Raw genomic sequence first — 54970 nt, 5'->3', positions numbered from 1 at the left:
GCATCACGTGGCGGCACATGCTGCAGATGAACAGCGAATGGCGCGGTGAGATTTTTGGCAAGGACGATCAGGTCGACCACTATCGCCAAATTGGCGTTGGCGCAGACAACAGCCGCAAGGGGCAGTTGCGCGACGTCGGCGCGCCGGGGAGCTATTACGAATACAACGACGTGCGGGTGAACGCGCTGGCCTATGCACTGCTGTGCCGTTTTGGCCGCCCCTTGCCTGAGGTGCTGCGCGAACGGATCATGGATCCGATTGGCGCGTCCGGCGACTGGCGGTGGGAGGGGTACTCGACCTCTTGGGTCGAGATTGACGGCACGCGGATGCAGTCGGTCACCGGCGGCGGGCACTGGGGTGGCGGGCTTTTCATCGGTGCGGATGATCATGCGAAGTTCGGCCAGTTCATCAGTCAGAATGGCAGATGGGGCGACGAACAGATTCTGCCCCAAGATTGGATGCAGCAGTCCCTGACGCCCACGCCGACCCTCGACAACTACGGCTTTCTATGGTGGCTGAACCGGGGGCAGGATGCCAACCCGGCGCTGCCTGCGACTGCCTTTAGCGCACAGGGCGCGGGCGGGCATACGATCTGGATCGCACCGGAGCAAGAGATCGTGGCCGTCATGCGCTGGCTCGCTCCGCCGCAGGCGCCCAAGTTTCTGGAGCTGCTGATGGCGGCATTAAGCGGCCCGGCCCGCAGCTGATAATCGAGAGGACTACACGATGGACATCAAAACCTTCGGCGTTGAAATGTGGATGAACGAATTAGAGAACCACTGCCGCTACAACCTTGCCGAAACCTGCGTGGAGTCGATCACGCTGGGCGACTTGATCGACATCGCGGGCGTCGACAATAGCGTTTTGGGCGAGCTGCGCGAGATGCGGATGGGATACGGCGCGATTGAGGGGTCCGACCGGCTGCGCGACGCGGTGGCGGGGCTTTACGAGGCTCAGGCCCGCGACAATGTGCTGACGACCCATGGTACCATCGGGGCGAATTCGCTGGTGCATCAGACGCTTGTTGGCCGTGGCGACCATATCATCGCCATCGTGCCGACCTATCAGCAGCATTACTCCATCCCCGAAAGCATTGGCGCCGAGGTTGAGCTGTTGCACCTGCGCGAAGAGAACGGCTTCCTCCCCGATCTTAACGAATTGCGCGCCATGATGCGCCCCGATACGCGGATGATCGCGACCAACAACCCCAATAACCCAACCGGCGCGTTGATGAACCGCGAGATGCTCTCTGAGATCGCGGAGATTGCGCGCGGCAGTGATGCTTGGGTGCTGTGCGATGAGGTTTATCGCGGGACGGATCAGGCGGGCGACGGCTATACCGCGTCGATCTGCGACCTCTACGATAAGGGCATCAGCACGGCAGGCATGTCCAAAGCCTATTCACTTGCCGGGCTGCGGGTCGGCTGGGTTGTCGGGCCGCGCGACTTGCTGGAGCGCATCATGATCCACCGCGATTATAACACCATTTCGGTGGGCCGGATTGATGAGTATTTCTCGGCCCTCGCGCTGGAGAACCGCGGGCAAATCCTTGAGCGTGCACATCGCATCACCCGCGAGAACCTCGCGATCCTGTCTGACTGGGTCGAGGCTGAGCCGCTGATTTCTTGGGTCAGGCCCAAGTCCGGCACGACCGCGCTGGTAAAATACGACCTGCCGCTGCCCTCGCGCGATTTCTGCACCCGGTTGCTGGAGGAGGAGGGCGTGCTCTTTACCCCCGGCAGCGCGATGGACATGGAGGGCTGGCTGCGCATCGGCTATGCCAACCCCACGGCGGATCTGTGCGCCGGATTGGAACGCGTCTCGGCCTTCCTTGCGCGGCAAGGCGTCAGCTTAGCAGAGACTGTCGATCAGCTTTGACAGAAAATCGGCCCCACGGCGCAGCTCATCGGCGGTGATATATTCATCCGCTTGATGGGCCTGCGTGATGCTGCCCGGTCCGCAGACCACAGTGGCATAGCCCGCGCCCTGAAAATGCCCGGCCTCGGTCTGATAGGCGACGAGGGTGTCGGAGTTGTCGCCGGTCAGCCGCCGTGCCAATTGTTCGGCGGCATTGCCGGGTTCGGGGGCCAGTGCGGGGGCGATGTCGATATCGCTCAGCGTTACGCTGGCCTCAGGGTGGCGGGCCTGCATCGCAGCTTCGACCTTGGCAGCCTCGGCCCGGTAGGCAGCGATCCAATCGTCAGCGGTCTGGGGCGGCACATAGCGGATGTCGCTCTCAAAGACGCACGCGTCGGGCACTGTATTTAGTGCCGTTCCGCCGTGCAGAGTGCCCACCTGAAGCGTTGTAAAGGCGGGGTCGAAACCGCTCGGCCTCGCGCTCGCCGCCTGCTGCATCATCTGCCGTTCATGCCAGTCGATCAGCGGCAGCGCATGAGCAATGGCCGAGACCCCTTGCCCGGGGTTCGAGCTATGCGCCGCCAACCCGCGCAGGGTGGTTTTGATGCCGATCCCGCCCTTATGACCGGTCACCACTTTCATCTGCGTCGGCTCGCCCACGATCACGCTTTCAGCGCGCGGGAACTGCCGTGCCAACGCGTCGATCAAGGGTAGGGTGCCGAGGCAGCCGGGTTCCTCATCATAGGAAAACGCCAATTGGATGGGGCGGACCAAGGGCTGCGCCAGCATTTGTGGGACGGCAGCCAGAACCAACGCGACGAAGCCTTTCATGTCACAGGTGCCGCGCCCGTAAAAACGCCCGTCCTCCAGCGTCAGCGTCCACGGATCGTGCCGCCAAGATTGACCCTCGGTCGGCACGACATCGGTATGGCCCGATAGGATCACCGCGCCTTCCACCTGCGGCCCAATATGTGCGATCAGCCCCTCTTTCTCACCCGTCTCGTCGGGAAAAATATGATGCGCCACCCCCAGCCTGCTTAGGTAGTCTGAGACGAAAGCAACCAGTGAACGGTTAGAGCGGTGCGACACCGTGGGGAAGGCGATCAACTTCTCCAATAGTACAAGCGCCTGTGAGATATTGGTCATTCCGCGTCTCCGTCTTGGCGCGCCTTCAGGTCGTTATAGATCGTCGCCCGGCTCACCCCCACCATCCGCGCCACATAGGCGGCGGCATGGCGTTCGGCCAAGGCGCCGGAGGCCGACAGATCACCGATCAACGCGCGCCGATCATCACGCCCGAGGGCGTCAATCCGCACCCCCCGGTCGCGGCACCATGCGCTGGCATAACTGTTGAGCCGATCGTGCCAGTCATTGCGCAGCAGCACCTGCGGCTCAACGTTTTCCAGAGGCGCGGGGCCAAGTGCATCAGCCACTCGGCGCAGCGCCAGCAGATCGGCCTGATCGTGGTTGATGCAGATCACATAGGCCGCCGTGCCATCCGCGCGCCGTTGCAGAATGCTGATCGAGCGTAAGGTAGAGCCGTCCCAGTTCACCTTCTCATAGGGGCCGATCACCGGGGCTTCGCCAAGGTCAATCTCATGCATGTTCGACGGATCGCCAATACTGCGTTGCGACATCGGATTGGCGATATGTGCAATACGCTCGGCCGTCAGGTCATGGACCACAACCTCAACCCGCGGGCCGAAGAGACAGGCGATGGCATCTGCCGTGGCACAGGCATTGTCGAAGGTCGGCTCGGGCATCGGCGGGGCGTTCCAATGATTGACAGGAAATTATAAATTAGATAATTCGATCCAGAAATCGGGTCAACCGATATTGGCAGAGATCCAAAGGGAGCCGCGTATGATCGACCTCAACAAAAGCCAAATCAAAGCGCGTTTCGATCTGACGGCGGCGGCGCAGGCCATTGAAATCGCCTATATCGCCTCTGCTGAGGGCCGGGTGCAGGCGCCGCCAGTGACCTATCTGGGCTTTGACGCGGCCAATGGGGATTGCCACGTAAAAACGGGCCATGTGCTCGGGACCGAAGGGTTTGTCATCAAGGTCGCCACCGGCTTTTACGACAATCCCGCTAAGGGGCTGCCTAGTTCAAACGGCCTTAACCTGATGTTCTCAGCCACCACTGGCGCGCCGCTGGCGATCCTGCGGGATGAAGGCTGGCTGACCGATATGCGCACTGGGCTGGGCGGGGCGCTTGCCAGTCGTGCGCTTGGCGTTGACGGGTTTGAGCGGGTGCTGATCGTCGGCACCGGGCTGCAATGCCGTTTCCAAGCGCGGTGCCTGCAGGCGCTGCTGCCCGAGCGGAAGCTGACCTTTACCACCTGGGGGCGCGATGCGGCCAAGGCAGAGGCGGCCGCAGGAGACCTCGGAGCCGAGGGTCTAAACGCCACCGTCGCCCCCGACCTCGAAACCGCCTGCCGCGCGGCGCAGGTTATCATCACCACAACACCTGCGAAGACCCCGCTCATCGCACGCAACTGGATCGCGCCCGGCACCCATATCACTGCCGTCGGAGCGGACAGTCCCGGCAAGCAAGAACTGGCGACGGACCTTGTGACTTCGGCTGACCTGTTGGTTTGTGACCTGGCTGCGCAGTCGCTGCATCATGGTGAATTCGCCACGGCGGAGGCTGAAGCCGGGATCGCGGAGGATGTGGCGGCGCTAGGATCAGTCCTATCTGGCGCGCATCCAGGCCGGGCCGATGAGGCGCAGATCACCATCGCCGACCTCACGGGCCTTGCGGTTCAGGATGCCGCGATTTCGCTCGCTGTGCTTCACGCCGCCCACCCCGATCTCACTTAATCTGATGGAAACTGCCATGTCCCCTGTCTCTGACCTGATCTCCCAATCCGCCGCGCGTTCCTGCGCGGTTCACCGCAAGATCGCAGGCGCAATCTACCGCACGCCGGTCATCGCCTCGCGCTTGCCGCTGGCAGAGGGGGCGCGGCTTTTCTACAAAACTGAGAACTTCCAGCACACCGGATCCTTCAAACTGCGCGGGGCCAGTGCCAAGCTGACCACTGTGCCGTTCGACCGTCCGGTCATCACCGCATCGTCGGGCAACCACGGTATCGCCTGCTCGCTTGCCGCGCAGACAACGGGGCATGAGTTGATCGTCGTGCTGCCTGAAACGGTGGTCGCCAAGAAACGCAAAACCATCGAAGGTTTTGGCACTAAGGTCGTGATCCACGGTGCTGATGCGTCTATCTCGGAACTGCACGCACAGCAGTTGGCCGAGGCCGAAGGCTATACCTACATCTCGCCATATAACGACGCCGAAGTGATTGCCGGACAAGGCACTGCCGCGCTGGAACTGCTTGATCAGATTGATGGGGTCGACAACGTCTTTATCTCGATGGGCGGTGGCGGTCTGATCTCGGGCATGGGGTCGGTAATCAAAGAATTTTCGCCCCAGACCCGCGTCATCGGTGTCAGTGCGACGAACAGCTGCGCATTAGCGGCCTCAATCAAAGCGGGCAAAATTGTCGAGACAGAGCATCTTGATACATTGGCCGATGGCGTGGCAGGCGGGGTCGACGCAGACTCGCTTACCCTGCCGATGGCGAGCGAGGTGATCGACGAGATCGTGCATTGCGACGAAGATCAAATCGCCGCTGCGCTAAAAGTACTGGCTTGGGATGAAAATATGCTGGTCGAAGGCGCCGCTGCCTTAGCACTGGCCGCCTATTTGGCGGACCCCGAGAAATACGCGGGCCAGACCTCTGCCGTTTTGCTTTGCGGGGGAAACTATGAGGTCAATCAGTTGCGTGGGATTATCTAAACGTTTCCCGGCCCGCTGAGCTTGCAGCGGGCCGGGGGCACGCGATCAGCGCGTGGGCATGCCAAAGCGCAAATCGACCCAGCGGCCTTCGGGGATGTCACAAGGCTCACCGGCGGCCCAACTGTCCTGCCAAATCACCTTGCTGGTCCGAACATGCAGCGCGCCGTTCGCCGCGTCATAGGTGCAGTCGACATAGACCAACCGATTGCCATTCGCATCCTGCGGCACCTCAATCTGCCACCCCTTCGAGGCGAGGGGCGGCACATTCGTTAGGGTATATTGCCCAAGCGCTTGTCGCTCAAACTGCGCGTTTAGGGGCACCGCTGGCTCCTCGCAGGTACCGCAAAACAGCCGCACGATCGGACTCGCTTCTTTGACGAAGCCGTTGGCATCGACGGTCGTGTTTGCCCCGGACCACAGCCTTTGCCAACTGCCCCATGCCCCACTTGCCCGCACGCGAAACGCCAACCCCGGCGTGTCGAGGCCAATCGCAATCTGCCAAATATACGCGTTTTGGTCCCCCAGGGTGCTGTTACCGCAGAGAAGGCCAAAGACCCCATCCAGCGTGGAAAAGGGATTGGCGCCCGCGGGTGCCTGCGCATGGGCGCCGCCATAGCTTGAATAGCTGCCCGACAGCAGATGCGCGTCGAGGTCGGTCACGACCGGCCCCGCATCCGCCCCGATGCCGAAATCGCCCACGCGAAGCAATCGGCCCACCGTCGTATCTTCGGTGCTTTGGGTAAGCGCCATGCCCGAGGCCATCCCCGTCGCCGCATCAAAGGCAAGCGCCGTGGTCCATGTGCTGCCATCTGCACTTACTTTGATTGAGAAATCATCCGCCCCCGCTGTGCCCATTTCGGCCCGGCCTGACCAATCGGTCTGGAACAGCAGACTTGCGGTATCGCCCGTGCCAGCCTTGTTAAGCTTTAGCTGATGCCCCGCCCCCTCATGGTTCAGCAATGTTGCCGGAGAGGAGACTGTCAGGCGGTTGCCGCTGTTGTGGCCCGCGTTGATCCCCACGCCGGGCAGGTCAGTCAGATCGGGGACTGAAACCTCAACCCAGGCATCTGCCGCACGCCGCCGCAAAGCGCCGCTAGATTTATCGAGCGCCTGCCATCCCTCCTGTGGCACGACGAAGTGCCAGTTCCCCTCAATCCAAGCGGCGAGTTCGTCTGCATGGCCTGCCCAAGCCGCCGTCGGCGAACTGCCAAGCGCATGGACCTCCCCCGCCTGTGGCAATGACGGCGGGGTGTTGGCGTCAAAGCTCTCAACCGCAAGCTGCACCAAAAGGTCGAGCCGTTGCAGTGCCTCGTTATGGGTTACGTGTTTCTGCGCCTGTGCTGGCATCAAATAGGGAAGAGACAAGCGTTCAGAGGTGTCAGCCATGGGGGTTCTCCGCGTTATGGGTGCCTGTGACTGTGGAAAGTAAGTCTTGCCAGTCTCACAACAGGGCGCACGGACAGCGGGCAACGGGTGCCCCCGAAACCGGCGATCTTCTGTCGGGAGGATACCCAAACTGTTGCAACGACACGGTGCACCGGATCGAGGTATAAATCCCAATGGTGGATATCTATCGAAGTTAGTCAGCCACAGCGGAGTAACGCAGGCCAAGTTCCAACCCGCCGACCTGTGCCAGATGCCCCAGCACATCGTCGATCCCCTCACCGGATTTCAACGCGCAGAAAACCGTTGGCAAGTTTGGCCGCATCCGCGCGCTATCACGCTGCATAACGTCAAGCGACGCGCCAACGTGAGGGGCGAGGTCGGTCTTGTTAATCACTAGGATATCGGACTTCGTTATTGCTGGCCCCCCCTTGCGAGGTATCTCCTCGCCTGCGGCGACATCGATCACATACAGGGTCACATCTGCCAGTTCGGGACTAAAGGTGGCTGACAAATTGTCGCCGCCGCTTTCGATAAGCACGATTTCAACCTCCGGGTGCCGTGCCACCATTTCAGCCACAGCGGCAAGGTTGATCGACGCATCCTCGCGGATTGCCGTATGGGGGCAACCGCCGGTTTCGACGCCGATAATCCGGTCTTGCGGCAGCACCTGCATCCGCATCAGGGCTTCGGCGTCTTCTTGGGTGTAGATGTCATTGGTGATGACGCCCACCGAAAGCCTGTCCCGCAGAGCGCGGCAAAGCGCGGCGGTCAGGGTGGTTTTACCCGCGCCCACGGGGCCACCGATGCCGACGCGTAGGGGGCCGTTGTTGCGTTTCATGTGCGGAAAATCCTCGAATACTGGGTTTCGTGCTTCATGGCGGCGATGTCGCTTAAAAAGGCGGTAGAGGTGAGATCGTCGAGCGTGCCATTTTCTGCGGTCTCGGCAATCTCAAGGCAAAGCGGTGCAAGGGTGCGAATGATGATCTGCCCCTCGGTCTGCCCCAATGGAATAAGCCGCATTCCGGCTGTGGCGAGGTTGGCCGCGAAAGCGTGGAGAAACATCTCGAGCGTTTGACGCAGGGGGAGCCCTTGCAGCGCGGCGGCCCGACCAACCGCGACAGGATAGCATAGCGAAGGCAGGTCGATCTGCCAAATTTCCGCACTGGCACGGGCAAAGGCTTCGCCTTGCAACACGGTTTCCTTGAGCCGTTCGGCCGAGGCCGCAAAGGCGCGGGCCTCGGCGTCAATCTCCGACGGGGCATCTGCACGGTAGGCGGCCGCGAGAAACAGGGCGTCGGCCAATCCAGCCCCGTGCCGCAACACCGTACCTAGCCAATCGTTAAGACTATCCCGGTCAGTCACGGCCCCGTCCTGCACGGCCCATTCCAGCCCGTGGCTATAGGCAAATGCCCCTACCGGATAGGAGGGGGAGAACATCTGCACCAGCGTCAGGAGCTGCTCAGCCTGGTTGGTGTTAGGCATGAGTGTGGTCGTGATCTTGGGGGGCGTGGTGGGCATGGCTGTGGTCATGCCCGTGGGTGCGCCCGTGTCCATAAGCACCGCCTTCGGGGCGGAAGGGGCCGGTGATCTCGCGGGTTTCTGCGCCGATCTGGGCCAGCATTTTGACCATCACATGATCGCGTTGGATGACAAGGCGGTCGGCCTCTATCTGGCAAGGGCTGTGTCGATTGCCAATATGCCACGCAATGCGCGGCAGGTCAGAACCGGTTACTTCCAACAGGACTTCGTCGGCCGCCACGACCTCAACCACACGCCCATCGGACAAGACAAAAGCATCGCCATGATCAAGCGAGGCAGTCTGCGCGAGATCGACCAAGAACGACAGTCCGCCCGTGGTCGTGAGCACGCGACGGCGCAGAAAACGCCCATCATAGGTCAGCTCCACTTGATCACTCGCATCGGTCCAATCGGGTGCGCGGCGGATATCTTGGCAAAGGATTGGGGTCATAATAGATCCTTCAAAACAGAAAATAGCGTTGCGCCATCGGCAGCACAGAGGCGGGCTCACAGGTCAGCAATTCTCCGTCGGCGCGGACCTCATAGGTTTCGGGGTTCACCTCAACCTTGGGCAACGCGTCGTTCAGTTTCAGATCGCGCTTGCCGATGTCACGGGTGTTGCGCACGGGAATGGTTTGCTTTGCAAGTCCAAGCTCTTTGCCAACCCCCGCAGCCTGTGCCGCTTCGCTGACAAACACCACGGCGGAATTTTCCACCGCGCGGCCATACGCCCCGAACATGGGTCGCGAATAGACCGGCTGTGGCGTGGGGATGGACGCATTGGGGTCGCCCATCTGCGCGCAGACGATACTGCCGCCTAATAGCACCATCTCAGGTTTGACACCGAAAAACGCAGGATTCCACAGCACCAGATCCGCGCGTTTGCCCTCTTCAATACTGCCGATATGCGTTGAGACTCCATGCGCGATGGCCGGGTTAATCGTGTATTTGGCGATGTAGCGACGCACGCGAAAATTGTCGTTCTCGCCGGTTTCTTCGGCCAAGCGTCCGCGCTGCTTTTTCATTTTGTCTGCAGTTTGCCACGTGCGGATCAACACTTCCCCAACGCGGCCCATGGCCTGACTATCGCTCGCGATGATCGAAAACGCGCCCATGTCGTGCAGGATATCTTCGGCGGCGATGGTCTCGCGCCGAATGCGGCTTTCGGCAAAGGCGACATCTTCGGGGATGGATTTATCTAGGTGGTGGCAGACCATGAGCATGTCGAGATGCTCTTCCAGCGTGTTCACGGTAAAGGGCCGCGTCGGGTTGGTCGACGACGGCAGCACATGTTCTTCGCCACAGATTTTGATGATGTCGGGCGCATGGCCCCCACCTGCGCCTTCGGTATGAAAGGCGTGGATCGTGCGGCCCTTCATGGCCCTGACGGTATGCTCGACGAAGCCGCTTTCGTTCAGCGTGTCGGTGTGGATCATCACCTGTACATCCATCGCATCGGCCACGCTGAGGCAGCAGTCGATGGCGGCGGGGGTGGTGCCCCAATCTTCGTGCAGTTTTAGCGCACAGGCGCCTGCATTGATCTGTTCCTCAAGGGCGGCGGGCTGGGATGCGTTGCCTTTGCCCGCGAAAGCAAGGTTCATCGGAAAGGCGTCGGCAGATTGCATCATGCGCCCAATATGCCAGCCACCCGGCGTGCAGGTGGTGGCCAGCGTCCCATGCGCGGGGCCGGTGCCGCCGCCGAGCATGGTGGTCAGCCCCGAGTGCAACGCGTCTTCGATCTGTTGCGGGCAGATGAAGTGGATATGGCTGTCAAACCCGCCTGCGGTCAGAATGCGCCCTTCGCCCGCGATCACTTCGGTTCCCGGCCCGATAATGATGGTCACGCCCGGTTGCGTGTCAGGGTTGCCGGCCTTGCCGATCTTGGCGATGCGCCCGTCTTTCAGCCCGACATCGGCTTTGAAGATGCCAGTATAGTCGACGATCAGCGCATTGGTGATGACCGTATCAACGGCTCCGCCTGCGCGGGTCACCTGGGACTGGCCCATGCCGTCGCGGATCACCTTGCCACCACCGAATTTGACTTCTTCGCCATAAGCGGCGGCGTTTTGACCGCTGCGTTCGGTGGTCAGGTCGCGCTCGACCTCGATGATAAGGTCGGTATCCGCCAACCGCACCCGGTCGCCTACCGTGGGGCCGAACATAGCTGCGTAGTCACCACGTTTGATCAGTGCAGGCATCACAGGTCTCCCATCACCGCGCTATTGAAACCAAAGATGCGCCGATCGCCGCTGAACGGGATAAGGGGTACCTCGCGACGCTGGCCGGGCTCAAACCGCACGGCGGTGCCCGCAGCGATGTCGAGGCGATACCCCCGCGCCGTCGTGCGATCAAACGCCAGCGCCGGATTGCTTTCGGCGAAATGGTAATGACTGCCGACCTGCACCGGGCGGTCTCCGGTATTGGCCACCATCAGCGTGATCGCTTTGCTGTCAGCGTTAAGGGTAAGCGTGTCCTCTGCCGGAATGATCTCGCCGGGGATCATGCTTTGGCAGATTTCAAACGGCGCTTAACGGCAATCAGTCCTGACAGCGCAAAAGCCAAACCCGCGACGATATACATCGTCAATGAGCCTCCCGCTTCGCCACCATGACCGTGTGGGATTGGCGCTGTATGGGCAAAGGCGGTCGTGGCAAGCGACGTGAGCGGGAGGGCAAGAAGAGGGGCAAAGCGTGGCATGGAATATCCTTATCTAATAGGGTTGTGAACGGTGACGAGCTTGGTCCCGTCGGGGAAAGTCGCTTCGACCTGCACCTCGGGGATCATCTCTGAGACCCCCTCCATACAGTCGTCGCGGGTGATCACATGGGCACCCGCCTGCATCATATCGGCCACGCTGCGCCCATCCCGCGCGCCTTCGACCACCATGTCGGTGATCAAGGCAATCGCTTCCGGATGGTTCAGCTTGACCCCCCGCGCAAGGCGTTTGCGCGCCACCTCGGCGGCCATTGAGATCAGCAGTTTGTCTTTTTCTCGCGGGGTTAATTGCACGTCAGGTCATCCATGATCGGGGAAGGGTGTCACCACTCAATTCGCGCAGGATCGGCACGAGCGATTGGCGAAGATCGAAACTATCCGGCGCAAGAATGCGCGCGGCAAGAAGGTCAGGGCCGATCAGACTGGCGCCACCGCTTTTGGGCAACTGCGCACGCAGGGGCGCAAGCCGCGCTTCGGCGTCGGGGGCGACATAGATCAGCGTCGCCAAAGCACCGGCGCCTGCGGCGACATGCGGCGCGGCCAGATGGGCAGTCACATCGCCGCGCAGCGTCATGGCGTCTAAATAAAGCGGTCGGCCTGCACGGCTGACCCTATTCGTGTCGCGGAAATTCACGTGGCGTAGCGCTTCGCCCATGGCCGCGCGGCCAAAGACCAGCGGCTCTACCAGTAGAAGTGACGCGTCGTCGGCAAGGTCCACCGAAAGGCTCCGCCGCAGCGCGCATCCCTCATAAAGGATCGTTTCCTGTGGCAGCCAATGCAGCGTTGCCCCGGGTTTCGCAGTGATTGTATTTCGCACCGAGGCCACTTCCCCCGGCTGCGCCCGATAGGCCCGCTCGGCGGCCTGTGTGGTGAGACTGAGTGCCGCGCCCTCTTCGGCGCAAGCGGTGAGGGTGAAAGCATCACCACCCGTGAGACCACCAGCGGTATTGATAGCAATCACTTGCAGCGCGGCTCCGTCGGGACGGGGGAAAAGCAGTTTCATTGCACCAGATTGGCGCAGGTCACCGAGCGTCGAGCGACCCCGCGCCGCTTTGGCCGAAACCATTGCAGCGCCGATAGCGCGCGGCTGCACCGGGATCGCGCTCGGGCTGCTTATGCTAGTCTCAAGGAGAATGGTGACGGCTCCACCCACAAAATTCCGATGATTTTTTAATCACCATAGAGATGGGTAAGAGTCATCTCTGAGGCATCAAATGGGCGCCTGACAGCGGGTGTTGCCCAAATATCGGGCGGAAATTTCTGGACGCGTCTTGTTTTTAGGCGCCGCGAGAATTCAGGATTGCTTGACTGCAGCGGCCCCATTCTAAGGCCGCTGCAGAATTTAGATGTCGATCAGGGGCGCAGCATAACCTTCCCGCCACGGCCTGTGGTCAGCGCGGCTTTCATCGCTTCGGTCACCTCGGCCAGTGGGTAGATGCCACCCGTGTCGAGCGGAAGCTGACCCTTGGCCGCCAGTTGCACCAGTTCGCCGATTAAACGAACGCGAGTCTCAGGTGCCATCTCGCCGCTAACCCGCGACCCCCAGAAGCCTTTGACGGTGATGTGCTTCATGATCAGTTCGCCAGAGGACATGGTGAGCGGCTGACCTGTCGCCGTGCCGAAAACGATCAGCTCGCCATCTTTGCCCAAAAGCTCAACCAGCTGACCACCTAACTCGCCGCCGACAGAGTCGATTGCCGAAACTGCACCGGCCTTGCCGATCAGCGCGCGCGCTTTGCTCTGCCAATCTGCGTCATCGGTGGAAAGCACGTTCTCGGCGCCCGTTTCGCGCAGTTCCTCGGCGGCTCCCTCGCGGCGCACGAGGTTCAGCAAATTTACGCCCCGCGCTTTGGCCAAACCGACCATGATCTTGCCCACGGCACCATTGGCAGCGGTCTGAATCAGCCAGTCGCCTTCGCCGACTTTCAGTGTCTCCAGCAGCGACAGGGCGCTGAATGGCATGGCGATCAGCTGCGCGCCCGCCTCGTCCGAGATCGCTTCGGGCAGGGGCAGCAGACCTGCGGCGGGGGCGGTGAAATATTCGGCCCATGCGCCGTGGAAGCCAGCCGCCGTGACGCGTTTGCCGATCAGCGTATCATCAACACCTTCACCGACGGCTTCAACGATGCCGAGCGCTTCAGACCCGCCAATGGCGCCGGGCAGTTCGGGCTTGTAGCCATAGTTACCGCGCACGGTCCAAAGATCGTGGTTGTGGATGGGCGACAGCACCATGCGGATCAGCGCTTCGCCAGCGGCGGGCGCGGGCGTGTCGGTTTCGCGGGTGGTCAGAACATCGGCGGGTTCGCCAAAGGTGTCGTGGATGGCAGCAAACATGCTGTTTCCTTTCAGGTTGGGAGTTGGTCCCGGATGGGGGAGAGTTGGACAGAGGTTTCAGCCCGGGCCATGCGCAGAGGCGCATCGCTACGGGCAAGTTTGGCGAGCACCGCAGCACCTAGCCATTTGGCATAGAGCATACGGGCGGTGGTTTCAGGATCGTCCACCGCGCGCACGGAGCCATCTTGCGCACCGTGCCGCAACAATTGCGCAATACGGTTTACCAAAGCGTCAACACCTTGATCTAATGTATCGCGCATCGGATCAGACAGATCAGCGACTTCGGAGCCAAGCTTGACCACCAAACAGGCGCTGGCGATCCCCGGCGCGCTGGATTGGCTCAGCCATGCGTCCCAGAAACTATCAAGCTTATCACCCGCTTGGCCTGGGCCAGCTATGAGCGCGTCAACACGGGTAAGGTAACCCTCTACATAGTCGGCAAGCATCGCCGTGCCGAAGGCTTCTTTCGATGCAAAGTAATAGTAGAAAGAGCCCTTGGGCACTCCGCTCTCGCTCAGGATGCGCGATAGGCCAACGCCCGAGAACCCGTGCCGCAGCACGAGGCTACGTCCGGTGTCCAAGATGCGTTGCCGCGTTTGGTCTGATTTCTTTGCCTCGGTCATAGGGGGTATTTATGCAGTAATAGACCGGTCGTCTATACCCCTCTTGGAAATGTGAGGCGATAGGTTTTGGGCTGGGGGCGTTGGTAAAAGACCAGTGGAAAACCCTATCCTCTGCGGATCATATATATTAGATTTTCAGGCAATACCCTTATGAATGGAATAATGCGATGGACCGAAAAATTGCGTTGATCACGGGTGCCGGCAGCGGCGTTGGCTTAGCCTGTGCGCAGCAGCTAGCGCGGGATGGGTTCACCGTGGTTCTGACAGGACGGCGGCAAGACAAGATTGACGAGGGACGCGCAACGCTTGCGGGAGAGGGGCATCTGGCCGTCGCCGCCGACGTGGGTGTCGAGGCGGATGTTGCCGTGCTGTTTGAAAAGATTGAAACCACCTTTGGGCGGTTGGACCTTCTATTCAACAATGCCGGGCGCAACGGCCCTGCGGTAGAGTTGGACGCGCTGAGCGTCGCGGATTGGAATGACATCGTGGCCACCAATCTCACCGGGTCGTTCCTTTGCGCCCGCGCGGCCTTTGCGCTGATGAAACGGCAAGAACCTAAAGGTGGGCGGATCATTAACAACGGCTCGATCAGCGCGCATGTGCCGCGGCCCTTATCCGTGCCCTATACGGCCACAAAACATGCGATCACCGGACTTACCCGCGCGTTATCACTTGATGGGCGACCCCATGACATTGCTTGCGGACAGATAGACATCGGCAATGCGGCGAGTGAGATGACAGAGCGTATGAAAGCGGGCATCTTGCAGCCCAACGGCAGCCGCATGTCAGAGCCGCGCATGGATGTGAACGACGTTGCAGCGACGCTGTCTTACATGGCGAAACTGTCACTGGATGCAAACGCGATGTTCGTCACCGTTATGGCCACCAAGATGCCCTTCGCCGGGCGCGGATAGGCCATTAGAGTATTTTGCCCGGGTTCATTAAGTGGCCCGGGTCAAGTGTTGCTTTAATCTGCTCCATCAACTCCAGCGCAACCGGATCTTTATAGCGGCGGAGCTCAGCGCGTTTGAAGGTGCCGATGCCGTGTTCCGCCGAAAAAGAACCGCCCATTTGGTGCACGATATCATGCACGATGCGGTTGAAGGCTCCGTATTCCGCCAAAAAGTCGGCATCTGCCATATCCACAGGGCGTGACAGGTTGAAATGCAAGTTCCCGTCGCCGAAATGGCCAAACGGGCAGGGCCGCAGGCCGGGCATGTGATCCATGCAAGCTTGGGTCGCCTCGCGGATGAAATCGGCCACGCGGGAGACCGGGACCGATACGTCATGTTTGATCGACGCACCTTCAGGCTTTTGCGCTTCTGAGAGGTTTTCCCGCAATGCCCAAAGCGCGTCTTTTTGCGCCTCAGATGCGCCGATCACCGCGTCGGTGATCTCCTCCGCCTCAAACGCTGCTTCCAACGCGCTTTCGAGCCGCGTATCGAGGGCAGCCTGCGCGCCATTGCCAGTGAGTTCGATCAGACAATAAGCGGGATGCGCCTCTGTCATCGGATCATTACACCCCGGCGCGTGGTCGATCACCATTTGCAGGCCAAGCCGGTCGATATATTCAAAAGTAGAGAGTGTATCAGCAGCTTGCCCGCGCATCCGGGCGTAGAGAGCAAGCGCAGGCTCGGGACCGGTGCAGGCCACCAATGTCGTGGCGCGGGCGGTCGGTTTGGGGAAGAGTTTGATGACTGCCGCAGTGATAATCCCAAGCGTACCTTCGGCCCCGATAAAGAGGTGCTTAAGATCAAAGCCAGTGTTGTTTTTCCGCAAGCCGCTAAGGTCATTCAGCACACGGCCATCGGGCAATACCACTTCGACACCCAAGACCAGATCGCGGGTATTGCCGTAACGCAGCACCGCCGTTCCGCCCGCGTTGGTCGACAGGTTGCCGCCGATTTGGCAGGAGCCTTCGGAGGCTAAAGACAGCGGAAACAGCGCATCGACCCCATCAGCAGCGGCTTGAATGTTTGCCAGAATGCAGCCCGCTTCGACCGTCATGGTCGCATTGGTCGGGTCGACTTGACGAATTTGGTTCAGACGCTCAGTCGTCAGGATTACCCCCCCATTCGGCACGCCGCCGCCTGCAAGTCCGGTGTTGCCACCCTGCGGAGTCACCGGCACCTGTGCTGCGTGGCACAGGCGCATGCAGGTGGCGACCTCGTCGGTTGAACCGGGGCGCAGCAGGGCCAGCGCCGTGCCGCGCCGCAGTCCGCGGTCTTCGATCAGCCTTGCGTCAAAGTCTTTTGCGTTGGTCACGACATATGTGTCACCGATGGCTTGGCGCAGGTCGTCAAGCAGAGCGCTATGGTCGCGCGCGTCTGTTTGAGGCAGGTCGCGCGGCGCGGTCAGAGTAGTCATTGGGTCAATCCTTCAACGCTGGTCGGCTTCGGCCTTCTTGCGCGCGGCGTCCCGCAGTTTGCTGATGGTGGTTCGGGTTGAGATTTGCTCAGGGTCGGTCACCAGTTCGATCAATGCGGGGCGGCCACTCTCGCGGGCACGTGTGAAGGCGGCGGCGAAATCCTCTGTCTTGGTCACTCGTTCGGCATGGGCACCGAGCCCTTCGGCCATTTTGACGAAATCTTGGTTTTGCAAAGTGGTGCCCGAGATACGCTCAGGGTGGTCGCGTTCTTGGTGCATGCGGATCGTGCCATAGATGCCGTTGTTGAACAGCAGCACGATGGGCCGCCCGCCATATTGCGCGGCGGTAGCCAGTTCATTGCCGCTCATCATAAAGCCGCCATCACCGACGAAGGACAGCGTCAGCCGTTCGGGGTCTGCAATGGACGCCGCGACGGCGGCGGGAACGGAGTAACCCATCGCGCCACAGGTCGACCCGACAATTCGCCCCGGTCGGCCAAAGCGCAAAAAGCGTTGCGCCCAGCCGGTGTGGTTGCCCGCGTCGAGCGTGACCACCACATCATCGGGCAACTCATCGCGCAGCTGCGCAAGTGCGACCCCCATGTCGAGATCCCATTCGCCGCCGTTGGGCGCTTCGGTATCGGTCAGGTAATCGGCGTGCAGCTTCTCGCACCAAGCGCCCCATGTCTCAGCGCGGCCCAGATCGACACCGTCCAATGCAGCAGCGACAGAGACCGGAGCCGCGGCGATGCCCAGATCCGGCGAATAGACACGCCCGATCTCATCCGCGTCGGGATAGACATGGACCAGACGGGTGTCCGGATTGGGCGATTGCATGCTGGTGTAGGTTTTGGTCGTCATCTCACCCAAACGCGCGCCGATCACCACAAGGAGATCAGCATCCCGTTGATGCGCATAGAGGCTGGGCGCGGTGGAGGTGCCGAAATCGCCCGCATAGACGGGCGAGAGGTTGTTCACGATGTCCTGACGCCGGAACGAGGTGGTGACGGGGATTTTGTTGGCTTCGGCAAAGCGGGTGATGGCCGCGGCACTTTCATCCGACCAGCCAGAGCCGCCAAGCAGCAGCAAAGGCCGCTCTGCCTGCGCGATCTCGGTCTTGAGCATGTCGAGGTCGTCGGCAGACAGTCTCGCATGAGTGGCCGTATAGGGCCGCGCGTCGGCGACCGAAACCACCTCGGTCAGCATGTCTTCGGGCAGGGAAATCACCACTGGACCGGGACGGCCCGAGGTCGCCACTCGGAAGGCGCGGGCCATATATTCCGGCACGCGCGCCGGGTCGTCGATTTGGGTGGCCCATTTGGCGATCGGGCCGAACATGGCGCGGTAGTCGACTTCTTGAAACGCCTCACGGTCAGTCGTGTCGCGGGCGATCTGGCCCACCAGTAGGATCATCGGCGTGCTGTCTTGTTGCGCGATATGCACCCCGATTGCCGCGTGGCAAGCACCGGGGCCACGGGTTACCATGCAGATGCCGGGCTTGCCGGTGAGCTTGCCATAGGTTTCGGCCATGTTGGCGGCCCCGGCCTCGTGGCGCGCATTAATTAGGCTGAAACGGTCCTGCACATCATGCAGCGCATCGAGCACCTCAAGATAGCTTTCGCCCGGAACGCAATAGGCGGTGTCAGCGCCGTGGATCAGCAGTTGATCCACAAGGACCTGTCCGCCGGTCCGCGCCTTGAGGGAAGTTTTTTGCAACATGGAGAAGGTTCCGTTTCGTTCGTTCTAAGATTTAAGTATGGGTGGCCGGTTGGCTTTTTGGATTGGGGTTTCTAGACCTTTGGAAGGCCAGAATAATGCCCGCGATGACCAGCCCCGAAGCGGTGAGCCGTAGATCAGGGTAGATCAGCAGCAGCGACGCACCGAAAAGCACCACCGACAACACGTTGGACAGCCTGCCGAAGTAGTAGCGCTGCAAGGCGGCGGCCAGCAGGATGACCCCGGTGGTGGCCTGCAACAGGACCAGTGTGATCTGGGTGACCGAGCCCTGCATCAGGATCGCCGGTTCATAGACGAACATGAAGGGCACGATAAAGCCGGTCGCACCGAGTTTCACGGCAGCCCAGCTCGCCTCAACGATCTTGGCATGCGACAGGGTGTTGGCCGCATAGACCGCCATGGCGACGGGGGGTGTGATGGCCGACAGGATCGCGAAGTAGAACACGAAGAGGTGCGCCGCTTCGACCTGAACGCCCAGTTTCACCAATGCCGGCACCAGCAGGGCGACCTGCACGATATAGGCGGGTGTCGTCGGCATCCCCATACCAAGGATGATGCCCGCGATCATCGACAGGAACAGCGCGATAACCAGCGTATCTTGGGCCGCTTCAATTACGAAGTTCGAGAAGGTGAGGCCAAGGCCGGTAATGTCGATGACGCCAACCACGATGCCCGCACAGGCACAGGCGGCCGCAATCGCCAGCACGTTGCGCGCGCCACCCTCAAGCGCGTCAAGGATGTTGTCCACGGTGACGTAATGCCGTGTCGTCTTGCGCAGCGCGGCGACCGGCACGACCGAGATGATCCCACAAAGCGCCGCATAAGGGGCCGAGTAGCCCATCATCAGCACGCCGACGATGATCGCCAACGGCAAGAATAGGTGGCCACGTTCGAGCAAGACAATTTTAAGCGGTACTTGGTCTTCTTTGGGGACCGAACCAATGCCCTTACGCTTGGCCTCAAAATGGACCGCAGCAAAGAGCGCGACATAGAACAGGATCGCCGGGGCCAGCGCATACTTCGCCACTGTCAGGTAGCCCACGCCGAGGTATTCCGCCATGACAAAGGCCGCAGCCCCCATAACGGGCGGCATGATCTGACCGCCCGTAGAAGCCACAGCCTCAACCGCGCCCGCGAATGCAGGTTTAAAGCCCATGCGTTTCATCAGCGGGATGGAGAAAGTGCCGGTCGTCATCACGTTCGCCACGGCAGAGCCGGAGACCGAGCCGAACAGACCGGAGGTCACGCAGGCCACCTTGGCGGGGCCGCCCACCTGACGGCCGGTGAGGGCCACAGCGAAATCCATAAAGAGTTGGCCCACGCCCATCCGCTCAACCAATGAGCCAAACAGGATGAACAGCACCATATAAGTCGCTGAAACTGCAATTGGGATGCCGAAAATGCCTTCGGGCGTCATGAACAGCTGCTCAAGGATGACCGAGGGGAGGGTCGAGGTGAAGGCCAGACCGTAGCCGAGGAACAGAAGGGCGGTGATCGGCAGCATGGGCCCAAGCATCCGTCGGGTTGCCTCAAGCAGCAGAACCACAAGGGTGATCCCCACCACGATGTCCATCGGCATCAACGGATCGACGTAGAGGAACCGCTGTGTGATGTAATTCAGGTTGAAGGACGGGTAGAGTGCAGCGCTCGCCGCGACCAGACCGATCACCACATCATACCAACTGGGCACGTCGTTGCGCAGCCCTTTGCGGTCAACGGTCAGGAAGATCAGCAGAAGCGCGAGCGCGACGTGCACGCCCCGCATGATATAAGGGTTGGGCGGGCCAACAAAGGCGACGTAGAGATGCCACACAGCCATACCGACCAGGATCAGCCTTGCTATACGGGTAATCAGGGGCATCTTGTCCAGTAAGATCGACAGTTGCATGGGGGTTCTCGCGTCTAGAGTGGAAGGTGGCCGGAAGCACTGCTGCGCTAAGAGCGCGCGGCGGGGGCCAGTATGGGATTGGGTCGGGCGGAGCGTGCTGCCCCGGCCGACCCGTTTTTCGTCAGGGGTAAATTACATCCCCGAGACGCCACGCTCGGCGTAGAACTCTTTCGCGGCGGGGTGGAAGGGCACGCCAATGTCGGTGGCCATTTCCTCAACCGTCAGGTTCGCCATGGACTTGCTGATCGCGGCAAAGCTGTCGTTGTTGTCGGCAATTGCGCCCAGAACAGATTTGATGATCTCGCCGTCATAGTCGCAAGGTGCGACCATATGGGTGTCATAGCTGATGGCGTGTACGGTCTCATCAAAACCGGGGTAGGCGCCTGCTTTGACTTCGCGACGCTGGAAAGCGGCGTTCTGACCTTTAAAGTAGGCGAAGGTCTCTTCATCCACGTCGATCAGGCGGATTTTACGCGAAGAGGCGAGGTCCATAACCGAACCTGTCGGCAGGGACGAACCCAGCGTGAAGAAATCGGCCTGACCGTCTTTCATCTGCGAGGCAGAGTCAGAATAGGACGTGTTGGCGACGCTATCGAGATCATCAAAGGTCAAATTTGCGGTCGACAAAAGCTCGCGCGTCAGGAACTCACCCGTATTGCCAAGCTGTTGTGTGGTTAGGCGCTTGCCCTTCATGTCGGCGATGGTCTTGATGCCAGAATCTTCCAATGCGACGATCTGGAAATACTGCGGATAGAGAATGCCAAGGTTGCAGACATTGGTAGTCGCCTTGCGGAAAGGCTCTTTGCCCGACAGGCTGTCCACGGTCGAAATCGAGTTGGCGAATGCGATGCCAAAGCGGCCCCCGTCCACACCGACCACGTTCGACACACCAGCACCCGGCGTCACCGTGATGTCCATGCCGGGGTTCTCACGCTCGACGATCGCCTTGATCGCGCCGCCCACTGGATACCAAGAGCCGCCCTGCTGGCCGGTCGCCATAACAAAGCTTTGCGCATGTGCGGCAACACCTGCGACTGCGAAAAGGATGGTGGCCGCGGTGGTGCGGCGTAACGATTTGAACATAGGTGACATAGAAACTCCTCCCGAGTTTTAACTGTGTGTCGGCAGTAACTGGATGGGTTCCGGGCTCCCCCCTGATACCCTCTTGCCGTAGGTCTGCAGACTGGGGGGGAATCGTATGCCTGTCAATTAAAAATACAAATCGGGGCATATTCCCTCTTACTTGTAATGTTGTATTCTGGTTGTAATGGTTCAAACGGCCCTATCTCCTCTTTATTGACAGCTTGTCATACAGGTGGTCCAATCGGCGAAAGGAAGTTGTTATTATGGCAGGAAATCTTCAGGCGACAGCACCCCTAGTCGATGGTGCCACGCTCAGCGATCAAGTAACTGAGGTGCTTCGGCATAATGTTGTGAATGGTATCTGGAGCGTGGGCGATGTGCTGCCGTCCGAAACCACTTTGGCGAGTGACTTTGACGTTAGCCGCACGGTGATCCGTGAAGCGGTATCGCGTCTTAAAGCGGAGGGGATGCTTTCAAGTCGGCAAGGGCGCGGCGCGTTTGTTGCCAGTGATCGGCCCCGACAAGGGTTTGCGATTCATGAGCAGGATGTGGAAAGCCAACGCAAACTTGAGCAAATTCTAGAATTACGCATGGGTCTAGAGATTGAGGCCGCCGCCATCGCCGCTGCCCGCGCGACGCCGGAGGCCCGTAATGAAATCCAGCGCGCCGCTGCGGACTACGACCAAAGCAACAAGATTGGCGGTCCTGCCGTTGCCAGCGGGGTCAGTGCCGACCTCGCTTTTCACCGCGCGGTCTGTGAGGCCACCGGGAACAGCTATTACCTAGGTCTGTTTAACTATCTCGTCGCCAGTCTGCGAGAGACGATGCTGGCCGGGCGGCTTCAAGCGTTGAAGCGCGGGGGCGAAAGCCGGGATGCCATTCAGGAACATTACGACATCGCCACGTCCATTGCCCAAGGCGATGCGGAAAGTGCCCGTCAGCGGATGCGAGACCACCTACAGATGTCGAGCGCGCGTCTCTTGGCGCAGCTTAAGACAGAAGACGGGTTGGACGAATGACGATACCTGCTGCACTTCATGATGCACTTGCCACGCCTGCGTCCCTTACGATTGCATTGAGCGGTGGGATTGACAGCCTGACCCTTTCTGCCGCGGCAGCCAAAGTACGTGGAGCGGCGGGGCTCACGCTGTGCCATGCGGTGTCGGCAGCGGTTCCCTCAGCGGCAACGGCGCGGGTAAAAGAATTCGCAGCCGCTTGGGGTGCGCCGTTGAGGCTGGTGGATGCGGGCGAATTTGCCGATCCGTCCTACCGCGCCAACCCAGTGAACCGCTGTTATTTTTGCAAGTCGAACCTTTACGGCACATTGGCACGCATGGGGCCGCTGGTGGCGGCGGGCACCAATACCGATGATCTGACAGACTACCGCCCCGGTTTGCAGGCGGCGGCAGAGCATGGCGTGCTGCATCCTTTTGTCGATGCGCAGATGTCAAAAGCAGATGTGCGCGCGCTGGCGCGGGTGCTTGGGCTGGGGGAACTGGCGGAATTGCCAGCGGCTCCCTGTCTGGCCAGCCGGATTGAGACCGGCCTGCGGGTGGAGCCTGCGGACTTGGCGGTGATTGATCGGATCGAGACGTTACTACGCGCGGAGCTGGGCAATATCACCTTGCGTTGCCGCCTGCTGCGCGGGGGCTGGGTCGTTGAGGTAGACCAGCTGGTGCACAACGGCCTTTCCGCCTCTCAGCGTGCAATGGTTTTAGCGCAGGTCCGGCAGGAAACAGATGACGGGCGCGCGGTTGACCTGCGCCCCTATTCAAGAGGAAGTGCATTTGTCCATCAATGAGAGAGGCCCCGACGGGCACCCAGACGTGACCTTTGACCGCGGGCGTGGGGGGCGCATCGGCATCGAAGAAGCGGTGCTTTGTGAGCATAAATCAGTGCCGCAAATCGCCGCGATCATCGGCGACGCGGCGGCAGAGGGGCGCAGGCTTCTCTTGACCCGGCTAACGGCAGAGCAGTTCGGCGACATGGCGGAAAATATGCGTCAGTTGGTTGATTACTGCGCCGCCTCTCGCACCGCCATTCTCGGAGAGATTGGCCCCTTGGCCAGCACCCCACGCATCGGTTTGGTCAGCGCGGGTACGTCAGACTATGCCCCGATGGCAGAGGCGAAGCGTACGTTGGCTTACGGTGGAATGGACGCGACCGAAGTGTCGGACGTGGGCGTGGCCGGGCTTTGGCGTCTGCTCGCGCGGGAGGAGCTGCTGCGCGAAATGGATGTGGTGATCGTCTTCGCCGGGATGGACGCGGCCCTGCCGTCGGTCGTGGCCGGGCTGGTGCCGGGGGTGGTCATTGGTGTGCCGACCTCCGTGGGCTATGGTGTGGCCCGCGGCGGGAGGGTCGCGCTCGATTCGATACTTGCCAGCTGCGCGCCGGGGGTGACGGTGGTGAACATCGACAACGGCTATGGTGCGGCGACCTCGGCGTTGCGATTGGCCAATATGATGCGTCGCGCCGCGGCGGGGGAGTGACCGGTGACAGCACCGAAACTGAAGATTAAGAAACGCCAGACACTGGCCGATCAGCTATACGGGCAGGTGCTAGAGCAGATCGTGTCGAACAAACTGGTACAGGGCGAAAAACTGCCTTCGGAAAACCAGATTGCCACGGCCTTTGGCGTGTCCCGCCCCGTGGTGCGCGAAGCGCTGCGCAAGTTGCAAGAGGACGGGCTGGTTGAGGCGCGGCGCGGCGTCGGCACCTTTGTGCGGCGGCGGCCTTCGGAAAAGCTGATTGAATATGCGACGGCCGGGTCTGTCGCCGGTCTGATGCGGGCGATGGAGGCGCGGATCACGGTTGAAAAAGCAACCGCCCGCATGGCCGCGCAACGGGCCAACCCGAAAGACATCGCACGGATTGAGGCGGCGTTGCAGACGCTAGAGGCGTCTATGCAAGCACGCACCCCGTCCTTTGACGCAGATTACCAGTTCCACCGCGCCATTGCGGCGGCTTCGGGCAATGAGGTCTTCATTCGGATGCTCGATTGCGCGCGGGAGTCCATTGAGCAAGGGATCGACGTCGCGCAAAAGCTGACCCGCGAAGGCTCCCAAGCGCGGATCGATGTGGTGATCAGCGAGCATCGCCAAATACTCGAAGCGATCCGCGCAGGTGACAGCGAAGTCGCGGGTGTGTCGATGGCCTATCACCTTTTGCAGGCGCGGACCCGGATCACCGACCACGCCGGAATTGCATAAAGCTAACAGCCCGAAAGGCCATTTTATGATTTACGACCACCGTACCTATTGCTGCCGCCCCGGTACGATCAAGAAGCACCTCGCGCTTTATGCTGAGTTCGGTTTTCCGGCCCAAAAGCGCATTCTTGGCGCGCCAGTGATCTATGCGCAGGTTGAGACGGGCGACGTAAATTCCTTCGTCCATATCTGGGCCTATGAAGATGCCGCCGACCGCGCTGCGCGCCGCGCGCAGATGGCGGCGGACCCTGAATGGCAGGCTTATCTGAAGAAGAGCGCAGAGGCGGGGTATCTGGTGAGCCAGACCAATAAGATCCTCATGCCCGTACCGCTGGAAGGTTAAGCGGTACGCCTCCGGTCTGAGGGTTCAGGCCGGAGGCGTAATTTAAGTGACGATACAGCTTTCGTCGATCCCACGCCCTTCGTGAAAGGCGCGGATGTTGCTGGCCCAATGGCCGACCATGCGCTTGAGGTTATCCTCGCTATGGCCACCTATATGCGGCAGGGGCAGGACGTTATCGAGGCGCAGAAGTGGGTTGTCCGGCTGAACCGGCTCTTCGGTGAAGACATCCAAGGCCGCACCCGCGATGCGTTTGTTCGTCAACGTATCGATCAGGGCCGCCTCATCAATCAGTCCGCCGCGCCCGGTGTTGACCAGCAGGGCATCCGCCTTCATCCGCGCCAATTCCGCCGCGCCGATGGTGTGGTGTGACGCCTCGGTCAGCGGCATATGTAGGCTGACAATGTCACAGGTCTCGAGGATTTCGTCGCGCTCGGCATAGCGCGCGCTGGTGCCTTCGGCCTCCCCTGAGCGGCGGTAATAGAGCACCTCGCAGTCAAAGCCCGTCAGCCGTTTTGCCACAAGCTGCCCGATGGCACCAAAGCCAATCAGCCCGACCTTTTGGCTGCTGAGGTCCCGGGCACCGGGGACGATCTCTGGCACGATCCATTTGCCGGCGCGGGTGTTGTTATAGTGCAGCGGGATGCGGCGTAGGGCGGCGATCATCATGCCGATGGTCAGGTCCGCGATGGTGGGTGCATTAACGCCCGGACTGCGCGCCACGGTCACACCCATTTCTTTCGCCACATCAACGGGGATCTTGTCATAGCCCGTGCCCCATTGATGGACGAGGCGCACACTATCGGCCCCGCGCAGCACCGAGGCCGGAAGGCCGCGTCCGCGGGGAACGATATAGGCCGCCCCCTTCACCGTTTTGGCGAAATCTTCTTCAGAGAAAGAGTCGGCAAAGCGCAGGTCCAGCCCTTCGGCATAGCCGCGCACCTTATCCTGCATATCCTGTGGCATCGCGTCGAGCACGGCGACGGGGCCGATCAGCGCGCCGCTCATACCGATGCCCCGCGCAGGTCTTCGGGCAGTAACGCCTCAGGCAAGTTCTGGTAGGAAACCGGACGGAGGAAGCGGCGGATCGCCATGGTGCCCACGGACGTCGCGCCAAAGTTGGTGGACGCCGGGTAGGGGCCGCCGTGTACCATGGCATCGCAAACCTCGACCCCGGTGGGGAAGCCGTTCACCAGCACCCGCCCAGCCTTGCGTTCAAGGATGGGCATGAGCGCCTTGGCGGCTTCGGTGTCGCCGTCGTCCATCTGGATCGTCGCGGTCAACTGACCTTCGAACCCTTTGGCGAGCTCTTGCATCTCATCGCCCGACGACACCCGCAGCACCAGACCCAAGGGGCCAAAGACCTCTTCACCAAGCGCGTGGTCTTGCAGGTAGGTATCGGCGTCGGTTTCAAAGAGGTTCGGCTGGGCGCTGCGCCCCTCGCTGTCAGTGCTCACCAGCGCGCGTACCGCGTTGCGCCCGGTGAAACGCTCTTTTCCGTTGCGGTAGGCCTTGGCGATGCCATCGGTCAACATGAGTTGTGGGCCGACCTGCTCTAGCGCTTCTTTAGCGGCGGCGACAAAGGCATCGCCCTCGGCCCCTTTTGCCACGACCGCAATGCCGGGGTTGGTGCAGAATTGCCCGGCGCCCATGGTCAGCGATCCGGCCCAGCCCGCGCCGATTTCGGCGCCCCGGTTTCGGGTGGCCTCGGCCAGAACGAACATCGGATTGACTGAACCTAACTCCCCGAAAAACGGGATCGGCTCAGGGCGTTGTGCGCAGAGGTCGAAGAGCGCGCGGCCCCCACCGAGAGAGCCGGTAAAGCCCACGGCCTTGATCAGCGGATGCTGCACCAGCTTCTGACCCGCCTCGCGGCTGTTGGCATGGATAAGGGAAAAGACACCGGGGTGAATGCCGCATTTCTGGATTGCGGCATGGATCGCTTCGGCCACGATCTCCCCCGTGCCGGGGTGGGCGGAGTGGCCTTTGACGACCACCGGACAGCCCGCCGCCAGCGCCGCTGCGGTGTCACCGCCTGCGGTGGAAAACGCCAGCGGGAAGTTCGACGCGCCAAAGACCGCGACCGGCCCGATGGGGCGTTGGATCATGCGGATGTCGGGGCGGGGCATCGGCTGGCGATCTGGCAGGGCTTCGTCCACACGACGGTCCAGATGTGCGCCCTTGCGGATGTGATTGGCGAAGAGGCGGAGTTGTCCGGTTGTCCGCCCACGCTCGCCTTGAAGACGGGCTTCGGGCAGGCCGGATTCGCGGCTGCCGATTTCGGTGATGATCTCGGCGCGGGCCTCCATCTCATCAGCGATGGCGTCCAGGAAATTGGCGCGCGTCTCGCAGCTGGAAGAAGCGTAGGACCAAAAGGCGTCCTCGGCCGCTTCGCAGGCGCGATTCACATGGGCAGAGGTACCGCTTTGGAACTGGTCGCTTTCGCCTGTGGCGGGGGAGTTGGCAAAGGTTTCCCCGCCACCGACCCACGCGCCTGCGATCAGATGCTTGCCGTGGGGGTGAAATGTCTTGTTATCCGCGCTCATGATCAATCCTTGTCGGTTTGCTGTTTTGAGGTGAGGGAGGGCTGCGCCATGGTCTGGACCAGCGCATCCATCTGCCGCGTGAGCAGCCAAGCGTCGCCCGCGATGGCGACAAATTCGATACCGCCGTCAAAATAGCGGCGCGCCAGATCTGCGCCGTAGCCAAGGATCCCTGCGGGCAACCCGGCGGCGTGTATGGCATCGACCGCTTCGCGGATCTTGTCTTGAACATCTGGGTGCATCGGGTTGCCGGTATGGCCCATCGCCGAAGACAGATCGCCCGGCCCGATAAAGATCGCGTCTACGCCGGGCACAGCGGCAATAGCGGAGATTTCCGCGACCGCTTCGGGCGTTTCGACCTGCACGATGACACATTGCGCATCGGCATAGGTGTTCAGGTATTCCGTTTGCCGCGCGTAGTTATTAGCGCGGATCGTGGCCGAGATGCCGCGCAGCCCTTCGGGGGGGTAGCGGGTCCAAGCCATGGCGCGGCGGGCGTCTTCGGCGTTTTGGATCATCGGGAACATCAGATTGCGCACGCCGATATCTAAGAGCCGTTTGGTCATGGTTTGATCTGAAGACGGCATCCGCACGACCATCTGCGCATCGGGATTGGCACTGCCTGCGGCGCGCAGGTGGTCAATGATTTGGCTCAGGTCATTCGGCGCGTGCTCCATGTCGAGTAAGAGCCAATCGATCCCGCTGCCCGCGGCGATTTCCGTGACCGTAGGTGAGCAAAGTGAGAGCCAGAACCCAGACAGGCGGCTGCCTTGGCGAAGCGTTTGTTTGAGTGTTTTTCCCGACATTTTCGCGACGCGCCCCTCAAATGGTATCGACAATTGGGGTGATACGGTAATATATTAGTTGGAGCAAGATGTGATTTCCACCCGTTTTGCGATGATGTTTGAGCTGGCGAGGATCCCATGACCGAGACCAAGAAAACCGCAGATCAGTTGCGCAGCGCGCGCTGGTTTGCCCCCGACGATCTGCGCAGCTTTGGGCATCGGTCGCGGATGATGCAGATGGGTCTGGGCCCCGAGGATTGGGAGGGCCGTCCGGTGATCGGCATCCTGAACACTTGGTCTGAGATGAACCCCTGCCACCTCCACTTCCGCGATCGCGCGGAGGACGTGAAGAAAGGCATCGCTCAGGCCGGTGGCTTGGGGTTGGAGATTCCGACGATCTCGATCGACGAGAGTTTCACCAAGCCGACCTCGATGCTCTACCGCAATATGATCGCGATGGAGACGGAAGAGACGATCCGCTCGCATCCGCTTGACGGTGTGGTGCTGATGGGCGGCTGTGATAAATCCACGCCCGGCCTGACCATGGGCGCGATCAGCGCAGGCGTGCCGTTTATCTTCCTGCCTGCGGGGCCGATGCTGCGCGGCAATTATGCGGGTCGTTCGCTTGGCTCCGGCTCGGACGCGTGGAAGTTCTGGGATGAGCGCCGCGCAGGCACGATCTCGGCAGAGGAATGGGTCGGTGTCGAAGGCGGCATTGCGCGGTCTTACGGGCATTGCATGACCATGGGCACGGCCTCCACCATGACGGCGATTGCTGAGGCGATGGGGCTGACGCTGCCGGGGGCCACCTCGATCCCCGCCGCAGATGCGGGCCACAAACGGATGAGTGCCTCTTGCGGGCGGCGCATCGTCGATATGGTTTGGGAGGACCTGACGCCCGATAAAATCATCACCCCGGCTGCGGTGCAGAACGCGGCGACGGTGGCAATGGCGACGGGCTGTTCGACCAATGCGGTGGTGCATCTGCTGGCGATGGCACGCCGCGCAGGCGTGGCGCTGGAGCTGAATGATCTGGATGCCTTGGGCCGCACCACGCCGCTCATTGCTAACATTCGGCCCTTGGGCAGCAGCGAATACCTGATGGAGGATTTCTATTTCGCAGGCGGGCTGCGGGCGCTAATGGATCAGCTGGGGGATAAGCTGGACCGTACGGCGATCACCTGTACCGGCAAGCCTTTGGAAGAAGGGATCGCGGGCGCGCCTGTCTATAATGATGATGTGATCCGGCCCCTGTCGAACCCGGTCTATAAAGAAGGTTCGCTCGCCGTGCTCAAGGGCAATCTTTGCCCCAATGGCGCGGTCATCAAACCGGCGGCTTGCGATCCCAAATTTCACCGCCACGAAGGCCCGGCACTGGTCTTTGACAGCTACCCTGAAATGAAGGCCGCGATTGATGACGAGAGCCTCGACGTGACGCCGGACCATGTACTGGTGCTGCGCAACGCGGGGCCGCAGGGCGGGCCGGGGATGCCTGAATGGGGCATGTTGCCAATGCCGAAAGCGTTGTTGAAACAGGGGCACCGGGACATGCTGCGGATCTCGGATGCGCGGATGTCGGGCACGTCTTACGGCGCTTGTATCCTGCATGTCGCGCCGGAATCTTTCGTAGGTGGGCCACTGGCGCTGCTGAAGACAGGAGACATTGTGCGCATGGATCTAGAGGCGCGGACCCTCGACATGCTGGTGGGCGAGGGTGAACTCGCCACCCGCCGCGCCGCGTGGAAAGCCCCCGAGCCAAGGTTCGAGCGCGGCTGGGGCTATATGTTCCAGCGCCATGTGGGGCAGGCCGATCAGGGCTGTGACTTTGACTACCTCACCGCAGCCTTTGGGCAAGCGGCGGGTGAGCCGGATATTTTCTAAGGGGTACTCGCATGACACATGATCTATCAAAAGCGCTCACCGGCATCTCGGGCATCCTTGTGACGCCCTATGACACGAGTGGAGAGATTGCGCCGCGCAAGCTGGCCCCGATCATCGACCGCGCGCTCGCCGCCGGGGTGCATATCCCGGTCGTGAACGGCAACACCGGCGAATATTACGCGCTGACCAATGATGAAGCCTGCACGATGGTGCGCGAGGTGGCCCAGATGGTCGACGGGCGCGCGCCACTGCTGGCGGGTGTCGGGCGCGGCATTCGCGATGCTTGTGCGCTGGCCAAGGCGAGCGCCGACGCGGGCGCCGATGCGCTGATGATCCACCAGCCGCCCGATCCCTTCGTCTCCCCTCGTGGCACGGTCGATTATGTGCGCGCGGTGCGGGATGCTTCGGGCGGGTTGCCGGTGATGCTGTACCTGCGCAATGATGCGATGGGGCCCGAAGGCATCGCCCGGCTTTGTGAGGTCGAGGGGGTGAAGGGGGTCAAATGGGCCACGCCGAATCCTTTGAGCCTTGCCCGCGCGATTGAGGCAGCGCCGGATGATATCGTCTGGGTCGGCGGCTTGGCAGAGGTCTGGGCGCCGCCGCTCTACGCTGTGGGCGCGCGGGGGTTTACCTCAGGCCTTATCAACGTCTGGCCGGAGCGGTCGGTCGCCATTCACGCAGCGCTCGCCACAGGCAATTACGCAGAGGCGAACCAGTTGATCGCGGGCATGCGCGCCTTCGAGGACATCCGCGCCGAAGAGCATAACGGCACCAATGTCACTGGCGTCAAAGCGGCCCTGATGGCCATCGGACGGGATTGCGGCGCCACGCGCCCACCCTCCGCTTGGCCCCTGACAGAGCGTCAGCAGGCGGTGCTGGATCAATTCATTACAGACAACCGACTGAAGGGAGACAGGGCATGAACCCCGAATTGCGCGAGAAACTAAAGGCGGTTTCGGTCGCGACTTTGGCCACAGCACTTTATAAACGTGGGCTACGCAATCAGGTGGTGCAGGAGGTGGGTCCGGTCGCGGCCAAGGGTCGAAATATGGTCGGCCCCGCCTTTACCCTGCGCTATATGCCCGCACGCGAAGACCGCAACCAGCTGGTCGAATTCCGCAATCCCGAGCACCCGCAGCGCGTCGCGATTGAGACCTGCCCTGAGGGTCATGTGCTGGTGATGGACAGCCGCAAGGATGCGCGCGCCGCGAGTGCTGGGGATATCCTGATCACCCGGCTGATGATGCGCGGCGCGGCAGGGGTGGTGACCAATGGCGGGCTGCGCGATGCGGCGACGATTGGCGCGCTGGAGATGCCCGCCTATCACGCGCGGCCCTCTAGCCCCACGAACCTGACCCTGCATGAGGCGATTGAGATCAACTGCCCCGTCGGCTGCGGCGATGCGCCAGTTTTTCCTGGCGATATCGTGGTGGGTGACGATGACTGCGTGATCATCATTCCAGCAGGTATCGCCGAAGAGGTCGCGGATGAGGCCGTAGAGATGACCGCCTATGAGGATTTCGTCGTTGAAGAGGTCAAAGGCGGCGCGGGGATCATCGGGCTCTATCCCGGCACCAAGCAGGAAAACCTCGACAAGTTTACCGAGTGGCGCAAAGCCAACAACCGCTGAGTCAGGGCTTTTCCGGGGTGAAATACTCCGGGAAAGCCGCCCGCTTCTCGGTCATACGGTCGACAGTGCGCTGCAGGTGCTGCCGAAGCGCCTTCATCGCCGCATCAGCGTCGCCCGCCTCAATCCCGTCAAGGATTCGGCTGTGGCCGCCGATCACGTCTTTGTTGTTCAGAATGCGCCCTGCCTCGTCAATGTCATCCAGATGCAGGCGGCGCAGACGCTCCAAGTGGCCCGCGTGACTGCGCATGATGCGCTGGCTTTGCACATGCCCCGCCGCGACGAAAAGGGTCTGGTGGAACACTTCGTCCAGCTCCTGAAAGGTGGGCACATCGCCGGGCTGATCCGAGATGCTGCTTTGCAGGGCGACGATACTGCGCAGACGGGTCAGGGCTTCGGGCGCTATGTGGGCGGCCAAACGGCGCACGACCTCTGTCTCAAGCGCAATGCGCATGAACTGCGCTTCGCGGATCGCGGACATATCGATCGGCGTCACTAAAGTGCGCGACTGTGGGTAGATTTTGACCAGCCCCTCTTTGGCGAGTTGTTGCAGCGCGTCGCGCAGCGGCGTCAGGCTCACGCCATGGGTCTCGGCCAATTCCGCACGCAAGAGCGGGGTGCCGGGCGGCAGGTCGAGCCGGACAATCTGATCGCGCAGCGTGGCATAGACCCCGCGCCCCGTGGGGCCGCCTTCGAACAGACCCAGATCAGCCCCTCCGCCCAAGATACTTTTGGCGAGGGTCTGTGCGCTTTGCGCGGGGGGGGTGTTCGATGAGGTCATGTGGGCTCTTCCATAGCTGTTAAATCTAATATATCAGTTAATGACGTCTTACCGAAGCGGTTTTTTCGACACCCTGTGGGGGAGCATCCGATGGACAGCCAGACCATGCAAGTAGACCAAAGTGCAAGGGTGATGCTGCTGTCACCGACGGATAACGTGGTTGTGGCGACCTCGGCGGTGCCCCAAGGGGCGGTATTGCCGCAAGACGGGCTGCATGCCAACCACGATACGCCCCAAGGTCACAAGATCGCAATCCGGCCCATCCAGCAGGGCGCGCCGATCCTGAAATTTGACACGGTGATCGGCTATGCGGCGCAGGATATCGCGGCGGGGGACTGGCTACACAGCCATAACATCAAGTTCGATGCGGTCGACAAAGACTATGCTTTCGCCCGCGATTATACCCCAACCGACCTGCTGCCGCCCACAGAGCGCGCACAGTTTATGGGCATCCGGCGCGAGAATGGCCGGGTGGGCACGCGCAACTACATCGGGCTTTTCGTCACCGTGAATTGCTCAGCCACTGTGGCGCGCAAAATCGCCAACTATTTCGACGAAGAGCGGATGGAGGCCTGGGAGAATGTCGACGGCGTAATCCCTTTCATCCACGAATCCGGCTGCGGAATGGAGCTTACGGGCGAGCCGATGGACCTGCTGCGCCGCACGCTATCGGGCTACATCCGCCATCCCAATCTGGCCGGGGCCGTGGTCCTGTCACTGGGGTGCGAGCGCAACAATTTGGCGCAATTCTTCGAAGAAGAAGGGCTGGCGGAGGGCAAGATGCTGCGCACGATCACCATGCAGCACGTCGGCGGCACGGCCCGCGCGATTGCCGAAGGTAAGGACGCCGTGCGCGAAATGTTGGATCAAGCCAATGCCGTGCAGCGCGAACCCTGTTCGGCGGAACACATCACCATCGGCATGCAATGCGGCGGGTCGGACGGGCTTTCGGGTCTGTCGGCCAACCCCGGCCTTGGCGTGGCGGCGGATATTCTGGTCCGCAACGGCGGCACGGCCATCCTGTCGGAAACGCCCGAGATTTTTGGCGTCGAACACTTGCTCACCCGCCGCGCCCGCACCGAAGAGGTGGGCCGCAAATTGGTCGAGCGTATGGACTGGTGGCTTGAGCATACCAAGGGCCGCGACACGCAGATCAACGGCGTCGTAAGCCCCGGCAATCAGGCGGGCGGATTGGCGAATGTGTTAGAAAAATCCCTTGGCGGAGCCAAGAAAAGTGGCAGCACCGGCTTAATGGAAGTCTATCGTTATGCCGAAGCGGTGACCCAAAAAGGGCTGGTCTTCATGGACACGCCCGGCTTTGATCCAGTGTCGGCCACGGGGCAGATCGCGGGAGGGGCGAACCTGATTTGCTTCACCACCGGGCGCGGCTCTTGCTTTGGCTCTTACCCGTCACCGACGATCAAGCTGGCTTCCAACACGCCGATGTTCAACAAAATGCAGGACGATATGGACATCAACTGCGGTACCGTGATCGACGGTGAGTTGAGCCTAGAGGAATTGGGCCAAGCGATCTTTGAACGCATCATCGCCATCGCCTCGGGCGAGCAGAGCAAATCCGAAGCGCTTGGCGTGGGCGAAGAGGAATTCGCGCCTTGGCCGATTGGGGTCACGGGGTAACAGATGTCAGAGGGGACAGCGCAGATGAAACCGAACTATGTGAAACTGGTCGAGAATACGCCGCTGCCGCGCATGGCGCTGTGCCGTCAAACCTTTGCCGCGACGCAGATCGACGATCCGCGCGCTGCCGTGGCGGAGGCGATGCAGGCCGATTGCGCGGGCAAGATTAAGCCGGGCATGTCCATCGCCATCACCGCCGGCAGCCGGGGGCTGGCTAACCTGCCGGAACTGCTGGCCGCAATCGTGGCCGAGGTCCGCGCCCGCGGGGCCCATCCCTTTGTTGTGCCTGCAATGGGCAGCCACGGCGGGGCCACGGCAGAGGGGCAGACGGCGCTTTTAGCAAAACTGGGTGTGACCGAAGAAAGCCTCGGTTGCGAGATCCGCTCGTCGATGGAGACTGATGAGATCGGCGTGCTCGACAACGGCATGTCGGTGCGGATGGACCGCCATGCCAATGCCGCCGATGGGATCATCCTGTTCAACCGCATCAAACCGCATACGTCTTTCCGGGCACCGAACGAAAGCGGGCTGGCCAAGATGCTCTCGATCGGTCTGGGCAAGCAGTCGGGGGCCGAGACTTGCCATTCGCGCGGTATTGATAACGTCGGTATCTTCGTGGCCAAGATGGCGCGGATGAAATTGGAGCGCTGCAAGGTGCTTTTCGGCATCGGCACGATTGAGAACGCATACGATGGGCTGGCACAGGTCGTGGCACTCGACAGCGACGGGATGCTGGAGGCCGAAGCGCCCTATCTGCAAGAGGCCATGCGCAACATGCCACGCCTGCCGCTGGGGCCGCTTGATGCGCCGTCGGCCTCGGGCGATCTGGATGTGCTAGTGGTCGATGAGATTGGCAAGGAGTTTTCCGGTACCGGGATGGACCCGAATATCACCCATCGTTTCTCGAGTGAGAAGATGCAGGTCCACCTGCATATCTCGCGGTTGGTGGCGCTTGGCCTCTCGCCGCGCAGCAATGGCAACGGCAATGGCGCGGCGCGCGCGGATGTGATCACTGAACGGTTGGAACAGGATTTCGACCGCGAGGCGGTTTACGCCAATGCCATCACCTCGCAGGTGCTGAAACAATCGAAAATACCCATGGTCATGCCCTGCGACCGCACAGCGATTCAAACGGCGGTCAAGACCTGCGGGGCCGAGGATATCACCAAGGTCCGGCTGCTGCGGATCCCCAATACGCTGAAACTTGAGTATCTCTATGCCTCCGAGGCGATGCTGCCGGAACTGCGCGACCGTCCGGGGGTAGAGGTGGTCGGTGATTTGCAAGAGATGCAGTTTGACGGCGGCCTGTTGCGCAATCCCTGGCCGGAGGGGCATTGATGTTCGGGCAAGGGCTTCATCTGCACCTCGATCCGGTGGGCGGCGCGGCGGGCGATATGTTCATCGCGGCGATGCTGCATGCTTTCCCCGATCTGGCCGAGCGTGTGCTGGCCGATGTGGCCGCCGTATTGCCTGCCGAGGTGGGCCATGCGGAGCTGACCGAACATGTTGCCTCGGGCATCACCGCGCGGCGGTTTGAATTGGTGCTGGCAGCACCCGACGCAGGCGCGCGGCATGGGGCCGAGACGACCTACCGCGCCATGCGCACGCTTTTGGAAAACGCGCCGCTGTCAGATGGCACGGCAAAGTCCGCCTGCGCCATTCTGCACCGGATCGCAGAGGCCGAAGCGCAGGTGCACAACATCCCCATCGACCGGGTGCATTTTCATGAGATCGCCGATTGGGACGCGCTGATGGATGTGACCGCCGCAGGCAGCATCTGTGCGGCACTAGCGGGGGCTACAGTCTCGCTCGCGCCGCTCCCGCTTGGGGGCGGATTGGTTGAGACGGCGCATGGCAAGCTACCTGTGCCTGCCCCCGCGACCGCGCTGATCCTGCAAGGCTACGATTGGCACGACGACGGCGTGCCGGGCGAACGTGTAACCCCCACAGGTGCTGCGATCCTTGCGCATGTGACCGGTGGCAGTCCGTCGGCGAGCCGCCCTCCGGGTCGGCTGCGCTGCACCGGGTCAGGGGCCGGGACGCGGGTGATGAAGGGTTTGCCGAATATTTTGCGGGTCAGTGTTTTTGACACGGTGTCTGGGGGCATGCAGCAGGACAGCTTGGTGCAACTTGCCTGTGACATCGACGATATGACCGGCGAAGAACTGGGTGCGGCCGTGGACCGGCTGCGCGCGACGGCGGGCGTGGTTGACCTTCTGACACTCGCCGGGCAGGGCAAGAAATCACGGCCCGTAACACGTCTGGAGCTTTTGGTTTTACCGCAGGCGGCAGAAGAGATTGCGGCGCGGATGTTTGATCTGACCTCAACGCTTGGTCTGCGTCGGTCGGTGGTCGATCGGTTAATCCTGCCCCGTGAGAGTGAGGATGGCGCCACGCCGCGCCGCAAACGCGCGCAACGGCCGGGAGGGCATGAGACCATCAAAGTCGAGAGCGATGATCTGGCAGATGCCGACACCTTGCAGGAGCGTCGAAAACGCGCCCGCGCAGTAGAGGGGTAATATACCGGCGTCCAGTGATCTATCTTGCTTATCACCCGGCCCCATGTGAAAACGCCTAAAGCCGTTTCAGGGGGCCGTATGGAAAAGCAACTCACCGCCTCGCTGCGCCAGTATGAGGTCTTTGTCGCCATTGCAGAGACGCTGCATTTCGGCCAAGCGGCGGCGCATTTGGGCGTGGCGCAGCCTGCGCTGACCCAACAACTGAAACACCTCGAAACTGCTTTCGATGGCGCATTGCTTTTTGATCGGAACCGCCGCCGGGTCACGCTGACCGAGTTTGGCCGCGCGCTTTTGCCCGAAGCCCGCGCACTTTTGCAGCAGGCGCGGCGGGTCGAGGCCGTGGCCGAGGCGGCGCGCACGGGAGAGCGGGGGCGGATCGAACTGGCCTATGTCGGCTCGGCTTCCTATGCGGGGATCCTGGGGCGGCTATTGCGGGAACTGCGCGCAGGTGCGGCGGACGTGGATCTTATCCTGCGCGAGTTAGACATGGACTTGCAGATTGCTGAGATCGTGGCAGGCAGGCTTGACGCCGGTTTTGTGCGTTTGCCACTTTCCGGTGTCCCTGAAACATTGCTGACCCGCACCGTGCATACCGAGGATATCTTGCTGGCCGTGCCGCCGGATCACCGTCTTGCCGGGGTGCCATCGGTCGCCATGGCAACGCTGCGCGAAGAAAGCTTTATCTTTAGCCACCTTGGCCCCGATATGGGGTTCGCCGCCTGCGCTTATCAGCTCTGCGCCGACGCCGGTTTCGCGCCCCGTGTGGCGCATCGCGCGCCACAGTTTACGGCCATCGTGAATTTCGTTTCGGCGGGCCTCGGCGTCGCCTTTGTTCCCGCTTCCGCCGCGCGGATGAAGGACGCGGGCGTGTCGTTCCTCCCGATTAGAGACGCAAAGGTGCAAAGCCGGATCGGGCTGGCCTATCTGCGCGACCCGAGCAATCCTGTTCTGCGCAGGCTGCTCGACACCATAGAGCCCGAAAGCTGACTACCCGACCGCGGTGCCGCCGCAGACGAAAACCGTCTGCCCGGTAATAAAACCGCTCCGTGGATCGGCGAAAAAGGAAACCGCCTGCGCCACATCTTCGGGGGCGCCCATGCGGCCCACTGGTACCGCATCGACGATCGCGCGGGTTTCGGGGGCGTCTTTGGGGTTGTTCTCCCAAAATGCCGTCGTGGCGATGGGGCCGGGGGCGACGCAGTTGACGGTGATCCCATCACGCGCCAGTTCCAACGCCCAAGTGCGCGCCATGGATTGGATTGCACCCTTGCTGGCGGAATAGAGCGTCCGGTCAATTTTGCCCTTAGTGACGCGGCTGGTGTTCATCACGATGCGCCCCGCTCCGGCTGCGCGCATTCCCGGCACCAAAAGCTTTGCCGCCACTATGCTGGGGCGCAGGTTCAGGTGCATGATACGGTCAAAGTCATCAATCTCTACCGCGTCGAAAGATGCGGGCTTTACGATGCCAACGTTGTTGACCAAACAGGTGACCGGGCCGTTCTTAAGGACGATTTCCAAAGCCGCTGTTGTGGCTGCCGGGTCTGACAAGTCCACCTGCTGCGCATCCGCCCGCAGGGTGGGCTCCTCTGGCTCTGCGATGTCGAGCACAAAGACCCGCCAACCGTCCTCCTGCAATCTGCGCGCGATGCCAAGGCCGATGTTACGGGCGCCGCCAGTGACAACCGCGTGGCGCGAAGGCGAGGTTTGGGTCACGGGGGTCATCCTTTCGACGATCTACTGTTTACTTATCACCACCACCTAGTGATAAGTAAACAGCAGATATTTGGGAGGGGATAGCATGGCGGAACGCATCATCATCGTGGGCGCCGGAACGATGGGTCAATCCATCGGCAGGCTCTTTGCCAACCATGGCTGGGCGGTGCATGCGGTCGACCCTACCAAGGCCGCGCGAGAGATGTTTTTGGCCACGGTCACGGATGCGACTGCAAGCGCGGATCTGGAGGGGGCAGGGCGTGCGGATATTGCTTTGGAATGCGTGCCGGAAAACCTAGCCCTTAAACAGAAGGTCTTTGCAGCGTTAGAAAGCGTCGTACCCAAGGGCGCGCCGATCCTCTCCAATACCTCGGGTCTCACGCTAGAGGACATGTCCGCCCAAATGGTGCATCCCGACCGCGCCATAATCACGCATTTCTTTAACCCCGGCGACGTGATCCCAGCGGTTGAGGTCGTGGCCGCAAAGAATGCCCCCGCAGGGCTCTGCGATGATGTCATGAGCCTGCTGCGGAAGCTGGAGCGGCGGCCCGTGCGGCTTGACCATGCACCGCCCGGTTTTGTGGCCAACCGCATTCAACATGCGATCATGCGGGAATGTCTGCATCTGGTAGACGAAGGCGTCGCCAGCCCCGCTGAGATTGATGAGATTGTGCAGTGGTCTGTCGGTGTGCGTATGGCGCTTTCCGGGCCGTTTCGACAGCGCGATATGAATGGCTTGGGCACGCATCTCAGCATTGCCGAATACCTATATCCCGATCTTTGTGACCGCCACGATCCATCACCCACCCTCGCCGGCCTCGTCGCGCAGGGGCATCTTGGCAAACGCAGCGGCAAAGGGTTTTATGACTGGCCAACAGACGCGGGCAACGGGGCCACCGATGAGGCGCTGCAGCGTGTTATCGCTCTGGCGCGCGACAGCGCTGGTTAAGTACATTTTAAGTAATCGAGGACAACCATGACCGATAACCCAGCAATCATTTGCGTGGCCATCACCGGGTCGCTTCCCACAAAAGCCGACAATCCGGCAGTGCCGATTGACATCACCGAACAGATCGAAAGCACGCAGGCCGCGTTTGAGGCCGGAGCGACGATCTGCCATGCCCATGTGCGCACCGCCGATGGCACACCCACCGCAGACCCTGACCGCTTTGCGCGGCTGCAAGAAGGGCTGCGCAAACATTGCCCCGGCATGATCGTGCAATTCTCAACGGGCGGGCGTTCGGGCGCGGGCAAGAACCGGGGCGGGATGCTGCCGCTGCGCCCGGATATGGCCTCGCTTTCCGTGGGATCGAACAACTTTCCCAACCGCGTTTACGAGAACCCGCCCGAGCTTGTCGACTGGCTGGCAGGAGAAATGAAGACCTACAGCATTCTGCCCGAGATCGAAGTTTTCGATCTAAGCCACATTCTTCAGGCCAAGGCGATGGCGGACGCGGGCGCGATCCCGGCGCGGCCTTATATTCAGTTTGTCATGGGCGTGAAGAACGCCATGCCTGCGGATCGCGAGGTTTTTGATTTCTACATTCAGACGGTGAAACGGCTGTTTGGCGATATCCCGTGGTGCGCGGCAGGGATCGGACGCCATCAGGCGGAACTTAACGCGTGGTGTGCGGCGGCAGGTGGGCATCTGCGCACCGGGTTGGAGGATAATATCCGCATGGATAAAGACACGCTCGCGCCCTCAAATGCAGCGCTTGTCACCCGCGCGGCAGAGATCTGTGCTGAGGCGGGCCGCCCCGTCGCCACACCGCAGCAGGCGCGCGAGATTTTACGGTTGGGCTAGAGCTTAGGGGCTCTTCGCCGCCACCAATTTAATAGGGATATTATGATGAAGAAACTGACATTCACACTCGCCCTTTTCGCCAGCCCGCTCGCGGCGCATGAGGGCGCGCATGTGCATCCCCATGGCAATGATCCCTTTTGGTCGGTGGCGCTGTTGTCGCTGGCGATCGTGATCCTTGCCGCCGCGGTGCTGCGGCGCAAGTAACTGCAGCGGACGCCCCTTCGACTTCTCTTGCATCTTGTCTCTGTAGGACAGAGGTTGCATTCGACCTAGACCATTGCACTGCCAAAGGATCGTCGAATGATTGTCAGGGACCAGCCTAGCGCGCTGAAGCTGTTCTTTGTCCTACAGGGCTCTATCGTGCCGAATATTATCGGGCGGATCATCGGCGTGGCCGTGCTGACCGCTGTGGTTCTACTGGTGGATCAACATCTCGTCGAACTGCCCCATGTCTCTATCGCGGCGATGGGGATTTTCGGCGTCGCCCTGTCGCTGTTTTTGGGTTTTCGCAACAATGCCGCCTATGACCGCTGGTGGGAGGCGCGCAAGCTGTGGGGGGCAATGATTGCCGATCTACGTACCCTCGGGCGCGATCTGTCGATCTTTGTGGGGCGTGGTGAGGACCGGGCCGAGATCCTATCGCTTGGCGTGGCATTTGCCCATTTGCACCGTGGGTTTCTGCGCAGTGCCGATGTGCAAGCGCAGATCACCGACTGGGTTGGCGACAACCAAGCCAAAGCGCTGCTGGCCCGGACAAACCCCGCCGATGCTGCTCTGCGCGCCATGGCTGAGCGGATCAGCCATCTCGCAGCGCAGGATGGGCTGAGTGGTTTTGGACAGATGAGGCTTTCAGAAACGCTGGCCGCTCTTGCTGCCGCGCAGGCGGGGTGCGAACGCATTCTCACCACGCCTTTGCCCTTCGTCTATTCACTGATGGTGCGGCGCACGACCTATCTCTATTGCTGGCTGTTGCCCTTCGCGCTGATTGAAGCAACGAATTGGTTCGCGCCGATTTTCGCGGCGATTGTGGCCTATGTCTTTTTCGGCCTTCAGGCGGTCACCAACGAGCTGGAGCTGCCTTTTCGCAATGTGCAGAACGGCCTGCCGCTGGATGCCATGTGCAGGATCATCGAAGTCTCAGCCGCCGAGGCGTTGGACCGCGCGCCGCCGCCACTGCTGTCACCGCGCGATCATGTGCTGACCTAGCCCTCGCTTAGCCGCCAAAACCGCGCGATCCACCGGAACGGCCAAAGCCCCCCCGCGATGCGGCGGTGGCACGGGTCATCGGCGTCTTGCCAACCGTGGTTGTCGGCCGTGCGAACTGCGAAGTGCTGAGTTTTGCCGCACCGCGATTTGCCGAATAGGTGCTGGACCGCGCGGCATTGGTAAATCGGCCATCGGAGGTTTTATAAAGCGGCTGTGCTGCTGACATGCCCGCACGATTGCTCATCATATTGCCGATCAAATACCCAGCCAGCAGCGGCATGAAGATCCCGCCCGATCCGCCTTGGGTCGCCGCTTCTTCTGAACCACAGGCGTCAGCGCCATGCTGTTCTTCACAAACCTCAAGGCTGTCATAGCGCGGTGCGGACTCCACATGGAGGGTCTGGGCCTCATCAAAGGCGGTTTCGCATTGTTGCTGGGTGTACATCCCGCCGTTTGAGGCATCCGCGAGGCAGCTTTGTAGGTCGGGGAAGGCGGCGGCGTCGACCTTTTCTTCCTCGCATCCTGCAAGGGTAAAGGCGGCGGCACCGAGGATGGCGATGGAAACCCGTTTCGAGCGTTTGGTCATGATGGTCGTCTTTCTGCCAAGGGGCTGCGGGGCGAATGTTTATGCAAGAATGTAGTGCGGTTTGAAGCGGGACAAATCCTGAGTGATGCGCGAGCGGTCTTCGCGGATGCCGATGCCGACGCAGGTCTCGCCGACAATCCAAGACCCAATCACCGGGCGGAAGCCGTCGAATGTGGGCAGGGGCGCATAGGCTTGGACGATGCGCGGATGTTCGGCGTAGTCGGTGTTTTTCGACTGTTCGATCACCTTGCCCGATTGGTGAATCGCCACCGACGCCCCCTCGCGCGACAGGATCGGTTTACGCACATGCGCATCGGCTAATTCCGCGGCGGCGCGGTCAAAAGCCTCTGCGCAGCCGGGGGCAGCAGGGCCACGACCGGAAAGCGCCTCGGCCACATCCGCCTCGAAGAACGCAGGCAGCAGATTGGGATGGCCCTCAAACATCTGCCACAGCACGGGCAAGAGCCCCTTGTTCGACAGCAGCGCCTTCCAAGCGGGTTCCAAAAACAGGCAGCCCGACCCTTCGATATGCGCGGCATAGTCATCGCGCAGCAGGTCTTCCCATGGGTAGAGCTTGAACAACACCGCGATGCAGCGGTCTTGATCGTCGAGGAATTGACCGTCCTCGCTCAGCGCGATCTTGTCGAGGTCACAGTAATGCGCGCCAAGGGCCGCCTCTCGTGCGGCCCACCCCATGGCTTCGACAGTGCCGTAGTCTTCGGGGTTGTCGGCGATAGCGGTGAAATGCAGGTCGCTGTCCGGCTCAAAAACAGCGGCAAAACGGGCAACCAGCGCTTCGTGGATGCCGTTGAACTGGTCCGTACCCTCGGGCAGAACGCCTGCCTTCAATTGATCCTCAAGCCATTGCCACTGAAACGCAGCGCTTTCGTAAAGGGAGGTCGGGGTGTCGGCGTTATACTCCAACAGTTTGGCGGGGCGTTGACCATCATACGCCAGATCAAAGCGGCCGTAGATCTCAGGATCACCCCGGCGCCAACTCTCGGCCACGAGATCGCGATGCGCCTCCGGAATCGCAAGGCGCGTCATCAACTCTTCGCTGGCAATGATCTCAGCCACGGCTTCGCGGCACATACCGTGCAACTCGGTCGAGGGGTCTTCGATGTCGTTCTCGATCTGCTCAAGCGACAAGGCATAGGCCGAGGTTTCGTCCCAGTACGGCTCTCCGTGCATATCGGCAAAGGTAAAGCCAACCTCCTCGGCATGGGCGCGCCAATCGGGCCTTTCGGGCAATGTAATCTTTTGCAACGCTCTGTTCCCCCGGTTTTCAGTTTGCTTGTAATCGTCTTTGCAGGTGGCAGCCAGAGGGGGATCCGGTATCGCGCGCCCGGCCGAGACCGAGCCGCCTGTAATTCACATTATGTAATATAACCTCAGTCCATCGTGGTCTTCAAAAGGTCTCCTTCGCGAGGCGCGACACTTCCCTCCGCTTGCCGCCAACGTCCGCCGACCTACCTGCGATCTAGCCGATAACCGGGGGCCGCCTCCCGCTCTCATTTAGCCAAAGGAATTTGTCATGGAAACGAACCTGACCATTAATGGCACACAACAGCACCTGGACCTCGACCCTCGCACCACATTGCTGGATGCCTTGCGCCATCATCTTGGATTGACCGGCAGCAAAAAGGGCTGCGATCACGGGCAATGCGGCGCTTGTACAGTCATGGTAAACGGCCGCCGGATCAACGCCTGTCTGACGTTGGCCTGTATGCACGATGGGGATGAGGTGACCACCATCGAAGGCATCGGTCAGCCCGGAAACCTTAGCCCACTGCAAGAAGCCTTCGTCAGTGAAGACGGTTTTCAATGCGGCTATTGCACGCCCGGTCAAATCTGCTCGGCCACGGCGATGCTGGAAGAAATCTCCAACGGTTGGCCCAGCCATGTGACCGATGATCTGGACGGCAAAGCAAAGCTCACCCCGGAGGAAATTTCAGAACGGATGAGCGGCAACCTCTGCCGTTGTTCGGCCTATCCCAACATCGTTGAGGCGATCCGCAAAGCTGCGGGGGAAACTGCATGAGACATTTTGATTATACTCGGGCCGAAAGCGCTCAAGGCGCGGTACGTCAGGCGGCCAGCGGTGGCACCTTCATTGCTGGTGGCACAAATCTGTTGGACCTGATGAAGCTCGAAGTCATGGCGCCGGAAGCGCTAATTGACATCAACCGCTTGGACCTAAACGAGATCGAAGAGACGGATGACGGCGGGCTGCGCATTGGTGCATTGGTCACTAACAGTGATCTGGCCAATGATACCCGCATTCGCAAAGGTTGGCCTGTGCTCAGCCGGGCGCTGTTGGCGGGTGCGAGCGGACAGTTGCGCAACAAAGCCACAACGGGCGGTAACCTACTGCAACGCACACGCTGCCTATATTTCTATGACCGCGCTATGCCCTGCAACAAACGTGAGCCGGGCACGGGCTGTTCTGCGATAGATGGGGTCAACCGTATTCTTGCGGTCCTTGGCACATCGGAACACTGCATCGCCACGCATCCCAGCGATATGGCCGTTGCCATGCGCGCCCTCGGGGCCGAGGTGGAAACTCTGAAAGAAGACGGCAACACGCGCCGTCTGACGCTGGATGACCTCTATCTGTTGCCCGGCGACCGACCTGATCAAGAGACTGTGCTGGAACCGGGCGAGTTGATCACTTCCGTGGTGTTGCCTGCACCTGTTGATGCAAAACAAACCTACCGCAAGGTGCGCGATCGAGCGTCCTATGCCTTTGCCTTGGTTTCAGTTGCTGGTCTCGTCAAAGTGGAGAACGGTCAAATCGCCCGCGCTGATCTGGCCTTTGGTGGGCTTGCCCCGAAACCTTGGCGAAATGCCGAGGTCGAGGACCTGCTGACCGGAGCGGCCCCTTCTGAAGACCTGTTCAACACAGCCGCTGACCTGCTTCTTGCTGAGGCCAAAGGCTTTGGTGGGAACGATTTCAAAATCCCCCTTGCCCGCCGCACGCTAGTGTCGGTGCTGAACGAACTCACTGAGGAGGCACAGCAATGACCGAGCAATTTAAGATGGACGCCCCTGCTACCGCTCGCAGATTGGATAACATGGCGCAGGGTCTTGTCGGTGCGCCGCTCGACCGCCCCGAGGGGCCGTTGAAAGTGACCGGCACTGCGACCTATGCCAACGAATGGCAAGTCGAGGGCATGGTGCATGGCGTCATGGTTCGCGCGCCGGGCAACAGCGGGCGCGTGGTATTGGCGAACCGCGATGCCGTAGCAAAGATGCCGGGCGTGCTCTGCGTGATCCAAGACGACCGTCTTCTGCGCAACCCCGCGCAGGGCACCGCAAACAAAGCCCCTATTCAGGGGCCGCATCATGCCACCTACTTCGGCCAGTTGATCGCTGTCGTGGTCGCCGAAGGGTTTGAACAGGCCCGTCACGCGGCGCAATCGCTTAAGGTGCAGCTTGAGAATGGGGAGGTCATGCCCGTTGATCCTGACACCGCAGCGGTCGAACCGCAGAAGGGAAAAGCGCTGGATCAGGGCGATCTGGATGGCGCGATGAAAGAGGCGGCATTCACGGTGGATGTGACCTATACCACCCCCTCGCATTCCAGTTCACCGATGGAGCCACATGCCTCTATCGCGTCGTGGGACGGTGATGACCTGACCCTGCGCGGCAGCTACCAAATGTTGAAATACAACCGAAATGAGCTTTCGGATGCGCTTGGCATTCACCCAGATCGGCTGCGCATACTGTCGCCCTATGTTGGTGGTGGGTTCGGCTCAAAACTCGGGATCACACCCGAAGCGGTTGCGGCAGCTATCGCCGCCAAAGAGGTGGGCCGGCCCGTCTCGGTCGCGTTGCAGCGCCCGCAGGTCTATGAGGCAACGATGCGCCGGTCGGAAACCACACAGCGGGTGCGCCTTGCCGCCGATGCCGAAGGGCGCCTGATGGGCCTTGGTCATGACGCGCGCGTGTCGAACCTGCCCGGAGAAACATTCGCCGAGCCGGTGCTTCAAGCGTCCCATTTCCTCTATTCAGGGGCCAACCGGAAAATGTCGATGGAACTGGCACGGGTGCACCGCCTCTGCGCGGGTTCCGTCCGCGCCCCGGGCGAGGCGGTCGGTGTGACCGTGTTCGAAGGGGCAATGGATGAGCTTGCAGATAAAATCGGCATGGACCCGGTTGAGCTGCGCCGTCGCAACATCCCCGAGAAAGACCCTGAAAGCGGCAAAGAATTCTCCTCCCGCCGCTTCCGCGAAGCGCTCGACAGTGGGGCAGAGACCTTTGGCTGGGCCGAGCGCCCCGGCGTCAAGGAACGGCGCGAGGGGGAATGGCTGATCGGCTACGGTATGGCTTCGGCGGCACGGATCAATGTGCTGATGGAAAGCAAAGCGCGCGTGACACTGACACCCGAGGGGGGCGCACGGGTCGAAACTGATATGACCGACATCGGGACTGGGACCTATTCGATCCTCGGCCAAATCGCGGGGGACATGTTGGGTCTGCCGCGCGATGCCGTGGATGTGGTGCTGGGCGATACCACCCTGCCCCCGGCCTCTGGCTCAGGCGGGTCTTGGGGAGCGTCTTCGAGCGGCACCTCGGTCTATCTGGCATGCGAAGCGATCCGGCGGCAGTTGGCCGAGCGGCTGGAGGTCGACGAAAACGACCTTACTCTGAAAGATGGCATGGCTACTTTCGACAATCAAACCCGCCCCTTGAGTGAGATCCTAAACGGAGATGAGATTGCCAAACTTGGTCACGTGGTGCCGGGTGATACCTCCGAAGCAGTCCGGCAAGCAACCTTTGGCGCCTACTTCGCCGAGGTCGCGGTTCACGCCGCCTCGGGCGAGACACGGGTGCGGCGGATGCATGGCACCTTCGCTGCCGGGCGGATCTTGAACCCTAAAACGGCACGCTCTCAATGTCTGGGCGGGATGACCTTTGGGATTGGCATCGCCCTGACCGAAGAGCTGTCGTTCGACCCACGCGACGGGCATGTGGCGAACCACAATCTTGCGGAATACCACATTCCGGTGAACGCCGATGTGCCGCAATTGACCGTCAATCTGCTGGAAGAGCGGGACGATTGGGCCAATCCGCTACAGGCGAAAGGGATTGGCGAGCTGGGCATTTGCGGCGCGGCTGCTGCAATCACCAACGCGATTTACAACGCCACCGGCGTGCGGGTGCGCGACTATCCTGCGACTTTGGATAAGGTGATTGCCGGGATGTGATCGATGAGGGGCGGCTTTCCCCGCCTCCCTTTATTCAAATTAGCAGACGCGGAAGGCTGTGTGACGGCTTTCGGAAGGCACGCCTGCAGCAGCAGAGTTCCACATACGGCGGGTAAAGTCGGCCAGCTCTTCGCTGGGCTCATCCGAAGGAACCAGCGGTTCCAACGCCATGCCGCAGATCGGGCAGGCACCGGGCGCGTCTCGGATGATCTCAGGATGCATCGGGCAGGTAAATTGGACGTCCGCAGGCGCTGCCTTTGGACGCTTAGCGCTTCGGCCAGTTGCATAAAGCCACCGGTCTTCTTAGAATTTCGTCAGGCATTTTTCTGAGCAGAAATGGAAGGTCTCGCCTCCGGTGACAGGAATCTCAAGTTAATTTTGATGGTGGTTTGCAGCGTGTGCCCTGACAGGATGATGCGCGAAGAATGCCCGACGAGTGCCGCGAACTGCCCTGACAGCGCGAAGATGGCCCCGCCGATCATCATCCCGGAGCCCATGGCCACCGCGCCGGGAGGTGTGATGCTGTCTTCCTGTGGGCGTTCGCAATCAGGGTTTCTTTGGGGTTTTGCGTCGGGTGGCTATCCAGAGCAGTGGCAATCCGGTGACCAGCCCGAGCCCGAGCACCGCCCATGTCGCCCGCCCGAAGTCACCGCTGACCGCCTCCCCGCCGAAATGAGCAAGTAAGAAGCTCGCCGGAACGATGCCCGCCAGTGTGGCAAGCGCGAAGCGCCAGAGGTGGAGGCGACTGAGACCTGCCGCATAACTGATCATGTCAAAAGACACGAAAGGCATAAGGCGGCTCGCAAAAACCGTCATCGTCAAAACGGTTTGCGAGCCGAGCAGACCGGCATCAACCCGATTACCGAACACCCGCCGCAAGACATCTTGCCCCAGAACACGCGCGAGGCCGAACGCGATCAGTGCCCCGAGTTCGGCACCAATTACGACCTGCACCGTCCCCCAAAGATGCCCGTAGGCAGCGCCCGCGGCCATTGCGATCGGGGCGCTTGGGATCGGGCTCGCCACAACCGCGACAGTCATCAGCGTGATAATCACCACAGGACCCCACATACCTGCGCGCTCTACCAGCATGTTAAGACGCTCGGCGTCCATCAACTCGCGTGCCTTTACGAACACCGAAGGCGCGAACTGCCATAGACCGAGCAGAGCGACCCCGAGGATCGCCAGCGCTGCGAGAATGCCGGTGCGCAGGCTCACCTCAAATCGCCTCGACCGCCTTCGTCAGAAGGTCACGGACCTCGCCCGCTATGGCCGTCAGTTCAGCGTTTTCGATAGCCTGCATCGACGCCACCGGGTCGACGGCGCTAACTTCAACGCCGCCCTCTGCTTCGCGTAGGATAACGTTGCAGGGCAGCATCGCGCCAACCCGCGGTTCTATCCCAATGGCAGAGTAGGCCATTTTCGGGTTACAGGCACCGAGTATGCGATAGGACGGCATCTCGACATCAAGCTTCTTTTTCATCGTCGTCTTTACGTCGATTTCGGTCAGTATACCAAAACCATGGTCTGCAAGGGCGCTTCGGGTTCGGGCGTCGATATCGTCAAATGAGCTGTCATTGAACATGCGATTGATTGTGTAACTCACGAACGTGCACTCCTTTATTGGCTTGGCAGACACAGAACTGGGAAGTCGGCCCCATTTAAGCACATATTTGATTTTTTTGGAGTCCTTCGAAATGCAATGAGCATCGGTATCCTGCAATGTTCTACAGCATTTTGTTGGCGCTGTATTGATCCAGATCACAACCCAAGCCCCATTCTTCGCTTATAGCTTGATGCTCAGCAGGTCGTCCGAGTTGCTGTTAATCGAACGGAGCTATGAAATGAAACGCAAGAACAGGGTATATGTCCCGGGTATGGTGGCCGCATTCAGCGTGGCAGCAACATCGGCTATCGCACAGGTCGCAGAAATCCCGAGCCGAAGCAGCTTTTACGATCATGGCCATGACATGATGTGGGGCGGCAACCAGTGGGGAGGGTTTGGAATGATTGTTGGGCCTATCTTTATGATTTTGATCGTGGTCGGGATCATTGCGGGGATCATATATCTCTTGGGGTTGTCCGGCGCGACCGGACCCGGTTCGAAAAGTCATGCGGCGCACGACCGAGCCCTGTCGGTTCTTAGGGAACGTTATGCCACAGGTGAGATCGACTCGACCGAGTTTACCGAGCGCAAGAAGCTCCTCGCTGACTGATCCAAGACGCGCCCGGTTTAGCGTGCCCCGGGCGCCGTCATTCGCCGTTTCATAACTGCCGTCTGGAAGATCTACCGCTTGGACAGCGCTCGCGGCCGAAAGGAGCGCACCGGTAATGGCAAAGCGGAAAGGTGCTACTGTCTACGACCAGCGGCCAGGACAGAGCATCGCGGCCCGTGGGTGTGCTTTTGGTTCGGCCCCAATAACGAACGCCAGAGAGTCCGAATCTAGAAGGGGTTACTGAGTAGTGCTGCCTTACTTCTTGATGACGCCCCCGCCCCCCTGGCGCGACAGATGTAGACATCTCCATTCTGGGCCTAGTAACGGACGCTCCACTTGGTTTGACCCGGATCTTGATAGACGTGGTAGCGACCGGTGATGGCTTTCCTCAGAACTGCGGCAGTCAAATTTGACACCGGGGGTCTCGGTTGGCTTCCCTCTTTCAATCAACGGATAGAGGATCTCGTCCAAGCTCGGCGCAACAAACGGGCCGCAGAGCGGTTTTTCCGCAAGCTATTCAAGGCATTTGGCGAACCTCGAGTCGTCGTTACGGACAAACTCCGAAGCTACGGGGCAGCCCTGAAGAAGCTTACTCCGGGAATCGAGCATCGCAGCAATAAGGGTCTCAACAATCGATCCGAAGGGTCACATAGGCCGCCCCGACGGCGAGAAAAGAACATGGGTCGTTTCAAATCCCCCCGGCAGGTTCAGCAGTTCTTATGCGTCCACGACGAAGTCCAAACCGTCTTCCGCCCTCGCCGCCACACCCTTTCAGCCACTTGCTACCGTCAGTCCAGGAGCCGAATCCCATTGGATCTTGGATGACATCTCGCGCGAGCTGAAGGCTGCTTGATATCCGGCGCCCAAGCTATCGTTGCGGAGATCGCCGACAACTTGACGATGCGATCAATAGAGATCCCGCGCTCTGCGAGCAGAACCACCACGTCCGGGTAGGACAGTGGGTAGCGCAGACACCACCGCACCGCGCAAAGGATGATGTCGTGCGGAAAACGGGGATGCTTGAACAGGGAGCTGCGCGGCATGCTCAACCTCAAAAGTCCAAAACAGGCCGGCGCCGACGATTAACGCATCAGTCCCTTTCGGAAAACTCCGCGTCGATGATTTGCGGATTACGTCTTCGTCACACGCGACGCGGGTGCGGGCCTCGTTTTCTTTGCCTAAACGCGCCAGACATCTGCCAACACAAAGGTTTTAACGCGCGGTTGTTAACTCGCGCTCTTGCATCGGACCGGGGTGAATGCAGGCGACCTGATGCGGGCCATTTCCCGGTTCTGGCACAACCGCCGCGCAATCGGCCTGCGCACGCGGGCAACGGCCACGAAAAACGCAACCCGACGGCGGGTTCATCGGGGACGGCATATCGCCTGTCATCGGCACAATCTTTTTGGCGCGCTCGGCAACCGGATCGGGGATTGGCACGGCAGAAAGCAGCGCCTGCGTATAGGGATGCTGGGGGTTGTCGTAGAGTTGCGCCTTGGGGGCCTTCTCCATGATGCGGCCCAGATAAAGCACCATCACCTCATCCGAGATGTTTTTCACCACGCTGAGGTCATGAGCGATAAAGATCATCGCTAGTCCCAGATCGCGCTGCAGTTCCTTCAGCAGTTCGATGACCTGCGCTTGGATTGACACATCGAGCGCCGACACCGGCTCATCGCAGATCAGCAGCTTGGGCTCCACGATCAGCGCACGCGCAATGCCGATGCGCTGGCATTGGCCGCCGGAAAACTCGTGTGGGTAGCGGTTGATCATCTGCGGCAGTAGGCCAACACGCTCCATCATCTGCGCGACCCGATTGCGGCGTTCCTTGGCGGAAATGTCGGGGCGGTGGGTGCGAAGCGGCTCGGCGATGATCTGGCCCAGCGTCATGCGGGGGTTGAGCGAGGCCAGCGGGTCTTGGAACACCATCTGGATCTCGGAGCGGTAGGGCTTCATCCGGCGGGGGGAGAGCGAGAGCAGATCCGTCTCGCCGCGCCACATCACCTGCCCCGTCGCCGGGACCATCTGGATCAAGCCCCGCGCAAGAGTCGATTTGCCACAACCGGATTCACCGACCACGCCAAGGGTCTTGCCCGGCTCCAGATCAAAGCTGACCCCGTTGACCGCATGGAGGAAACGCGGCTTGGTCCACGGCATGTCGCCTGCGCGGGTGATGGGGAAGCGTACATGGAGATCGCGGACAGACAGAAGCGGGCTCATGCGGTCACCTCCGCGATAGGACGGTGGCAGGCGCGAGCGCGGCCCTCGGCAAAGGGCGCGAGCGGTGGCATCACACGGCAGTCTTCGCCCGCGTAAGCGCAGCGCGGGCGGAAGGGGCAGCCTTCGGGTGGGGCGGCCATGTTGGGCGGGTTGCCGGGGATCGCCTTCATGGTGGCGTCTTCGTCATCGACGCGCGGCACGGCGGCCAGCAAGCCACGGGTGTAGGGATGCGTGGGCTCGGCAAAGAGCGGTTCGGTCGGGCCCTGCTCCATCACCCGGCCACCATACATCACCAGCACCCGTTCACAGAAGCCCGCCACCACACCGAGGTCATGGGTAATGAGGATCGTGGCCATGCCAAAATCCTTTTGCAGGTCGCCCAGCAGGTCCATGATCTGCGCCTGCACGGTCACGTCCAGTGCGGTTGTCGGCTCATCGGCAATCAGCAGGTCAGGTTTGCACAAGAGCGACATCGCGATCATCACCCGCTGGCGCATCCCGCCGGAGAACTCGTGCGGGAAAAGGCGGATGCGCTCCTTGGCTGCGGGGATTTTGACCGCATCGAGCATCCGCACCGACTCTGCCAGTGCGTCACGTTTGGACATGCCTTTGTGCAGGGTCAGCACTTCGGTCATCTGGTCCGCGATGCGCATATAGGGGTTGAGCGAGGTCATCGGATCTTGAAAGATCATCGCGATCCGCTCGGCCCGTAATTTGTTGAGCACCTTCGGCTTCGCGCCCAAGATTTCCTGCCCGTCGAAACGGATGGAGCCATCGGTGCGCCCGTTGGGTGCTAGAAGCCCCATGATGGAAAAGGCGGTCTGGCTTTTGCCGGACCCGCTTTCGCCCACGATGCCAAGCGTCTCGCCCTTGTCGATGGAGAGCGACAGGTCATTGACCGCATGCACGGGGCCGTCTTCCCCGTCGAAAGTGACAGAGAGGTTGTCGATTTGCAGCAGGGACATCAGCGATCCTTGGGGTCGAGCGCGTCACGCAATCCGTCGCCTACGAAAAACAGGCCGAAGAGCGTGAGACAGAAAAACAGCAGCGGGAAGCCCAACTGCCAAGTGGTGCCATAGGCGATGGTGCCCGCCCCTTCGGAGATCAGCGCCCCGAGCGAGGTAAGCGGCTCTTGCACGCCGAGACCGAGGAAAGAGATAAAGCTTTCCGTCAGGATCATCAGCGGGACCAGCAGAGTGGCATAAACCGCGATAACGCCCAGCAGGTTCGGCACGATATGGCGCAGGATGATGACCGGGGCCGAGACACCCGTGGCGCGGGCGGCCTCGACAAACTCGCGGCCCTTGATGGTCAGAGTCTGGCCGCGCACAATGCGGGCCATCTCCATCCAAGAGATCAGGCCGATGCCCGCGAAAAGGATCGTGATCGAACGGCCATACATCACCAGCAGCAGGATCAGCACGAACATATAAGGCACGGCCATAAAGATATCGACGAGGCGCATCATGATCCCGTCCGTGCGCCCACCTGCGTAGCCCGCCACCGCGCCGTAAAGCGTGCCGACGATACAAGCGATCAGTGCCCCAACGAGGCCCACGGCAAGGCTGATTTGCGTGCCCTGAATGGTCCGCGCAAAGAGGTCACGCCCCAGATCGTCGGTGCCGAAGTAGTGACCGCTTTCAATCGACGGTCCGCCCAGCTCAACAATCTGGCCCATGACATTATAGTCCAACTCCTCGTTTGACCACTGCGCGAAATAGCCACCGAAAAGCGCAAAGGCCACGACGAAGCCCAGGATCACCAGACCCATCAGCGCTGCCTTGTTGCGGAAGAACCGCCGCCGCGCATCGGCCCAGGGGGAGCGCCCCTTGCCCACAATCTCGCCCGCTTCGACCCTTTGTTCTGATGTCATCGCCATGTCAGTACCGGATCTTTGGGTCGATCCATCCGTACAGGATGTCGACCACGAGGTTGAAGAAGATTGTCAGCGCACCCACGAGGATCGTAACCCCCATCATCACCGCGTAGTCGCGGTTCAGCGCTGAATCGACGAAGGCTTTGCCGATGCCGCCCGTCGAAAAATAGATGTCGACCACGACCGAGCCGGTGATCATCGCAACAAAGGCCGGCCCGAGGTAGGAGATCACGGGCAGCATTGCGGGCTTGAGCGCATGGCGCAGGATCACCCGGCGTTCCGGCAGGCCCTTGGCGCGGGCGGTGCGGATGTGGTTGGAGGTCAGCACCTCAAGCATCGACGAACGGGTGATCCGCGCGATGGACGCCATGAAGGATGTCGACAGCGCGATCACTGGCATGATCCAATATTCCGGCCCTTGCCAGCCGCCGCCGGGCAACCAGCCAAGCCAGAGCGTAAAGACCAGCACCAAGATCGGCGCCATCACGAAATTCGGCAACACCTGCGCGCCGATAGAGACACCCACCGCCACATAATCCAGCAGCGAGTTGTGCCGCACCGCTGCGGCCACACCAAGGCTCACGCCGACAATCACCGCCACGGCAAAGGACAACAGCCCATAGGTGAGCGTGATCGGGAACCCTTGGGCGATGATCTCATTCACCGAACGGTCCTTGTAGACAAAGCTCGGCCCGAAATCGAAGTCAGAAACAATGCCCCACACATAGCTGCCGATCTGCTTCCACAGCGGATCATCCAGCCCGTATTTCGCATTGAGGTTCGCCAGCACCTGCGGCGGCAATTCGCGCTCTGAGGTGAATGGCCCGCCGGGCGCGGAATGCATCAGCAAAAAGGAAATTACGATCAACACAAGAAGTGTCGGGATCGCGATCGCAAGGCGCTTGAGGATGTAACTGAGCAAGGGGCGCGCGCTCCGGGTACGGGTTTGAAGGGGATATAAATAGAATCGGGCAGCCCCGCATAAACGCTGGGCTGCCCGAATGTCGATAGGTTACTCGGCGGTACGGTAGAGGTCTTTGCCGTACCACGTGTTGTTGACGTTATTCTCCGGCAGACCTTCGATGTCTTCCGCAATCATATCCACGTTGGCGTAGTGGTAGATCGGAATGATCGGCATTTCCTCGGCCAGAATACTCTCTGCCTCTTTATAAAGCGGCTGCGGGTCTTCGGCGGTTTTGCTGTCTTTCATGAGCTTGTCATAAGCATCATTGTAGAACTCACCGTTGTTATGGCCCGAATAGGAGGTCAGCAGATCAAGGTAGGTGGAGGCTTCGTTATAGTCCCCGCACCATGCATAGCGCGCCATGTCGTAGTCTTGGTTTTGCATGCGGTCGGTGTGGATCTTCCACTCGTAGTTATCCAGCGTCACGTTCACGTTGATCTGCTTGAGCATCTGCGACGCGGCGATAGCGATCTTTTTGTGATCTTCCGAGGTGTTGTACTGCAGTGTCAGATCCAGCGGCTTGTCGGGGCCATAGCCTGCTTCGG

At 60.9% G+C, this 54970-nt stretch carries 57 protein-coding genes and 3 pseudogenes (2 of these 60 cut by a window edge); 26 read left to right on the top strand and 34 right to left on the bottom strand.

Annotated elements, in window-relative coordinates:
• On the top strand, positions 1-707 hold the 3' portion of the coding sequence (locus tag DSM14862_RS19625; protein ID WP_243254611.1) for a serine hydrolase domain-containing protein. Its footprint begins 376 nt before the window's first position; the window shows 707 of its 1083 coding nt (coding positions 377-1083); its start codon lies beyond the left edge, outside the window; its stop codon occupies positions 705-707.
• Positions 708-726: 19 nt separating this feature from the next.
• On the top strand, positions 727-1878 hold the full coding sequence (locus DSM14862_RS19620) for an aminotransferase (RefSeq protein WP_007121504.1): 1152 nt from the start codon (positions 727-729) through the stop codon (positions 1876-1878).
• Here DSM14862_RS19620 and argE read toward each other — a convergent pair.
• Both argE and DSM14862_RS19610 read right to left on the bottom strand, forming a co-directional pair.
• Positions 1852-3003 carry an acetylornithine deacetylase gene (argE, locus tag DSM14862_RS19615; RefSeq protein ID WP_243254610.1) on the bottom strand — a complete coding sequence of 384 codons (1152 nt, stop codon included), beginning with the start codon at positions 3001-3003 and terminating at the stop codon, positions 1852-1854. The two genes, DSM14862_RS19620 and argE, sit on opposite strands and share 27 nt — an antisense overlap.
• Complete coding sequence (locus DSM14862_RS19610; protein ID WP_243254609.1) at positions 3000-3620, bottom strand: helix-turn-helix transcriptional regulator; 621 nt, start codon at positions 3618-3620, stop codon at positions 3000-3002. Before DSM14862_RS19610 ends, argE begins: the two co-directional genes overlap by 4 nt.
• Before the next feature lie 100 nt (positions 3621-3720).
• Between DSM14862_RS19610 and DSM14862_RS19605 the strand changes: the two genes are divergently transcribed.
• Both DSM14862_RS19605 and DSM14862_RS19600 read left to right on the top strand, forming a co-directional pair.
• Entirely contained in the window at positions 3721-4680 is a 960-nt protein-coding gene (locus tag DSM14862_RS19605) for a Rossmann-fold NAD(P)-binding domain-containing protein (protein ID WP_007121052.1), read from the top strand.
• Positions 4681-4696: 16 nt separating this feature from the next.
• Positions 4697-5659, top strand: a complete 963-nt coding sequence (locus tag DSM14862_RS19600) for a pyridoxal-phosphate dependent enzyme (RefSeq protein WP_007121053.1) — start codon at positions 4697-4699, stop codon at positions 5657-5659.
• Positions 5660-5704: 45 nt separating this feature from the next.
• On the opposite strand, the gene DSM14862_RS19595 is transcribed toward DSM14862_RS19600, so the two are convergent.
• From DSM14862_RS19595 to DSM14862_RS19545, 11 genes are all read right to left on the bottom strand, one after another.
• The gene (locus tag DSM14862_RS19595; protein WP_007121054.1) at positions 5705-7045 is read right to left on the bottom strand and encodes a DUF2793 domain-containing protein; all 1341 of its coding nucleotides are present in this window, start codon (positions 7043-7045) and stop codon (positions 5705-5707) included.
• A 193-nt stretch (positions 7046-7238) separates the two neighbouring features.
• The gene (gene ureG / locus DSM14862_RS19590; protein WP_007121055.1) at positions 7239-7883 is read right to left on the bottom strand and encodes an urease accessory protein UreG; all 645 of its coding nucleotides are present in this window, start codon (positions 7881-7883) and stop codon (positions 7239-7241) included.
• Complete coding sequence (locus DSM14862_RS19585) at positions 7880-8527, bottom strand: urease accessory protein UreF (RefSeq protein ID WP_007121056.1); 648 nt, start codon at positions 8525-8527, stop codon at positions 7880-7882. Before DSM14862_RS19585 ends, ureG begins: the two co-directional genes overlap by 4 nt.
• Positions 8520-9014: an urease accessory protein UreE gene (gene ureE, locus DSM14862_RS19580; protein ID WP_007121057.1), complete on the bottom strand. Its 495-nt coding sequence runs from the start codon at positions 9012-9014 to the stop codon at positions 8520-8522. Before ureE ends, DSM14862_RS19585 begins: the two co-directional genes overlap by 8 nt.
• A gap of 10 nt (positions 9015-9024) precedes the next feature.
• The gene (gene ureC / locus DSM14862_RS19575) at positions 9025-10761 is read right to left on the bottom strand and encodes an urease subunit alpha (RefSeq protein ID WP_007121058.1); all 1737 of its coding nucleotides are present in this window, start codon (positions 10759-10761) and stop codon (positions 9025-9027) included.
• Complete coding sequence (locus tag DSM14862_RS19570; protein WP_007121059.1) at positions 10761-11066, bottom strand: urease subunit beta; 306 nt, start codon at positions 11064-11066, stop codon at positions 10761-10763. The genes ureC and DSM14862_RS19570 overlap by 1 nt, the downstream gene beginning before the upstream one ends.
• Complete coding sequence (locus tag DSM14862_RS19565; RefSeq protein WP_007121060.1) at positions 11063-11260, bottom strand: hypothetical protein; 198 nt, start codon at positions 11258-11260, stop codon at positions 11063-11065. The genes DSM14862_RS19570 and DSM14862_RS19565 overlap by 4 nt, the downstream gene beginning before the upstream one ends.
• Positions 11261-11269: 9 nt before the next feature.
• Positions 11270-11572 (bottom strand): urease subunit gamma, encoded by a 303-nt coding sequence (locus DSM14862_RS19560; RefSeq protein WP_007121061.1) that lies wholly within the window; start codon positions 11570-11572, stop codon positions 11270-11272.
• Between the two features lies 1 nt (position 11573).
• Complete coding sequence (locus DSM14862_RS19555; protein ID WP_007121062.1) at positions 11574-12344, bottom strand: urease accessory protein UreD; 771 nt, start codon at positions 12342-12344, stop codon at positions 11574-11576.
• A gap of 287 nt (positions 12345-12631) precedes the next feature.
• Entirely contained in the window at positions 12632-13612 is a 981-nt protein-coding gene (locus DSM14862_RS19550; protein WP_007121063.1) for a zinc-binding dehydrogenase, read from the bottom strand.
• Between the two features lie 11 nt (positions 13613-13623).
• Entirely contained in the window at positions 13624-14235 is a 612-nt protein-coding gene (locus tag DSM14862_RS19545) for a TetR/AcrR family transcriptional regulator (protein WP_007121064.1), read from the bottom strand.
• A 167-nt stretch (positions 14236-14402) separates the two neighbouring features.
• On the opposite strand from DSM14862_RS19545, the gene DSM14862_RS19540 reads away from it, so the two are divergent.
• On the top strand, positions 14403-15149 hold the full coding sequence (locus tag DSM14862_RS19540) for an SDR family oxidoreductase (protein WP_007121065.1): 747 nt from the start codon (positions 14403-14405) through the stop codon (positions 15147-15149).
• Positions 15150-15153: 4 nt separating this feature from the next.
• On the opposite strand, the gene DSM14862_RS19535 is transcribed toward DSM14862_RS19540, so the two are convergent.
• The 4 genes from DSM14862_RS19535 to DSM14862_RS19520 form a co-directional block, all read right to left on the bottom strand.
• A complete protein-coding gene (locus tag DSM14862_RS19535; protein WP_007121066.1) occupies positions 15154-16602 on the bottom strand; it encodes an FAD-binding oxidoreductase in 1449 nt (482 codons plus the stop codon).
• 12 nt (positions 16603-16614) lie between these two features.
• Positions 16615-18321, bottom strand: coding sequence for a thiamine pyrophosphate-binding protein (locus tag DSM14862_RS19530; protein ID WP_007121067.1), 1707 nt, complete (start codon positions 18319-18321; stop codon positions 16615-16617).
• A 31-nt stretch (positions 18322-18352) separates the two neighbouring features.
• Entirely contained in the window at positions 18353-20227 is a 1875-nt protein-coding gene (locus DSM14862_RS19525; RefSeq protein ID WP_243254608.1) for a TRAP transporter permease, read from the bottom strand.
• A gap of 132 nt (positions 20228-20359) precedes the next feature.
• Positions 20360-21319 (bottom strand): TAXI family TRAP transporter solute-binding subunit, encoded by a 960-nt coding sequence (locus DSM14862_RS19520; protein WP_050770471.1) that lies wholly within the window; start codon positions 21317-21319, stop codon positions 20360-20362.
• Between the two features lie 254 nt (positions 21320-21573).
• Here DSM14862_RS19520 and DSM14862_RS19515 point away from each other — a divergent pair, with 254 nt between their 5' ends.
• Genes DSM14862_RS19515 through DSM14862_RS19495 form a run of 5 tightly spaced genes read left to right on the top strand, consistent with a single transcriptional unit; the run spans position 21574 to position 24859 of the window.
• Entirely contained in the window at positions 21574-22329 is a 756-nt protein-coding gene (locus DSM14862_RS19515; RefSeq protein ID WP_243254607.1) for a FadR/GntR family transcriptional regulator, read from the top strand.
• Entirely contained in the window at positions 22326-23111 is a 786-nt protein-coding gene (locus DSM14862_RS19510; RefSeq protein WP_007121453.1) for an adenine nucleotide alpha-hydrolase family protein, read from the top strand. The genes DSM14862_RS19515 and DSM14862_RS19510 overlap by 4 nt, the downstream gene beginning before the upstream one ends.
• On the top strand, positions 23098-23799 hold the full coding sequence (gene larB / locus DSM14862_RS19505) for a nickel pincer cofactor biosynthesis protein LarB (protein WP_007121454.1): 702 nt from the start codon (positions 23098-23100) through the stop codon (positions 23797-23799). Before DSM14862_RS19510 ends, larB begins: the two co-directional genes overlap by 14 nt.
• Positions 23800-23802: 3 nt before the next feature.
• A complete protein-coding gene (locus DSM14862_RS19500) occupies positions 23803-24519 on the top strand; it encodes a FadR/GntR family transcriptional regulator (RefSeq protein ID WP_007121455.1) in 717 nt (238 codons plus the stop codon).
• A 25-nt stretch (positions 24520-24544) separates the two neighbouring features.
• Complete coding sequence (locus DSM14862_RS19495; RefSeq protein WP_007121456.1) at positions 24545-24859, top strand: NIPSNAP family protein; 315 nt, start codon at positions 24545-24547, stop codon at positions 24857-24859.
• 42 nt (positions 24860-24901) lie between these two features.
• On the opposite strand, the gene DSM14862_RS19490 is transcribed toward DSM14862_RS19495, so the two are convergent.
• From DSM14862_RS19490 to DSM14862_RS19480, 3 genes are read right to left on the bottom strand one after another with little or no spacing between them, the layout of a single operon-like run.
• Entirely contained in the window at positions 24902-25864 is a 963-nt protein-coding gene (locus tag DSM14862_RS19490; RefSeq protein ID WP_007121457.1) for a 2-hydroxyacid dehydrogenase, read from the bottom strand.
• On the bottom strand, positions 25861-27402 hold the full coding sequence (locus DSM14862_RS19485) for an aldehyde dehydrogenase (NADP(+)) (RefSeq protein ID WP_243254606.1): 1542 nt from the start codon (positions 27400-27402) through the stop codon (positions 25861-25863). Before DSM14862_RS19485 ends, DSM14862_RS19490 begins: the two co-directional genes overlap by 4 nt.
• Before the next feature lie 2 nt (positions 27403-27404).
• Positions 27405-28205 carry an HpcH/HpaI aldolase family protein gene (locus DSM14862_RS19480; protein ID WP_007121104.1) on the bottom strand — a complete coding sequence of 267 codons (801 nt, stop codon included), beginning with the start codon at positions 28203-28205 and terminating at the stop codon, positions 27405-27407.
• Positions 28206-28322: 117 nt separating this feature from the next.
• Between DSM14862_RS19480 and araD the strand changes: the two genes are divergently transcribed.
• From araD to DSM14862_RS19465, 3 genes are read left to right on the top strand one after another with little or no spacing between them, the layout of a single operon-like run.
• Entirely contained in the window at positions 28323-30065 is a 1743-nt protein-coding gene (gene araD, locus DSM14862_RS19475) for an L-arabinonate dehydratase (protein WP_007121105.1), read from the top strand.
• Positions 30066-30076: 11 nt separating this feature from the next.
• The gene (locus tag DSM14862_RS19470; protein ID WP_007121106.1) at positions 30077-30988 is read left to right on the top strand and encodes a dihydrodipicolinate synthase family protein; all 912 of its coding nucleotides are present in this window, start codon (positions 30077-30079) and stop codon (positions 30986-30988) included.
• On the top strand, positions 30985-31695 hold the full coding sequence (locus DSM14862_RS19465; RefSeq protein ID WP_007121107.1) for a ribonuclease activity regulator RraA: 711 nt from the start codon (positions 30985-30987) through the stop codon (positions 31693-31695). The genes DSM14862_RS19470 and DSM14862_RS19465 overlap by 4 nt, the downstream gene beginning before the upstream one ends.
• A 1-nt stretch (position 31696) precedes the next feature.
• On the opposite strand, the gene DSM14862_RS19460 is transcribed toward DSM14862_RS19465, so the two are convergent.
• Complete coding sequence (locus tag DSM14862_RS19460) at positions 31697-32473, bottom strand: GntR family transcriptional regulator (RefSeq protein WP_007121108.1); 777 nt, start codon at positions 32471-32473, stop codon at positions 31697-31699.
• A 90-nt stretch (positions 32474-32563) separates the two neighbouring features.
• Between DSM14862_RS19460 and DSM14862_RS19455 the strand changes: the two genes are divergently transcribed.
• The 4 genes from DSM14862_RS19455 to DSM14862_RS19440 all read left to right on the top strand — a co-directional run bounded on the left by DSM14862_RS19455 (position 32564) and on the right by DSM14862_RS19440 (position 37617).
• Entirely contained in the window at positions 32564-34111 is a 1548-nt protein-coding gene (locus DSM14862_RS19455; RefSeq protein WP_208855132.1) for a UxaA family hydrolase, read from the top strand.
• A gap of 3 nt (positions 34112-34114) precedes the next feature.
• The gene (locus DSM14862_RS19450; protein WP_007121110.1) at positions 34115-35449 is read left to right on the top strand and encodes a nickel pincer cofactor-dependent isomerase, group 22; all 1335 of its coding nucleotides are present in this window, start codon (positions 34115-34117) and stop codon (positions 35447-35449) included.
• On the top strand, positions 35449-36630 hold the full coding sequence (gene larC / locus DSM14862_RS19445; RefSeq protein ID WP_007121111.1) for a nickel pincer cofactor biosynthesis protein LarC: 1182 nt from the start codon (positions 35449-35451) through the stop codon (positions 36628-36630). Before DSM14862_RS19450 ends, larC begins: the two co-directional genes overlap by 1 nt.
• A 78-nt stretch (positions 36631-36708) precedes the next feature.
• Positions 36709-37617: a LysR family transcriptional regulator gene (locus DSM14862_RS19440; protein ID WP_007121112.1), complete on the top strand. Its 909-nt coding sequence runs from the start codon at positions 36709-36711 to the stop codon at positions 37615-37617.
• Here DSM14862_RS19440 and DSM14862_RS19435 read toward each other — a convergent pair whose 3' ends face one another.
• On the bottom strand, positions 37618-38352 hold the full coding sequence (locus DSM14862_RS19435) for an SDR family NAD(P)-dependent oxidoreductase (protein WP_050770473.1): 735 nt from the start codon (positions 38350-38352) through the stop codon (positions 37618-37620).
• A 76-nt stretch (positions 38353-38428) separates the two neighbouring features.
• Here DSM14862_RS19435 and DSM14862_RS19430 point away from each other — a divergent pair, with 76 nt between their 5' ends.
• The 4 genes from DSM14862_RS19430 (at position 38429) to DSM14862_RS19415 (ending at position 41353) form a co-directional block, all read left to right on the top strand.
• Positions 38429-39292: a 3-hydroxyacyl-CoA dehydrogenase NAD-binding domain-containing protein gene (locus DSM14862_RS19430; RefSeq protein ID WP_007121114.1), complete on the top strand. Its 864-nt coding sequence runs from the start codon at positions 38429-38431 to the stop codon at positions 39290-39292.
• Positions 39293-39319: 27 nt separating this feature from the next.
• Positions 39320-40147: a BKACE family enzyme gene (locus DSM14862_RS19425; protein ID WP_007121115.1), complete on the top strand. Its 828-nt coding sequence runs from the start codon at positions 39320-39322 to the stop codon at positions 40145-40147.
• 45 nt (positions 40148-40192) lie between these two features.
• On the top strand, positions 40193-40351 hold the full coding sequence (locus DSM14862_RS19420; RefSeq protein WP_007121116.1) for a hypothetical protein: 159 nt from the start codon (positions 40193-40195) through the stop codon (positions 40349-40351).
• Positions 40352-40447: 96 nt separating this feature from the next.
• On the top strand, positions 40448-41353 hold the full coding sequence (locus tag DSM14862_RS19415) for a bestrophin family protein (protein ID WP_007121117.1): 906 nt from the start codon (positions 40448-40450) through the stop codon (positions 41351-41353).
• A gap of 7 nt (positions 41354-41360) precedes the next feature.
• Here DSM14862_RS19415 and DSM14862_RS19410 read toward each other — a convergent pair whose 3' ends face one another.
• On the bottom strand, positions 41361-41939 hold the full coding sequence (locus DSM14862_RS19410) for a DUF1190 domain-containing protein (protein ID WP_007121118.1): 579 nt from the start codon (positions 41937-41939) through the stop codon (positions 41361-41363).
• A 39-nt stretch (positions 41940-41978) separates the two neighbouring features.
• Complete coding sequence (locus DSM14862_RS19405; RefSeq protein ID WP_243254605.1) at positions 41979-43205, bottom strand: glutathionylspermidine synthase family protein; 1227 nt, start codon at positions 43203-43205, stop codon at positions 41979-41981.
• Positions 43206-43473: 268 nt separating this feature from the next.
• On the opposite strand from DSM14862_RS19405, the gene DSM14862_RS19400 reads away from it, so the two are divergent.
• From DSM14862_RS19400 to DSM14862_RS19390, 3 genes are read left to right on the top strand one after another with little or no spacing between them, the layout of a single operon-like run.
• Positions 43474-43980: a 2Fe-2S iron-sulfur cluster-binding protein gene (locus DSM14862_RS19400; RefSeq protein ID WP_007121326.1), complete on the top strand. Its 507-nt coding sequence runs from the start codon at positions 43474-43476 to the stop codon at positions 43978-43980.
• Entirely contained in the window at positions 43977-44963 is a 987-nt protein-coding gene (locus tag DSM14862_RS19395; protein WP_007121327.1) for an FAD binding domain-containing protein, read from the top strand. The genes DSM14862_RS19400 and DSM14862_RS19395 overlap by 4 nt, the downstream gene beginning before the upstream one ends.
• The gene (locus tag DSM14862_RS19390; protein WP_243254604.1) at positions 44960-47149 is read left to right on the top strand and encodes a xanthine dehydrogenase family protein molybdopterin-binding subunit; all 2190 of its coding nucleotides are present in this window, start codon (positions 44960-44962) and stop codon (positions 47147-47149) included. The genes DSM14862_RS19395 and DSM14862_RS19390 overlap by 4 nt, the downstream gene beginning before the upstream one ends.
• A 75-nt stretch (positions 47150-47224) precedes the next feature.
• Here the strand turns inward: DSM14862_RS19390 and DSM14862_RS19385 are convergent.
• The 4 genes and pseudogenes from DSM14862_RS19385 to DSM14862_RS19370 all read right to left on the bottom strand — a co-directional run.
• Positions 47225-47515, bottom strand: a pseudogene (locus tag DSM14862_RS19385) (heavy metal-binding domain-containing protein); the annotation flags it as partial.
• Positions 47464-47634, bottom strand: a complete 171-nt coding sequence (locus tag DSM14862_RS19380) for a hypothetical protein (RefSeq protein WP_165481302.1) — start codon at positions 47632-47634, stop codon at positions 47464-47466. The gene DSM14862_RS19380 and the pseudogene DSM14862_RS19385, both read right to left, overlap by 52 nt.
• Positions 47635-47695: 61 nt before the next feature.
• Positions 47696-48367, bottom strand: a complete 672-nt coding sequence (locus DSM14862_RS19375) for a TVP38/TMEM64 family protein (protein ID WP_007121331.1) — start codon at positions 48365-48367, stop codon at positions 47696-47698.
• Between the two features lies 1 nt (position 48368).
• Positions 48369-48755 (bottom strand): DUF302 domain-containing protein, encoded by a 387-nt coding sequence (locus DSM14862_RS19370; RefSeq protein WP_040702034.1) that lies wholly within the window; start codon positions 48753-48755, stop codon positions 48369-48371.
• 238 nt (positions 48756-48993) lie between these two features.
• On the opposite strand from DSM14862_RS19370, the gene DSM14862_RS19365 reads away from it, so the two are divergent.
• Positions 48994-49365, top strand: coding sequence for an SHOCT domain-containing protein (locus DSM14862_RS19365; RefSeq protein ID WP_243254603.1), 372 nt, complete (start codon positions 48994-48996; stop codon positions 49363-49365).
• 453 nt (positions 49366-49818) lie between these two features.
• Positions 49819-50218 (top strand): annotated as a pseudogene (locus tag DSM14862_RS19360) (DDE-type integrase/transposase/recombinase); the annotation flags it as partial.
• 52 nt (positions 50219-50270) lie between these two features.
• On the opposite strand, the pseudogene DSM14862_RS19355 reads toward DSM14862_RS19360, so the two are convergent.
• The 6 genes and pseudogenes from DSM14862_RS19355 to DSM14862_RS19330 all read right to left on the bottom strand — a co-directional run.
• Positions 50271-50408: pseudogene (locus DSM14862_RS19355) on the bottom strand (IS6 family transposase); the annotation flags it as partial.
• Between the two features lie 169 nt (positions 50409-50577).
• A complete protein-coding gene (locus DSM14862_RS19350; RefSeq protein WP_007121426.1) occupies positions 50578-51585 on the bottom strand; it encodes an ABC transporter ATP-binding protein in 1008 nt (335 codons plus the stop codon).
• A complete protein-coding gene (locus tag DSM14862_RS19345; RefSeq protein ID WP_007121427.1) occupies positions 51582-52550 on the bottom strand; it encodes an oligopeptide/dipeptide ABC transporter ATP-binding protein in 969 nt (322 codons plus the stop codon). The genes DSM14862_RS19350 and DSM14862_RS19345 overlap by 4 nt, the downstream gene beginning before the upstream one ends.
• Positions 52550-53464 (bottom strand): ABC transporter permease, encoded by a 915-nt coding sequence (locus DSM14862_RS19340; RefSeq protein ID WP_007121428.1) that lies wholly within the window; start codon positions 53462-53464, stop codon positions 52550-52552. Before DSM14862_RS19340 ends, DSM14862_RS19345 begins: the two co-directional genes overlap by 1 nt.
• Before the next feature lies 1 nt (position 53465).
• Positions 53466-54383, bottom strand: a complete 918-nt coding sequence (gene oppB / locus DSM14862_RS19335; protein WP_007121429.1) for an oligopeptide ABC transporter permease OppB — start codon at positions 54381-54383, stop codon at positions 53466-53468.
• A 90-nt stretch (positions 54384-54473) separates the two neighbouring features.
• A protein-coding gene (locus DSM14862_RS19330) for a peptide ABC transporter substrate-binding protein (protein ID WP_243254602.1) crosses the window boundary here: on the bottom strand, positions 54474-54970 show its 3' portion. 1120 nt of this gene lie beyond the right edge of the window; the window shows 497 of its 1617 coding nt (coding positions 1121-1617); its start codon lies off the right edge, out of view — the gene reads right to left on this strand; it ends in the stop codon at positions 54474-54476.

This window comes from Sulfitobacter indolifex (genome assembly GCF_022788655.1).
Taxonomy (GTDB): domain Bacteria; phylum Pseudomonadota; class Alphaproteobacteria; order Rhodobacterales; family Rhodobacteraceae; genus Sulfitobacter; species Sulfitobacter indolifex.
The sequence above is the reverse complement of the archived record's forward strand: the minus strand, read 5'-3'. Positions and strand labels throughout refer to the sequence as shown.

Bases quoted from the DNA above. Each gene is read 5' to 3' on its own strand.
- DSM14862_RS19620 (WP_007121504.1), top strand. From the start codon at position 727: ATGGACATCAAAACCTTCGGCGTTGAAATGTGGATGAACGAATTAGAG.
- argE (WP_243254610.1), bottom strand. From the start codon at position 3,003: ATGACCAATATCTCACAGGCGCTTGTACTATTGGAGAAGTTGATCGCC.
- DSM14862_RS19610 (WP_243254609.1), bottom strand. From the start codon at position 3,620: ATGCCCGAGCCGACCTTCGACAATGCCTGTGCCACGGCAGATGCCATC.
- DSM14862_RS19605 (WP_007121052.1), top strand. From the start codon at position 3,721: ATGATCGACCTCAACAAAAGCCAAATCAAAGCGCGTTTCGATCTGACG.
- DSM14862_RS19600 (WP_007121053.1), top strand. From the start codon at position 4,697: ATGTCCCCTGTCTCTGACCTGATCTCCCAATCCGCCGCGCGTTCCTGC.
- DSM14862_RS19595 (WP_007121054.1), bottom strand. From the start codon at position 7,045: ATGGCTGACACCTCTGAACGCTTGTCTCTTCCCTATTTGATGCCAGCA.
- ureG (WP_007121055.1), bottom strand. From the start codon at position 7,883: ATGAAACGCAACAACGGCCCCCTACGCGTCGGCATCGGTGGCCCCGTG.
- DSM14862_RS19585 (WP_007121056.1), bottom strand. From the start codon at position 8,527: ATGCCTAACACCAACCAGGCTGAGCAGCTCCTGACGCTGGTGCAGATG.
- ureE (WP_007121057.1), bottom strand. From the start codon at position 9,014: ATGACCCCAATCCTTTGCCAAGATATCCGCCGCGCACCCGATTGGACC.
- ureC (WP_007121058.1), bottom strand. From the start codon at position 10,761: ATGCCTGCACTGATCAAACGTGGTGACTACGCAGCTATGTTCGGCCCC.
- DSM14862_RS19570 (WP_007121059.1), bottom strand. From the start codon at position 11,066: ATGATCCCCGGCGAGATCATTCCGGCAGAGGACACGCTTACCCTTAAC.
- DSM14862_RS19565 (WP_007121060.1), bottom strand. From the start codon at position 11,260: ATGCCACGCTTTGCCCCTCTTCTTGCCCTCCCGCTCACGTCGCTTGCC.
- DSM14862_RS19555 (WP_007121062.1), bottom strand. From the start codon at position 12,344: ATGGTTTCGGCCAAAGCGGCGCGGGGTCGCTCGACGCTCGGTGACCTG.
- DSM14862_RS19550 (WP_007121063.1), bottom strand. From the start codon at position 13,612: ATGTTTGCTGCCATCCACGACACCTTTGGCGAACCCGCCGATGTTCTG.
- DSM14862_RS19545 (WP_007121064.1), bottom strand. From the start codon at position 14,235: ATGACCGAGGCAAAGAAATCAGACCAAACGCGGCAACGCATCTTGGAC.
- DSM14862_RS19540 (WP_007121065.1), top strand. From the start codon at position 14,403: ATGGACCGAAAAATTGCGTTGATCACGGGTGCCGGCAGCGGCGTTGGC.
- DSM14862_RS19535 (WP_007121066.1), bottom strand. From the start codon at position 16,602: ATGACTACTCTGACCGCGCCGCGCGACCTGCCTCAAACAGACGCGCGC.
- DSM14862_RS19530 (WP_007121067.1), bottom strand. From the start codon at position 18,321: ATGTTGCAAAAAACTTCCCTCAAGGCGCGGACCGGCGGACAGGTCCTT.
- DSM14862_RS19525 (WP_243254608.1), bottom strand. From the start codon at position 20,227: ATGCAACTGTCGATCTTACTGGACAAGATGCCCCTGATTACCCGTATA.
- DSM14862_RS19520 (WP_050770471.1), bottom strand. From the start codon at position 21,319: ATGTCACCTATGTTCAAATCGTTACGCCGCACCACCGCGGCCACCATC.
- DSM14862_RS19515 (WP_243254607.1), top strand. From the start codon at position 21,574: ATGGCAGGAAATCTTCAGGCGACAGCACCCCTAGTCGATGGTGCCACG.
- DSM14862_RS19510 (WP_007121453.1), top strand. From the start codon at position 22,326: ATGACGATACCTGCTGCACTTCATGATGCACTTGCCACGCCTGCGTCC.
- DSM14862_RS19495 (WP_007121456.1), top strand. From the start codon at position 24,545: ATGATTTACGACCACCGTACCTATTGCTGCCGCCCCGGTACGATCAAG.
- DSM14862_RS19490 (WP_007121457.1), bottom strand. From the start codon at position 25,864: ATGAGCGGCGCGCTGATCGGCCCCGTCGCCGTGCTCGACGCGATGCCA.
- DSM14862_RS19485 (WP_243254606.1), bottom strand. From the start codon at position 27,402: ATGAGCGCGGATAACAAGACATTTCACCCCCACGGCAAGCATCTGATC.
- DSM14862_RS19480 (WP_007121104.1), bottom strand. From the start codon at position 28,205: ATGTCGGGAAAAACACTCAAACAAACGCTTCGCCAAGGCAGCCGCCTG.
- araD (WP_007121105.1), top strand. From the start codon at position 28,323: ATGACCGAGACCAAGAAAACCGCAGATCAGTTGCGCAGCGCGCGCTGG.
- DSM14862_RS19470 (WP_007121106.1), top strand. From the start codon at position 30,077: ATGACACATGATCTATCAAAAGCGCTCACCGGCATCTCGGGCATCCTT.
- DSM14862_RS19465 (WP_007121107.1), top strand. From the start codon at position 30,985: ATGAACCCCGAATTGCGCGAGAAACTAAAGGCGGTTTCGGTCGCGACT.
- DSM14862_RS19460 (WP_007121108.1), bottom strand. From the start codon at position 32,473: ATGACCTCATCGAACACCCCCCCCGCGCAAAGCGCACAGACCCTCGCC.
- DSM14862_RS19455 (WP_208855132.1), top strand. From the start codon at position 32,564: ATGGACAGCCAGACCATGCAAGTAGACCAAAGTGCAAGGGTGATGCTG.
- DSM14862_RS19450 (WP_007121110.1), top strand. From the start codon at position 34,115: ATGTCAGAGGGGACAGCGCAGATGAAACCGAACTATGTGAAACTGGTC.
- larC (WP_007121111.1), top strand. From the start codon at position 35,449: ATGTTCGGGCAAGGGCTTCATCTGCACCTCGATCCGGTGGGCGGCGCG.
- DSM14862_RS19440 (WP_007121112.1), top strand. From the start codon at position 36,709: ATGGAAAAGCAACTCACCGCCTCGCTGCGCCAGTATGAGGTCTTTGTC.
- DSM14862_RS19435 (WP_050770473.1), bottom strand. From the start codon at position 38,352: ATGACCCCCGTGACCCAAACCTCGCCTTCGCGCCACGCGGTTGTCACT.
- DSM14862_RS19430 (WP_007121114.1), top strand. From the start codon at position 38,429: ATGGCGGAACGCATCATCATCGTGGGCGCCGGAACGATGGGTCAATCC.
- DSM14862_RS19425 (WP_007121115.1), top strand. From the start codon at position 39,320: ATGACCGATAACCCAGCAATCATTTGCGTGGCCATCACCGGGTCGCTT.
- DSM14862_RS19420 (WP_007121116.1), top strand. From the start codon at position 40,193: ATGAAGAAACTGACATTCACACTCGCCCTTTTCGCCAGCCCGCTCGCG.
- DSM14862_RS19415 (WP_007121117.1), top strand. From the start codon at position 40,448: ATGATTGTCAGGGACCAGCCTAGCGCGCTGAAGCTGTTCTTTGTCCTA.
- DSM14862_RS19410 (WP_007121118.1), bottom strand. From the start codon at position 41,939: ATGACCAAACGCTCGAAACGGGTTTCCATCGCCATCCTCGGTGCCGCC.
- DSM14862_RS19400 (WP_007121326.1), top strand. From the start codon at position 43,474: ATGGAAACGAACCTGACCATTAATGGCACACAACAGCACCTGGACCTC.
- DSM14862_RS19395 (WP_007121327.1), top strand. From the start codon at position 43,977: ATGAGACATTTTGATTATACTCGGGCCGAAAGCGCTCAAGGCGCGGTA.
- DSM14862_RS19390 (WP_243254604.1), top strand. From the start codon at position 44,960: ATGACCGAGCAATTTAAGATGGACGCCCCTGCTACCGCTCGCAGATTG.
- DSM14862_RS19380 (WP_165481302.1), bottom strand. From the start codon at position 47,634: ATGATGATCGGCGGGGCCATCTTCGCGCTGTCAGGGCAGTTCGCGGCA.
- DSM14862_RS19365 (WP_243254603.1), top strand. From the start codon at position 48,994: ATGAAACGCAAGAACAGGGTATATGTCCCGGGTATGGTGGCCGCATTC.
- DSM14862_RS19350 (WP_007121426.1), bottom strand. From the start codon at position 51,585: ATGAGCCCGCTTCTGTCTGTCCGCGATCTCCATGTACGCTTCCCCATC.
- DSM14862_RS19345 (WP_007121427.1), bottom strand. From the start codon at position 52,550: ATGTCCCTGCTGCAAATCGACAACCTCTCTGTCACTTTCGACGGGGAA.
- DSM14862_RS19340 (WP_007121428.1), bottom strand. From the start codon at position 53,464: ATGGCGATGACATCAGAACAAAGGGTCGAAGCGGGCGAGATTGTGGGC.